This is a genomic window from Synechococcus sp. ATX 2A4 (assembly GCF_024346375.1).
GTDB lineage: Bacteria > Cyanobacteriota > Cyanobacteriia > PCC-6307 > Cyanobiaceae > MW101C3.
The window spans coordinates 1-56,288 of record NZ_JAGQCV010000011.1 but is presented as its reverse complement, the minus strand read 5'-3'; the positions used below and the strand labels follow the sequence as shown (position 1 = coordinate 56,288).

General features: G+C 67.9%; 54 protein-coding genes and 1 tRNA gene (1 of these 55 running past the window's edge). 32 read left to right on the top strand and 23 right to left on the bottom strand.

Annotated elements, in window-relative coordinates; all coding sequences use genetic code 11:
• From thiC to KBY97_RS11255, 7 genes are all read left to right on the top strand, one after another.
• Positions 1-630: the 3' end of a phosphomethylpyrimidine synthase ThiC gene (gene thiC, locus KBY97_RS11285; RefSeq protein WP_255147067.1), read on the top strand. The gene continues 756 nt to the left of window position 1, outside the view; only the last 630 of its 1,386 coding nucleotides appear in the window; its start codon lies off the left edge, out of view; it ends in the stop codon at positions 628-630.
• Positions 631-673: 43 nt separating this feature from the next.
• The gene (locus KBY97_RS11280; protein ID WP_255147066.1) at positions 674-1,198 is read left to right on the top strand and encodes a hypothetical protein; all 525 of its coding nucleotides are present in this window, start codon (positions 674-676) and stop codon (positions 1,196-1,198) included.
• Positions 1,199-1,345: 147 nt separating this feature from the next.
• Entirely contained in the window at positions 1,346-1,957 is a 612-nt protein-coding gene (locus KBY97_RS11275; protein ID WP_255147065.1) for a hypothetical protein, read from the top strand.
• 617 nt (positions 1,958-2,574) lie between these two features.
• A complete protein-coding gene (locus KBY97_RS11270) occupies positions 2,575-3,606 on the top strand; it encodes an ABC transporter ATP-binding protein (RefSeq protein ID WP_255147064.1) in 1,032 nt (343 codons plus the stop codon).
• Positions 3,607-3,620: 14 nt separating this feature from the next.
• Positions 3,621-4,829, top strand: coding sequence for a PotD/PotF family extracellular solute-binding protein (locus tag KBY97_RS11265; protein ID WP_255147062.1), 1,209 nt, complete (start codon positions 3,621-3,623; stop codon positions 4,827-4,829).
• Positions 4,807-5,703 carry an ABC transporter permease gene (locus KBY97_RS11260; RefSeq protein ID WP_255147061.1) on the top strand — a complete coding sequence of 299 codons (897 nt, stop codon included), beginning with the start codon at positions 4,807-4,809 and terminating at the stop codon, positions 5,701-5,703. Before KBY97_RS11265 ends, KBY97_RS11260 begins: the two co-directional genes overlap by 23 nt.
• Complete coding sequence (locus KBY97_RS11255) at positions 5,700-6,479, top strand: ABC transporter permease (RefSeq protein WP_255147060.1); 780 nt, start codon at positions 5,700-5,702, stop codon at positions 6,477-6,479. The genes KBY97_RS11260 and KBY97_RS11255 overlap by 4 nt, the downstream gene beginning before the upstream one ends.
• A gap of 75 nt (positions 6,480-6,554) precedes the next feature.
• On the opposite strand, the gene KBY97_RS11250 is transcribed toward KBY97_RS11255, so the two are convergent.
• The 4 genes from KBY97_RS11250 to acpP are packed head-to-tail and all read right to left on the bottom strand — an operon-like array spanning position 6,555 to position 10,903.
• Positions 6,555-7,316, bottom strand: a complete 762-nt coding sequence (locus KBY97_RS11250) for a putative 2OG-Fe(II) oxygenase (RefSeq protein WP_255147141.1) — start codon at positions 7,314-7,316, stop codon at positions 6,555-6,557.
• A 17-nt stretch (positions 7,317-7,333) separates the two neighbouring features.
• Positions 7,334-9,349, bottom strand: a complete 2,016-nt coding sequence (gene tkt / locus KBY97_RS11245; RefSeq protein WP_255147059.1) for a transketolase — start codon at positions 9,347-9,349, stop codon at positions 7,334-7,336.
• Positions 9,350-9,404: 55 nt separating this feature from the next.
• Positions 9,405-10,652 (bottom strand): beta-ketoacyl-ACP synthase II, encoded by a 1,248-nt coding sequence (gene fabF / locus KBY97_RS11240; protein ID WP_255147058.1) that lies wholly within the window; start codon positions 10,650-10,652, stop codon positions 9,405-9,407.
• A gap of 8 nt (positions 10,653-10,660) precedes the next feature.
• Positions 10,661-10,903, bottom strand: a complete 243-nt coding sequence (acpP, locus tag KBY97_RS11235; protein WP_255147057.1) for an acyl carrier protein — start codon at positions 10,901-10,903, stop codon at positions 10,661-10,663.
• A gap of 148 nt (positions 10,904-11,051) precedes the next feature.
• Between acpP and psaC the strand changes: the two genes are divergently transcribed.
• From psaC to KBY97_RS11215, 4 genes are all read left to right on the top strand, one after another.
• The gene (gene psaC / locus KBY97_RS11230; protein WP_094513650.1) at positions 11,052-11,297 is read left to right on the top strand and encodes a photosystem I iron-sulfur center protein PsaC; all 246 of its coding nucleotides are present in this window, start codon (positions 11,052-11,054) and stop codon (positions 11,295-11,297) included.
• A 196-nt stretch (positions 11,298-11,493) separates the two neighbouring features.
• Entirely contained in the window at positions 11,494-13,443 is a 1,950-nt protein-coding gene (gene glmS / locus KBY97_RS11225; protein ID WP_255147056.1) for a glutamine--fructose-6-phosphate transaminase (isomerizing), read from the top strand.
• 38 nt (positions 13,444-13,481) lie between these two features.
• Positions 13,482-14,774, top strand: coding sequence for a hemolysin family protein (locus KBY97_RS11220; RefSeq protein ID WP_255147140.1), 1,293 nt, complete (start codon positions 13,482-13,484; stop codon positions 14,772-14,774).
• A 54-nt stretch (positions 14,775-14,828) separates the two neighbouring features.
• Positions 14,829-15,836 carry a Gfo/Idh/MocA family protein gene (locus tag KBY97_RS11215; RefSeq protein WP_255147055.1) on the top strand — a complete coding sequence of 336 codons (1,008 nt, stop codon included), beginning with the start codon at positions 14,829-14,831 and terminating at the stop codon, positions 15,834-15,836.
• Here the strand turns inward: KBY97_RS11215 and KBY97_RS11210 are convergent.
• Positions 15,797-19,114 carry a glycoside hydrolase family 15 protein gene (locus KBY97_RS11210; protein WP_255147054.1) on the bottom strand — a complete coding sequence of 1,106 codons (3,318 nt, stop codon included), beginning with the start codon at positions 19,112-19,114 and terminating at the stop codon, positions 15,797-15,799. The genes KBY97_RS11215 and KBY97_RS11210 overlap by 40 nt on opposite strands.
• A gap of 95 nt (positions 19,115-19,209) precedes the next feature.
• Between KBY97_RS11210 and KBY97_RS11205 the strand changes: the two genes are divergently transcribed.
• Complete coding sequence (locus KBY97_RS11205; RefSeq protein WP_255147052.1) at positions 19,210-19,944, top strand: WecB/TagA/CpsF family glycosyltransferase; 735 nt, start codon at positions 19,210-19,212, stop codon at positions 19,942-19,944.
• A gap of 54 nt (positions 19,945-19,998) precedes the next feature.
• Here KBY97_RS11205 and KBY97_RS11200 read toward each other — a convergent pair whose 3' ends face one another.
• A complete protein-coding gene (locus tag KBY97_RS11200; protein ID WP_255147050.1) occupies positions 19,999-20,163 on the bottom strand; it encodes a photosystem II reaction center protein K in 165 nt (54 codons plus the stop codon).
• 44 nt (positions 20,164-20,207) lie between these two features.
• Positions 20,208-21,311, bottom strand: coding sequence for a tRNA guanosine(34) transglycosylase Tgt (gene tgt / locus KBY97_RS11195; protein ID WP_399217720.1), 1,104 nt, complete (start codon positions 21,309-21,311; stop codon positions 20,208-20,210).
• A gap of 117 nt (positions 21,312-21,428) precedes the next feature.
• Between tgt and KBY97_RS11190 the strand changes: the two genes are divergently transcribed.
• A complete protein-coding gene (locus KBY97_RS11190) occupies positions 21,429-22,220 on the top strand; it encodes an adenosylcobinamide-GDP ribazoletransferase (protein WP_255147049.1) in 792 nt (263 codons plus the stop codon).
• Here the strand turns inward: KBY97_RS11190 and KBY97_RS11185 are convergent.
• The gene (locus tag KBY97_RS11185; protein ID WP_255147048.1) at positions 22,192-23,358 is read right to left on the bottom strand and encodes a sensor histidine kinase KdpD; all 1,167 of its coding nucleotides are present in this window, start codon (positions 23,356-23,358) and stop codon (positions 22,192-22,194) included. The two genes, KBY97_RS11190 and KBY97_RS11185, sit on opposite strands and share 29 nt — an antisense overlap.
• Before the next feature lie 397 nt (positions 23,359-23,755).
• Between KBY97_RS11185 and KBY97_RS11180 the strand changes: the two genes are divergently transcribed.
• A complete protein-coding gene (locus KBY97_RS11180; RefSeq protein WP_255147047.1) occupies positions 23,756-24,127 on the top strand; it encodes a DUF3155 domain-containing protein in 372 nt (123 codons plus the stop codon).
• 120 nt (positions 24,128-24,247) lie between these two features.
• On the opposite strand, the gene KBY97_RS11175 is transcribed toward KBY97_RS11180, so the two are convergent.
• A complete protein-coding gene (locus KBY97_RS11175) occupies positions 24,248-24,856 on the bottom strand; it encodes an alpha/beta hydrolase (protein WP_255147046.1) in 609 nt (202 codons plus the stop codon).
• A 68-nt stretch (positions 24,857-24,924) separates the two neighbouring features.
• Between KBY97_RS11175 and purH the strand changes: the two genes are divergently transcribed.
• Both purH and KBY97_RS11165 read left to right on the top strand, forming a co-directional pair.
• Entirely contained in the window at positions 24,925-26,490 is a 1,566-nt protein-coding gene (gene purH, locus KBY97_RS11170) for a bifunctional phosphoribosylaminoimidazolecarboxamide formyltransferase/IMP cyclohydrolase (RefSeq protein ID WP_255147045.1), read from the top strand.
• Positions 26,491-26,545: 55 nt separating this feature from the next.
• A complete protein-coding gene (locus KBY97_RS11165) occupies positions 26,546-27,004 on the top strand; it encodes a DUF4079 domain-containing protein (RefSeq protein WP_255147044.1) in 459 nt (152 codons plus the stop codon).
• Between the two features lie 164 nt (positions 27,005-27,168).
• Here KBY97_RS11165 and KBY97_RS11160 read toward each other — a convergent pair whose 3' ends face one another.
• The 4 genes from KBY97_RS11160 to sfsA form a co-directional block, all read right to left on the bottom strand.
• Positions 27,169-27,810: a DUF1997 domain-containing protein gene (locus KBY97_RS11160; protein WP_255147043.1), complete on the bottom strand. Its 642-nt coding sequence runs from the start codon at positions 27,808-27,810 to the stop codon at positions 27,169-27,171.
• Positions 27,811-28,000: 190 nt separating this feature from the next.
• On the bottom strand, positions 28,001-29,197 hold the full coding sequence (locus tag KBY97_RS11155; RefSeq protein ID WP_255147041.1) for a 4-hydroxy-3-methylbut-2-enyl diphosphate reductase: 1,197 nt from the start codon (positions 29,195-29,197) through the stop codon (positions 28,001-28,003).
• A gap of 125 nt (positions 29,198-29,322) precedes the next feature.
• Positions 29,323-30,792, bottom strand: coding sequence for an ammonium transporter (locus tag KBY97_RS11150; protein ID WP_255147039.1), 1,470 nt, complete (start codon positions 30,790-30,792; stop codon positions 29,323-29,325).
• Positions 30,793-30,904: 112 nt separating this feature from the next.
• Positions 30,905-31,720: a DNA/RNA nuclease SfsA gene (gene sfsA, locus KBY97_RS11145; protein ID WP_255147038.1), complete on the bottom strand. Its 816-nt coding sequence runs from the start codon at positions 31,718-31,720 to the stop codon at positions 30,905-30,907.
• Between the two features lie 58 nt (positions 31,721-31,778).
• Here sfsA and murJ point away from each other — a divergent pair, with 58 nt between their 5' ends.
• A complete protein-coding gene (murJ, locus tag KBY97_RS11140; RefSeq protein ID WP_255147037.1) occupies positions 31,779-33,392 on the top strand; it encodes a murein biosynthesis integral membrane protein MurJ in 1,614 nt (537 codons plus the stop codon).
• Here the strand turns inward: murJ and KBY97_RS11135 are convergent.
• From KBY97_RS11135 to KBY97_RS11125, 3 genes are all read right to left on the bottom strand, one after another.
• Positions 33,376-33,642: a cytochrome-c oxidase gene (locus KBY97_RS11135; RefSeq protein ID WP_094513616.1), complete on the bottom strand. Its 267-nt coding sequence runs from the start codon at positions 33,640-33,642 to the stop codon at positions 33,376-33,378. The two genes, murJ and KBY97_RS11135, sit on opposite strands and share 17 nt — an antisense overlap.
• A gap of 78 nt (positions 33,643-33,720) precedes the next feature.
• Entirely contained in the window at positions 33,721-34,011 is a 291-nt protein-coding gene (locus tag KBY97_RS11130; RefSeq protein WP_255147035.1) for a DUF3181 family protein, read from the bottom strand.
• Between the two features lie 25 nt (positions 34,012-34,036).
• On the bottom strand, positions 34,037-34,288 hold the full coding sequence (locus KBY97_RS11125; RefSeq protein ID WP_255147033.1) for a hypothetical protein: 252 nt from the start codon (positions 34,286-34,288) through the stop codon (positions 34,037-34,039).
• A 104-nt stretch (positions 34,289-34,392) separates the two neighbouring features.
• On the opposite strand from KBY97_RS11125, the gene KBY97_RS11120 reads away from it, so the two are divergent.
• The 6 genes from KBY97_RS11120 to KBY97_RS11095 all read left to right on the top strand — a co-directional run bounded on the left by KBY97_RS11120 (position 34,393) and on the right by KBY97_RS11095 (position 40,948).
• Positions 34,393-34,466 (top strand) — tRNA-Arg (locus KBY97_RS11120).
• A 129-nt stretch (positions 34,467-34,595) separates the two neighbouring features.
• Complete coding sequence (gene glyA, locus KBY97_RS11115) at positions 34,596-35,885, top strand: serine hydroxymethyltransferase (RefSeq protein WP_255147031.1); 1,290 nt, start codon at positions 34,596-34,598, stop codon at positions 35,883-35,885.
• Positions 35,886-36,034: 149 nt separating this feature from the next.
• Entirely contained in the window at positions 36,035-37,156 is a 1,122-nt protein-coding gene (locus KBY97_RS11110; RefSeq protein ID WP_255147030.1) for a glycosyltransferase family 4 protein, read from the top strand.
• 68 nt (positions 37,157-37,224) lie between these two features.
• Positions 37,225-38,679, top strand: a complete 1,455-nt coding sequence (locus KBY97_RS11105; RefSeq protein ID WP_255147029.1) for a competence/damage-inducible protein A — start codon at positions 37,225-37,227, stop codon at positions 38,677-38,679.
• A gap of 112 nt (positions 38,680-38,791) precedes the next feature.
• Positions 38,792-40,249 carry a 3-isopropylmalate dehydratase large subunit gene (leuC, locus tag KBY97_RS11100; protein ID WP_255147137.1) on the top strand — a complete coding sequence of 486 codons (1,458 nt, stop codon included), beginning with the start codon at positions 38,792-38,794 and terminating at the stop codon, positions 40,247-40,249.
• Positions 40,250-40,336: 87 nt separating this feature from the next.
• Positions 40,337-40,948, top strand: coding sequence for a 3-isopropylmalate dehydratase small subunit 2 (locus tag KBY97_RS11095; protein WP_255147136.1), 612 nt, complete (start codon positions 40,337-40,339; stop codon positions 40,946-40,948).
• Positions 40,949-40,966: 18 nt separating this feature from the next.
• Here the strand turns inward: KBY97_RS11095 and KBY97_RS14760 are convergent, their stop codons facing one another.
• On the bottom strand, positions 40,967-44,179 hold the full coding sequence (locus KBY97_RS14760) for a DUF3769 domain-containing protein (RefSeq protein ID WP_255147027.1): 3,213 nt from the start codon (positions 44,177-44,179) through the stop codon (positions 40,967-40,969).
• A 173-nt stretch (positions 44,180-44,352) separates the two neighbouring features.
• The gene (locus KBY97_RS11085; RefSeq protein WP_006172424.1) at positions 44,353-44,472 is read right to left on the bottom strand and encodes a photosystem II reaction center protein I; all 120 of its coding nucleotides are present in this window, start codon (positions 44,470-44,472) and stop codon (positions 44,353-44,355) included.
• 101 nt (positions 44,473-44,573) lie between these two features.
• Between KBY97_RS11085 and KBY97_RS11080 the strand changes: the two genes are divergently transcribed.
• Positions 44,574-47,660 (top strand): alpha-mannosidase, encoded by a 3,087-nt coding sequence (locus tag KBY97_RS11080; protein WP_255147026.1) that lies wholly within the window; start codon positions 44,574-44,576, stop codon positions 47,658-47,660.
• Here KBY97_RS11080 and psbN read toward each other — a convergent pair.
• Positions 47,648-47,791, bottom strand: a complete 144-nt coding sequence (gene psbN, locus KBY97_RS11075) for a photosystem II reaction center protein PsbN (protein WP_255147025.1) — start codon at positions 47,789-47,791, stop codon at positions 47,648-47,650. The genes KBY97_RS11080 and psbN overlap by 13 nt on opposite strands.
• A gap of 123 nt (positions 47,792-47,914) precedes the next feature.
• Here psbN and psbH point away from each other — a divergent pair, with 123 nt between their 5' ends.
• The 4 genes from psbH to KBY97_RS11055 all read left to right on the top strand — a co-directional run bounded on the left by psbH (position 47,915) and on the right by KBY97_RS11055 (position 49,724).
• Positions 47,915-48,115 (top strand): photosystem II reaction center phosphoprotein PsbH, encoded by a 201-nt coding sequence (psbH, locus tag KBY97_RS11070; protein ID WP_071800830.1) that lies wholly within the window; start codon positions 47,915-47,917, stop codon positions 48,113-48,115.
• A 92-nt stretch (positions 48,116-48,207) separates the two neighbouring features.
• Positions 48,208-48,576, top strand: a complete 369-nt coding sequence (locus tag KBY97_RS11065; RefSeq protein ID WP_255147023.1) for a TatA/E family twin arginine-targeting protein translocase — start codon at positions 48,208-48,210, stop codon at positions 48,574-48,576.
• 40 nt (positions 48,577-48,616) lie between these two features.
• Positions 48,617-49,258, top strand: a complete 642-nt coding sequence (gene pth, locus KBY97_RS11060; RefSeq protein WP_255147021.1) for an aminoacyl-tRNA hydrolase — start codon at positions 48,617-48,619, stop codon at positions 49,256-49,258.
• A gap of 208 nt (positions 49,259-49,466) precedes the next feature.
• The gene (locus KBY97_RS11055; RefSeq protein ID WP_255147019.1) at positions 49,467-49,724 is read left to right on the top strand and encodes a DUF3146 family protein; all 258 of its coding nucleotides are present in this window, start codon (positions 49,467-49,469) and stop codon (positions 49,722-49,724) included.
• Here KBY97_RS11055 and KBY97_RS11050 read toward each other — a convergent pair.
• From KBY97_RS11050 to ntcA, 3 genes are read right to left on the bottom strand one after another with little or no spacing between them, the layout of a single operon-like run.
• On the bottom strand, positions 49,721-50,236 hold the full coding sequence (locus KBY97_RS11050) for a resolvase (protein WP_255147017.1): 516 nt from the start codon (positions 50,234-50,236) through the stop codon (positions 49,721-49,723). The two genes, KBY97_RS11055 and KBY97_RS11050, sit on opposite strands and share 4 nt — an antisense overlap.
• Entirely contained in the window at positions 50,233-51,468 is a 1,236-nt protein-coding gene (locus KBY97_RS11045; RefSeq protein WP_255147015.1) for a DUF3084 domain-containing protein, read from the bottom strand. Before KBY97_RS11045 ends, KBY97_RS11050 begins: the two co-directional genes overlap by 4 nt.
• A 38-nt stretch (positions 51,469-51,506) precedes the next feature.
• The gene (gene ntcA / locus KBY97_RS11040) at positions 51,507-52,235 is read right to left on the bottom strand and encodes a global nitrogen regulator NtcA (protein WP_255147013.1); all 729 of its coding nucleotides are present in this window, start codon (positions 52,233-52,235) and stop codon (positions 51,507-51,509) included.
• Between the two features lie 218 nt (positions 52,236-52,453).
• Between ntcA and KBY97_RS11035 the strand changes: the two genes are divergently transcribed.
• Entirely contained in the window at positions 52,454-53,086 is a 633-nt protein-coding gene (locus tag KBY97_RS11035; RefSeq protein WP_255147011.1) for a cob(I)yrinic acid a,c-diamide adenosyltransferase, read from the top strand.
• A gap of 4 nt (positions 53,087-53,090) precedes the next feature.
• A complete protein-coding gene (gene dcd, locus KBY97_RS11030; RefSeq protein WP_255147010.1) occupies positions 53,091-53,684 on the top strand; it encodes a dCTP deaminase in 594 nt (197 codons plus the stop codon).
• Between the two features lie 462 nt (positions 53,685-54,146).
• On the opposite strand, the gene KBY97_RS11025 is transcribed toward dcd, so the two are convergent.
• Complete coding sequence (locus KBY97_RS11025) at positions 54,147-55,256, bottom strand: hypothetical protein (RefSeq protein ID WP_255147008.1); 1,110 nt, start codon at positions 55,254-55,256, stop codon at positions 54,147-54,149.
• 130 nt (positions 55,257-55,386) lie between these two features.
• Between KBY97_RS11025 and KBY97_RS11020 the strand changes: the two genes are divergently transcribed.
• Positions 55,387-55,704: a hypothetical protein gene (locus tag KBY97_RS11020; protein WP_255147007.1), complete on the top strand. Its 318-nt coding sequence runs from the start codon at positions 55,387-55,389 to the stop codon at positions 55,702-55,704.
• A gap of 94 nt (positions 55,705-55,798) precedes the next feature.
• Positions 55,799-56,086: a transposase gene (locus tag KBY97_RS11015; RefSeq protein WP_255147005.1), complete on the top strand. Its 288-nt coding sequence runs from the start codon at positions 55,799-55,801 to the stop codon at positions 56,084-56,086.
• The last annotated feature ends 202 nt before the right edge of the window (positions 56,087-56,288 follow it).

Here is a 56,288-nt window from a genome sequence, read left to right as displayed (position 1 = left end):
GCTGAGCTGAAAACCCTGGGCCAGCTCACCCGCCGCGCCTGGGAGCACGACATCCAGGTGATGGTGGAGGGCCCCGGCCATGTGCCGATGGATCAGATCGAGTTCAACGTCAAGAAGCAGATGGAGGAGTGCAGCGAGGCGCCCTTCTATGTGCTCGGCCCGCTCGTTACCGACATCGCCCCCGGCTACGACCACATCACCAGCGCCATCGGTGCGGCCCTGGCCGGCTGGCACGGCACGGCGATGCTCTGCTATGTGACACCGAAGGAACACCTGGGCCTGCCCAACGCCGAAGACGTGCGTGAGGGCCTGATCGCCTACAAGATCGCCGCCCACGCCGCCGACCTCGCCCGTCATCGCCCCGGCGCCCGCGACCGAGACGACGAACTCAGCCGTGCCCGCTACGCCTTCGACTGGAACCGCCAGTTCGAGCTCAGCCTGGATCCAGAACGGGCCCGTGAGTATCACGACGAAACCCTGCCGGCCGACATCTACAAGCAGGCGGAGTTCTGCTCGATGTGCGGGCCCAAGCACTGCCCGATGCAGACCAAGATCACCGATGAGGATCTTGCCGGCCTCGAAGACGTGCTGAAGGCCCAGGCGGCCGCCGGCCAGCCGGTAGGAGTCTGAGTTGCGCGGCCTGCAGGGGGGCAGCCGCTCGGCGGTGGCTCCTTTGGCCAGGCGACTTCGGCCGATTGCTGCCCTCTGGACCCTGGCATTCGCCCTCTTCACGGTGCTCGGTGCCATTGCGTATGCACGGGTGTTAAGCCACGACGGGTCAAGTCATTGGCTGTTGCCAGTGCTCACGCCAGGCGCCGGCCTGTATGTGTTCCTGGTGGGCTCGCTTCTGTTCGGGCGTGGTTTTGGCCAGGCCGGAGATGCTGCTGTGTTCGTCGGCGGCTCTGCTGCCGCATGGGCAAGCCTGCTCGTGGCTGTGATCTTGGTGGTGCGCGTGGTCGCCTCAACCCTGCGCGCCCCCCGCCGGCCGCAAGGGTTGAGGGAAGGGCCCGTCATCCTGTCGGCGCAGCATCGCAGCATCGCAGCAGCGCATCGCAGCAACTTTGGCGCCCAACTGGCACCCCACTGGAATAACCCAGAACCAGCGATGGACGCCTGCCTAAGGAGGAGAGGGATCCAGCAGAGCCCTGCCCCCCGTTACACTCTCGCAGCTTCTCATGGTCTTCTCCCTTCCCTTTGATCTCCCGCTGGCAGTCACTGGGTCTTGGTATTTCCAGGTCTCACTGTCTTGACGGCTTCTCGCCGCACCTTCTGCTCTTGAAGGCCTCGTGCCCTAAAGTTTAACAATCCGTATTGGCGACTGCTTTCATCGGCACCTGTTCTTGAAATGACAGCGGAGGATCGCAACAAGCGCATGAAATGGGGAACCGACGTTCCTCGCTGGTGGATTCCTGACTTCAATCTGTCGCACCGGGATCAGGCCGGCCAACAGCCCAAGCCACGGCCTAAGTCACAACCCACTCCAGAAGGTTCTGCTGACTCCGACTCCACATCAATCGCTTCTGCATTCCCATCTCCTTCGCCCCCATCTCCTTCATCCCCATCTTCTGCGCCTCACGAGATCCCCGTCATCCGCAACGCACGTGGTGCACCAACCCCAACCGGCGAGCGACTTGCAGACAGTGCCAACGTTGAGGCCTATCGCCACCACCTTTTCACGCAGCAGGCACGTTGGTTGCAGGAGAGGAGACAGGCAGCTTCTTCCGGTTCCAGCGGGAATGAACCTTATCAACAGCGGGAGAGGAAACGTCTCAACCGGATGGCACGAAGGCGCCGGGTTGAGGATTCAACCAAGCAACTCAACCGTGATCTCCACGTGGTTCAAGTTGTGTTTGCGCTGCTGATTATTCTTGCCGGGCTGGTAGCTGGCGGCTTGCCTGGTCTGCTGGTGGGCGCGGCAGCTGCCCTTCTGCTGATGTCGCTTCGGCTGCAGTTCTAGTGCCCGCATGTTGAGGCCCCTCGATCGAGGTCACAGGCCAAGCCGGACTGCAGCTGTGTGATCTGGGTGATGCCTGTGCCGGGCCCGGCTTCACGTTGAAGCTGCAAACATTGGCCACCCGCTCCAGGCACGATCCTGCAGACCGACCCAGCCTTCTGGGCCTCAAAACCATTGCTGTGCGCCAGCGAATCCGGCGTGTTCAGTGCGTTGGCGCGCGGCCGCGAGCCTTTGGATGTCCTCAGTGGTCGCCTCGGTTTGCATCAGCGATCGCCCGTCAACACCCCAGGCAAGGCGCATGCATCGCCCTGCATGTGGGCATGGCGCAGGGTGATCGCGCTCCCCAGATCGCCCTCGCCAATCCGCGGTCCCGGCTGGATGCGAGAGGCGGGTTTCTCCGCCACCCGGTTGGAACCCCTCGTGGGGCCAGATTCGATGGTGGTAGCCATCCAGCAGGTCTTCGGTGCCCGCAGGCCCGCCGGGGACTGCCACGCCCTGCTCCCCCTGCCACACCCCTGCCACAGCGCCCTTCCCCATCTGTTCAAGTCCTCAAGCCATCTGCTGGTGGACATCACAGCGGGCCGGGCATTGCTAAAAGGTGGCCCATTCGCGCTTCCTCTGTGCTCACGCAGCCCGTCCTGGAGAGCGGCCGCCTCGCGGCCCTCCCCGCCGAGGCGATCTCGCTGCGCCATGTGAGCCATCGCTATGGCGATCAGGCCGCCCTTGACGACCTCAGCCTGTCGATCGCTGCCGGTGAGTTCTTTTCCTTGCTGGGCCCCTCCGGCTGCGGCAAAACCACCACCTTGCGCCTGATCGCCGGTTTCGAGCGCCCCCAGGCGGGCCGGATCCTGCTGCAGGGCCACGACCTCACCCAGGCGCCGCCCCACCGGCGGCCGGTGAATCTGGTGTTCCAGAACTACGCCCTGTTCCCGCACCTCAGCGTCTGGGACAACGTGGCCTTCGGGCCCCGCTCGCTGCGCCAGCCGGAGCCGGAGATCCGCCGGCGGGTGGGCGAGGCGCTTGAGGTGGTGCGGCTCTCGGAGCTGGCCCGCCGCCGGCCCCACCAGCTCTCCGGCGGCCAACAGCAGCGGGTGGCGCTGGCACGGGCGCTGGTGAACGCCCCAGCCGCCCTGCTGCTCGATGAGCCCCTGGCGGCCCTCGATCCCGATCTGCGCCGCACCATGCGCTCCGAGCTCAAGCGCATCCAGCGGGAGGTGGGCATCACCTTCCTGCTCGTCACCCACGACCGCGAAGAAGCCCTCAGCCTCAGCGACCGGCTGGCGGTGCTGCACCGCGGCCGGCTTGAGCAGGTGGGCACGCCGCGTGAACTCTATGAACGCCCCACCAGTGCCGTGGTGGCCACCTTCCTGGGCGCCGCCAACCTGTTGCCCACCGGTGTGGCGGATGGTGTGCGGCTGCTGCGGCCCGAACGCCTGCGGCTGAGCGCTTCCCCCCCGGGGGAAGGGGAGCGGGGGCTGCGGGCGCGGGTGCACGAACTCGCCTTTCAGGGGGTCACGGTGGAAGTGCGCCTGCGCTGTGCCGATGGCCTGCCGCTGATCGCGATCGATACCAGCGCCGGCCTGCCGGGCGATCTCTCCATCGGCGCCGAACTCTGGTGCCGGTGGAACCCCGCCGACTGCCACGCCCTCTAGCCACCGAGCCGCCCATGACCCGACCGTTTTCCCGTTCCGGCTCCACCCCGTCCGCCCGCAGCCGCCGGGTCTTTCTGCGCCAGCTGGGCCTGGCAGCGGCGGGCGTAGCGCTCACACCGCCGCTGCTGCAGGCCTGTGGTGGCGGGGGTGGCGGCGGCACCGGCGGCCAGAGCGATGGCGGCGGCGGCGAAGGCAGCAAGGACCGGGAGCTGGTGATCTCCAACTTCCCCCTCTACATCGATGTGGACGCCCCCGGCGCCCCTGGCAGCGTGGCGCGCTTCCAGAAGGACACCGGCATCCAGGTGCGCTACGTCGAAGACGTCAACGATGTGCGCCAGTTCTTCGCCCGCATCCAGCCCCAGCTGGCTGCCGGCCGGCCGCTCGCCCAGGACCTGATCGTGCTCACCGGCTGGATGGCCGAGCGGCTGATCCGGCTGGGCTGGATGGAGCCGCTGCCCCTGGCGGAGGTGCCCAACGCCCGCAACCTCGTTCCGTCCCTGCGCAAGCCCTCCTGGGATCCGGAGCAGCGCTTCAGCCTGCCCTGGCAGTCGGGCATCGCCGGCATCGCATACAACATCAAGGCCACCGGCCGCGAACTGCGCGGCATCGATGATCTGTTCGATCCGGCGCTCAAGGGCCGCGTGTCGGCGCTGCTGGAGATGCGCGACACCATGGGCCTGCTGATGCTGGCCGACGGCCAGGACATCACCCGCCCCACCTGGGCCGCGGCCCAGCCCTCCTTCGACCGCCTGGAGCAGGCGCGCAAGGACGGCCAGATCCGCCGCTTCACCGGCAACGACTACCAGACCGATTTGCTGGCGGGAAACTTGGCTGCCTGCATCGGCTGGTCGGGGGATGTGGCGCAGCTGGCCATGGAGCAACCGGATCTGCGCTTCCTGGTGCCCGACAGCGGCGGCGTGCTCTGGGCCGACGTGATGCTGATGCCCAAGGGCGCCCGCCACCCGCAGGAGGTGGCCCGCTGGCTCAACTGGGTGTACGAGCCGGTGGAAGCGGCACGCATCGCTGCTGCTGTGCAGTACATCTCCCCGGTGGAAGGGGTGCGCGAGGTGCTGGCGAAGGATCCCGCCACCGCCCCGTTGGCGAACAACCCGCTGATGTTCCCGGATGCGGCCATGCAGAAAAAGCTGCACGTCTTCGGGCCGCTCAGCGATCAGGAGGAAGCCCGCTGGGAGGAACGCTTTGCCCGTATCACCGAGGGCTGAGCTGCGGCGCCACTGGCCGTGGCTGCTGCTGACCCCGGGCCTGCTGTGGCTGCTGGCCCTGTACGTGCTGCCGCTGTTGGCTCTGGTGCCCCTGTCGTTGTCGGAGCCGCTCAGCCGCTTCGGCCTCGACACCGTGTTCACCGGCCGGGTGGCCAACTACCTGGAGGTGCTGCAGGCCTATGGGCCGATCCTGGTGCGTTCCTTCAGCTACGCCCTGGTGGCCACGGCCGTGGGCCTGGTGCTGGCCTATCCGCTGGCCTTCGCGATCCGTTTCCGCGGCGGCCGCTGGCAACCGCTGCTGATCGGTCTGGTGGTGCTGCCCTCGCTCACGTCCTATCTGGTGCGGGCGATTGCCTGGACCAGCCTGCTCGGCGACAACGGCCCGGTGCTGGGCCTGCTGGACACCCTCGGCCTCACCGAGCTGCTCAATGGGCTGGGGGTGCTGCGCGATGGACGGCTGTTGAACACGCCCACTTCGGTGATCCTGGGCCTCACCAATGGGGTGCTGCCGTTTCTGGTGCTGCCGCTGGTGGTGGCGATGGAGCGGATCGACCCCCGCCTGCTGGAGGCCGCTGCCGATCTGCATGCCGGCCCGCTGCGCTCCTTCGTCCGGGTGGTGTGGCCCCTGTCGCTGCCGGGGCTCGGAGCCGGCCTGCTGCTGAGCCTCATCCCGGCGGCCGGTGATGTGGTGAATCCACTGTTCCTGGGCGGCCCCAACGAGCGGATGATCGCCAACACGATCGACAACCTGCTGCTGGTGCAACTGCAGGCGCCCCGGGCGGCGGCCCTGACGCTCGTGCTGATGGCGTTGATCTCGGTGGCGGTGGTGCTGCAGCTGCGCGGCCGTGGCGTGGAGGATCTGCCGCTGCCATGAACAAGACCGGTGCGTTGCTGCTGGGGGTGTGGAGTGCGCTGGCCTATGGCCTGTTGTATGCGCCGGTGGTGGTCACGGTGCTGTTCAGCTTCAACGCCCCCCGCGGTCGCTTCAACCTGCTCTGGCAGGGCTTCACCCTGGAGAACTGGCGCCACCCACTGCGCAACGCCGCCCTCACCCAGGCCTTCCTCACCAGCCTCGGCCTGGCCCTGGCCGCAGCGTTGTTGGCGGTGCTTCTGGGCGGGCTGATGGCCCTGGCGCTCAGCCGCGCGCGTCTGCGGGCGGGGCGCTGGATCGAGCTGTTGCTGGCGCTGCCGCTCACCAACCCAGAGATCGTGCTGGCCACCGCCCTGTTCAGCCTGTTCGTGCGCGCCGATGTGCCCCGCGGGCCCCTCACCCTGGTGCTGTCCCACAGCCTGTTCTGCCTCAGCTATGCGGCACTCACGCTCAAGGCGCGGCTGGCGGGTTTCGACCCCACGCTTGAGCTGGCGGCGCAGGACCTCGGCGCTCCACCGCTGGCGGCTTTCCGCCGGGTCACCCTGCCGCTGCTGGCGCCGGGCTTGCTGGCGGCCACCCTGCTCTCCTTTTCCCTCTCCTTCGACGACTATGTGATCAGCAGCTTCACCGCTGGCGAAACCGTCACCCTGCCGCTCTATCTGGCTGGGGCTTTCCAGCGCGAGATCTCCCCCCAGATCCAGGTGCTCTCCAGCCTGGTGTTGCTGGTCAGCGCCGTGCTGCTGGTGCTCGCCTCACCGCCCCGCCAGCGCCGCCATTAGCTCGCCGGTGCGGCAGTTGGTTCGGCAGCGCCTCAATTCGATCGGTGGGAGGAGTGTCGCCTGCGCCGCTCAGGCTCAGGCAAAGCCACCAGGCCGCTTCCGGGTGGAGGACAGCGACACGTTGCTGCTGGCCGGGGCCGGCGGCGGCACGGCCGGCCCCACCTGCAGACGCCCCCGGGGCGCGGCAGCAGCGGCCTGCTGCCCCGGCGCGCCTGGCGGGGCGGGAACGGCCTGCACGTTGAAGGCCAGCGACCAGCGCTCGCCCTCACCACGGAATGGCGGCACCGAATGGGGCTGCCAGGCCGGGAACACATAGAAGGCGCCTGGCACGGGTTGCACGTAGTGCGCCATGCCGGTGCGGAAACTCTGGATGTGCCATTCCTCCGGCCCGTGGAAACAGAGCTGGCCGTCGAAGCTGCTGCCGTTGATCTGCGGCGGCACCTTCAGGAACAGCACGCCGGAGAACGAGCCGCCATGGGTGTGCACCGGGTTGTAATCCCCGCCCCGCTGGCTGTTGAGCCAGATGTCGATCATCTGCAGGCCGTAGCGGCCCGGGTGCCACGGCCCACGGCCCTGGGGTGGCTGCCGCTCCATCACATGGCGCAACCAGTGCTCGCAGGCCGGCAGCACCACCTCGCTGCACAGCGCCGTGATCTCCGGAAACTGCGGACCCAGTTCGCGCTGCTGCTGCAACTGTCCGGCGAGCTTGGGGGAAGCATCGCTGGTGAGGCCGGTATCGGCCAGCACCCGCTCCGCCAGGGAAAGGAGAGGCTCCAGCATGCCGCCGGGCAACGTGCCCGTGAGCACGTAGCGCGGAAACAGCTCGAGCATCTCCATCGGCATGGCGGGATGGCTCAGCCCAGGGCCTTCGCCTTTGCCACCACGTTGTCGACCGTGAAGCCGAACTTTTCGAGGCACACACCGCCAGGAGCGGAGGCACCGAAGCGATCGATCGACACGGTGTCACCGTCGAAGCCGCTGTACTTGTGCCAGCCGAACGAGCTGGAGGCCTCCACCACCACGCGCTTGCGCACGGCGGCGGGCAGCACCGCTTCGCGGTAGCTGGCGTCCTGCTCCTCGAACAGCTCCACACAGGGCATTGACACCACCCGCACCTGCTTGCCATCAGCGCTCAGTTGCTCGGCGGCCTTGACGCAGAGGTCGAGCTCGGTGCCGGAGCCGATCAGGATCAGATCGGGGGTGCCGTCGCAGTCGATCAGCACGTAGCCGCCCTTGGCCACCTGATCGATCGAGGAGTTGGCCTGGTTCACCATCGCCTGGCGGCTGAGGGCCAGCACGGTGGGGCGCTTGCGGTTGCTGATCGCCACTTTGTAGGCGCCGCTGGTTTCGTTGCCATCGCCGGGACGCATCACCAGCAGGTTGGGAATCGAACGCAGCGAGGCGAGCGTTTCCACCGGTTGGTGGGTGGGGCCGTCTTCGCCGAGGCCGATCGAATCGTGGGTGAGCACGTAGATCACGCCCAGCTCGCTGAGGGCCGACAGGCGCATGGCGCCCACCATGTAGCCCGCGAACACCAGGAAGGTGCCGCCGTAGGGCACCAGGCCGCTGCCGTGATACGCCAGGCCGTTGAGAATCGAGGCCATGGCGTGCTCCCGCACGCCGAAGTGCAGGTAGCGGTTCGCTTCTGCGCCTTTCTGGAAGCTGGCCTCGCCCTTGATGTCGGTGAGGTTGGAGTGGGTGAGATCGGCAGAGCCGCCGATCAGTTCGGGCAGGCTGGGCCCCACGGCGTTGAGCACGTTGTAGGAGTACTGGCGGGTGGCCAGGCCTTTGTCTGCAGGGGTGAAGGTGGGCAGCTTGGCTTCCCAGCCTTCGGGCAGCTCCCCACGCAGCTGGCGCTCAAATTCAGCCGCTTCGGCGGGGTACTGGGCGCGGTAGGCGTCCAGGTTGGCGTTCCACTGGGCCTCGGCGGCGGCACCGCGGCTGAGGGCCTGGCGCCAGTGGTCGTAGGCCTGCTGGGGCACTTCGAACGGGGCGTATGACCAGCCGAGGGCCTCGCGGGTGAGCTCGGCTTCCGCGGCACCGAGGGCGGCGCCGTGCACACCGGCGGTGTTGGCCTTGTTGGGGGAGCCGAAGCCGATGGTGGTGGTGACCTTGATCAAGGTGGGCTTGTCTGTGACCGCCTTTGCCGCTTCGATCGCGCGGGTGATCGCCGCCACATCGGTGTTGCCATCGGCCACATGCAGCACGTGCCAGCCATAGGCCTCATACCGCTTCATCACGTCTTCGGTGAACGACACCGCGGTGTTGCCGTCGATCGTGATGTGGTTGTCGTCGTAGAGGGCGATCAGCTTGCCCAGCCCCAGGTGGCCCGCCAGGGAGGCGGCTTCGCTGGCCACCCCTTCCTGATTGCAGCCGTCGCCCATGATCACGTAGGTGTAGTGATCAACAAGGTCGACACCGGGCTTGTTGAACCGCGCTGCCATGTGGGCTTCGGCGATCGCCAGGCCCACGGCGTTGGCGATGCCCTGGCCGAGGGGGCCGGTGGTGACTTCGACGCCGGCGGTTTCAAAGGTTTCCGGGTGACCGGGAGTTTTGGAGCCCCACTGACGGAACTGCTTGATGTCCTCCAGCCCCACGCTGTCGTAGCCGGTGAGGTGCAGCAGCGAATAGAGCAGCATGCAGCCGTGGCCGGCCGAGAGCACGAAGCGATCGCGGTTGTACCAGCCGGGGTTGCTGGGGTTGTGCTTCAGGACCCTGTCCCACAGCGCATAGGCCATCGGCGCCGCACCCATCGGCAGACCAGGGTGACCGGAATTCGCCTTGTTGACGGCATCGATCGCCAGGAAGCGGATGCTGTTGATGCAGAGGGTGTCGATGGACAGGGTGTCCACTGAAGGAGCAGCGACCATGGCGAAGAGGAGGGGGTGGTGTGAGGGCTTCCTGGAGGACGGCTGAACGGGAGGTTCAGGGCTTCCTGCGGAATGCGAGGCAGACGTTGTGACCACCAAACCCGAAGGAGTTCGAGAGCACGACGTTCAGTTTCTGTTCCCGCGCCTGGTTCGGCACGACATCCAGATCACAAGCTGGATCGGGATTTTGGAAGTTGATCGTAGGTGGTATGAGGCCGTGCTCCATGGCCTTGACAACGGCGACGGCTTCGATGCCGCCGCTGCCACCGAGCAGGTGGCCGGTCATGGATTTGGTGGAGCTGATCGGTGTGCGAAGTGCGTGCTGACCGAGAGTCGACTTGATGGCGGCCGTTTCGTTGCTGTCGTTGGCCTGGGTGCTGGTGCCGTGCGCATTCACGTAATCCACCGCTTCCGGCTCCAGCCGGGCATCGGCCAGGGCCAGCCGCATGGCCTCCGCTGCCCCCACACCGCCCGGGGAGGGAAGTGTGTAGTGGTAGGCGTCGCAGGTCATGCCGTAGCCGACGATCTCCGCCAGCACCTCGGCGCCGCGCCGGGTGGCGTGCTCAAGGCTTTCCAGTACCAGGATCCCCGCTCCCTCGCCGATCACGAAGCCGTTGCGCTCGGCATCGAAGGGGCGGCTGGCGGTGGCGGGGTCGTCGTTGCGGAACGACAGGGCCTTGGCGCTGGCAAAACCGGCCACCCCGAGCGGGGTGATCGCCGATTCTGCGCCGCCGCAGACCATGGCATCAGCCAGGCCCAGCTGGATCAGCCGGAAGGCGTCGCCGATGGCGTTGGAACCGGCGGCACAGGCGGTGGCCACGGCGCTGCTGGGGCCCCTGGCTCCCAGGGCGATGGCGGCCAGACCGGCGGCCATGTTGGGGATCATCATCGGCACGCAGAACGGGCTGACCCGATCCGGTCCGCGGTCGGCCAGCACATGGGCCTGGGTTTCCATCATCAGCAGCCCGCCCACACCGGAGCCGATCGCCACGCCCACCCGGTCGGCGTTGGTGTCGTCGATCGTGAGACCGGCGTGCAACACCGCCTGCTTGGCGGCCACCACCCCGAACTTGCAGAAGCGATCCCAGCGCTTGGCTTCCTTGCGGTCGATCATGCCGACGGGATCGAAATCCTTCACTTCCGCCGCAAAACGGCAGGCATGGCGCGAGGCGTCAAACAGGGTGATTGCGGCCACGCCATTGCGACCCGAGGCCAGGCCTTCCCAGTAATCGGAAACGGTGTTGCCGATTGGTGTGACCGCGCCCAGGCCTGTGACCACGACGCGGTGGAGTCCCTCCACCATCAACACCCTCAGGCCTGCTTGTCCAAGATGTAAGTCACGGCATCACCCACGGTGGTGATGCCTTCAGCGGACTCGTCGGGAATCTCGATATCGAAGGCTTCTTCCAGGGCCATCACCAGCTCCACCGTGTCGAGAGAGTCGGCGCCGAGGTCGTTCTGGAAGTTCGATTCGGGCTTGACCTCAGCGGCATCCACGCTGAGTTGCTCGGCAACGATCGAACGCACTTTCTCGAAGATCGCTTCCTGTGACATGGCCGCTTAGTGGGAGGCCGCATCCTACGGGTCCGCCCCGGACGGGACCCCGGGGCATATGAAAAAGAATGACGGCCTCGGCCCAGCCCAGCCTTGGCTTCGGTCGCCTTGGGTACCTTGGCCGCACGCCGTTCGCCTCCGGTCGGGCATGTCCCACTCCGTCAAGATCTACGACACCTGCATCGGTTGCACCCAGTGCGTCCGGGCCTGCCCCCTCGATGTGCTGGAGATGGTGCCCTGGGATGGCTGCAAGGCTGGCCAGATCGCTTCCTCCCCCCGCACCGAAGACTGCATCGGTTGCAAGCGTTGTGAAACCGCCTGCCCCACCGATTTCCTCAGCGTCCGCGTCTACCTGGGCGACGAAACCAGCCGCAGCATGGGTCTGGCCTACTGAGCCCGCCTTGGCCCTCTGCAAGCGCTTCCAGCCCGGCGCATGCCGGGCTTTTGCATGTTGGCCTTTGCGTGCTGTGCGTCCATGCCGCCTGGAGCTTCGGCCTGCGTGTCCGGCGGCCCAGCCGCTGAGTGTCACCTGGAGCCGTTGCCACCCAGCGGCGATCCTGTAGAACCAGCCCAATTCCGACCCATCGCCCATGTGCGGCATCGTTGCGGTGATCGGCTCCAGGGAGGCCGCCCCCCTGTTGATGGAAGGCCTCCGTCAGCTCGAATATCGCGGCTACGACTCTGCCGGTCTGGCCACGGTGTCCACGCCCGGCAGGGCCGGCGCCTCCGCGGCTGGCTCCTCAGCTGAGCCGGACGGCACGCCCCAGCTCATCTGTCTGCGGGCGGAGGGCAAGCTGGTGAACCTGGCCCAGCGGCTGGAGCGGCAGGGTGCCACCGGCAACTGCGGCATCGGTCACACCCGCTGGGCCACCCACGGCAAGCCCGAGGAGCGCAACGCCCACCCCCACCTCGATGGCAGCGGCCAGCTGGCGGTGGTGCAGAACGGCATCATCGAGAACCACCGGCAGCTGCGCGAAGAGCTGCAGGCCGAGGGCGTTCACTTCCGCTCCGACACCGACACAGAAGTGATCCCGCACCTGATTGCGCGGGAGCTGGCGGCCCGGCTGGCAGCGGGGGCGACCCCGAGTGGCGCCCTGCTGCTCGAAGCGGTGCAACAGTTGCTGCCGCTGTTGCATGGTGCCTATGCCCTGGCGGTGCTGTGGGCCCAGACCCCCGGCGCCCTGCTGGTGGCCCGCCGTCAGGCGCCGCTGCTGATCGGCCTTGGCGAAGGGGAGTTCCTCTGTGCCAGCGACACCCCCGCCCTGGCTGGCTTCACGCGCACGATCCTGCCGCTCGAAGACGGCGAACTGGCCCTGCTCACGCCCCTCGGCATCGAGCTCTATGACGCAACCGGTGCCCGGGTGCAGCGCCTGCCGCGCCTGCTCACTGGCACCGAGCACGTGGCGGACAAGCGAAGCTTCCGCCACTTCATGCTCAAGGAGATCCATGAGCAGCCGGAAACGGCGGCGTTGTGGGTGGCGCGCCACCTGCCGGAGCCCAGCGGCGGCCCGGCCGGCCCGTCCCTGGTGGCGCTACCGCTGGAAGACGGGGTGTTCGAGCAGGTGGAGCGGGTGCAGATCCTCGCCTGCGGCACCAGCCGCCACGCCTCCCTGGTGGGCGCCTACCTGCTGGAGCAGCTGGCCGGGTTGCCCACCTCGGTGTTCTACGCCAGTGAATTCCGCTACGCGCCGCCGCCGCTGGTGCCCCACACGCTCACGATCGGGGTCACCCAATCGGGCGAAACCGCCGACACCCTCGCGGCGCTGCTGATGGAGCGTGAACGGCGCGACCTGATCCCCGATCCCACCTACGCCCCACGGCTGCTCGGCATCACCAACCGGGCGGAGAGCTCGCTCGGGCGCCTGGTCCCCCACCTGCTCGACATCGGCGCCGGCATTGAGGTCGGTGTGGCTGCCACCAAGACCTTCATGGGCCAGCTGCTGGCCTTCTACGGCCTGGCGCTGTCGTTCGCTGAACGGCGCTCCAGCCGCAGCCCAGCCGACTTGCAGGCCCTGGTGAGCGGGCTGCGGGCCCTGCCGGCCCAGCTCCAGCAGCTGGTGGAAACGCACGACCGCCAGTGCGCCGAGCTTGCCCATCTTTTTGCTGACACCCAGGATGTGATCTTCCTGGGCCGGGGCATCAACTATCCGATCGCGCTGGAGGGGGCCCTCAAGCTCAAGGAGATCAGCTACATCCACGCCGAGGGTTATCCGGCCGGTGAGATGAAGCACGGGCCGATCGCCCTGCTCGATGCGCGCGTGCCGGTGGTGTCGATCGCGATGCCGGGCGTGGTGTTCGACAAGGTGCTCTCCAACGCCCAGGAGGCCAAGGCGCGCGATGCCCGTTTGATCGGGGTGGCACCGGAAGGCCCCGACACCGGCCTCTTCGATGTGCTGCTGCCGGTGCCGGCCGTGGACGAGCTGCTCTCGCCCCTGCTTACCGTGATTCCGATGCAGTTGCTGAGCTATCACATCGCGGCCCATCGCGGCCTCGACGTCGATCAGCCCCGCAACCTGGCCAAGAGCGTCACTGTGGAGTGAACCTTCCTTTCGCCGTTGACGCCCCGATCGTGCTGGTCCTGCGCCTGAGTCTCCTGCTGGTGGCCCTGGTGGCCCTGTTGGGCTTTTTCGCCGCGGCTGAATTCGCCCTGATCCGCCTGCGCTCCAGTCGGGTGCAGGTGCTGGCCAGCGACGGCACCCCTGGCGCCAAGGCGGTGGAGCGGCTGCAGAAGCGCCTGCGCCGCACGCTGCTGGCCACCCAGCTGGGCGCCACGCTGGCCGTGGTGGCGCTGGGGTGGTCGGGGCGCGGCCTGGCGGCGAGCCTCGATCCCACTGGCCAGCGCCCCTGGATCGACCTGCTGGTGTTCGCCGTGATCGTGAGCCTGGCCACCCTGCTGGGCGGCCTGATCCCGAAGGCCTGGGTGCTGCACCGCCCGGAGGCCTCCGCCCTGCGGCTGGCGCCGGTGCTCGAATCGGTGAACCGCACCCTGGCACCCCTGCTCACCCTGTTCGAGCGGGTCACCGTCACCTTGCTGCGCCTGCTGGGGCTGCCCCGCAACTGGGATGCGCTGGTGCCGGCGCTCTCGGCCGGGGAGCTGGAAACCCTGATCGAATCCAACAGCGTCACGGGGCTGATGCCGGATGAGCGCAACATCCTCGAAGGGGTGTTCTCGTTGCGCGACACCCAGGTGCGGGAGGTGATGGTGCCCCGATCCGGCATGGTCACCCTGCCGCTTGATGCCTGCTTTGCCGAAATGATGGATGCGGTCCATCAGACCCACCACGCGCGCTTTCCGGTGATTGGCCAGTCGCTGGATGACGTGCGCGGCATGCTCGACCTGCGTCGCCTCGCCGAACCGATCGCCCGCGGCCAGCTGCAGGGCGACACCCCCTTGGCCCCCTTCATCTCGCCAGTGGCCCGCGTGCAGGAAACCGCGTCGTTGGCGGAGCTGCTGCCGCTGATCCGCAGCGGCCAGCCGCTGCTGGTGGTGGTGGATGAGCACGGCGGCACCGAGGGGCTGGTCACGGTGGCCGATCTCACCGGCGAGATCGTCGGCGACGAGGACGACGATCTTGAGGGGGGCGACGATCTTCAGCAATTGCAGGACGACAGCTGGCTGGTGGCCGGCGAGCTGGAAATCTTCGAGTTGAACCGGCAGCTGGGTCTGCGCCTGCCCGAAGCCGATGGCCATCACACCCTGGCCGGCTTTCTGCTGGAGCGCCTCCAGCACATCCCGGCCCCCGGGGAAAGCCTGCGCTGGAAGGGCCATCACTTCGAGATCACCGCCATGGACGGCCCCCGCATCGAGCGGGTTCGCATCACCTGCCGGCCCGCCGATGAACGGAGCCCCGCCGCGCAGGGTGATCGTTGATAATGCCGTCTAAGGAACGAGGTCTGGGCCGTTGACGCGCGAGCATGTGACGCGATGACGACGGATCCCATCACGCCGGTGAAAGTCGGCGTCATTGGCATCGGCAACATGGGTTGGCACCACGCCCGGGTGCTGAGCCTCCTGCGCGATGCGGAGTTGGTCGGGGTGGCCGACCCCGACGCCCAGCGCGGCCGGCTGGCGGTCGAGCAGTTCGGCTGCCGCTGGTTTCCCGACTACGGCCCGCTGCTGAGCGAGGTGGAGGCGGTGTGCATCGCCGTGCCCACCCTGCTGCACCACCGGGTCGGCATGGCCTGCCTGCAGGCGGGCCTGCATGTGCTGATCGAGAAGCCGATCGCTGCCACCCAGGAGGAGGCCAGCGCCCTGATTCAGGCCGCCGAAGCCAGTGCCCGCCAGCTGCAGGTGGGCCACATCGAGCGCTTCAACCCCGCCTTCCGCGAACTGCGCAAGGTGGTGGCCAATGAGGAGGTGGTGGTGCTCGAAGCCCGCCGCCACAGCCCCCATGCCGATCGGGCCAACGACGTGTCGGTGGTGCTCGATCTGATGATTCACGACATCGATCTGGTGCTGGAACTCGCCCAGGCGCCGGTGGTGCGGCTGGCGGCGGCTGGCGGGCGCAGCGCCGAGGGGCCGATCGACTACGTCAATGCCACGCTCGGCTTCGAGAACGGCGTGGTGGCGAGCCTCACGGCCAGCAAGATGGCCCACCGCAAGATCCGCAGCCTCAGCGCCCACTGCCGCGCCAGCCTGGTGGAAACCGATTTCCTCAACCGCAGCTTGCACATCCACCGCCGCGCCCACGAGTGGGTGTCGGCGGATCACGGCGAATTGCTGTACCGCAACGACGGCTTCATCGAGGAGGTGAGCACCACCTCGATCGAACCGCTCTACGCCGAACTGGAGCACTTCCTGCAGTGCGTGCGCGGCCGGGAAACCCCAGCGGTGGATGGCCAGCAGGCCTCGCGTGCGCTGCTGCTGGCCAATCTGATTGAGCGGGCGGTGGATCAGCCGGCGCTCTGCATGGCACTTGACGTGCCCATCTGAGCCGGGGCTGGGGCCGGGCGGATCTCCGCCAGATCGCGCAGGGCCAGCATCTGCCAGCGGCGGCAGGTGGCGGGTGAGGAGCGGTAAAAGAGATCCCAGGCCGACGCCTTGTGCTGCGCGTAGGCCGCGATCGGCTGGTGGGGATGGGTCTGGGCCCAGCCGGCCCGCACCGCGTAGCCGATCACCACATCGAGTGCCAGGTAGTCGTCGAAGCGCACCTGGGGGTTGGCGCCCACGAAGGCCACCAGCGACAGCAGCGTTTCCGTGCAGAGCTGCCGGTATTCCGGTGCCTCGATCTTGATCAGCAGGTGCTCCACCAGCGACGCGAAGTTGCGTTCGCCCCGGGTCTTCTCCGACAGCAGCGGTTCGCTTTCCAGCCGGTTGCGGCGCTCCAGCTTGTCGCCGATCACCAGGCCGCGGCAATGGTGCAGCAGGTCCCAGATGCCGGCATAGAAATCGCGCGGGACCCGCTGCAGGGCCCCCAGCCGCTGGCGGTGCTGCAGCCAGCTGGTGCCGCCGGGGGGGAGATCCTCCATCGGATCGGGCACTTCCCACTGCACCCGGCCCAGCAGGTGGAGCTGCTCTTTGGCCAGCAACGCCTCGCGGGCGTGATCCACGTCGGCGAGCACGGCCCGCAGGCGGCGGCGGATGGCATGGGGGGGGAGGCTGCAGAGCGTTTCGAAGGCTTCGTCGGGGGTGAGATCCTGTTCAGCCGCCAGCTCTCCGGTGAGCAGCAGCAGCAGCTGGCCCAGCTGCAGGGTGAGGCTGCCGCGCAGCAGCTTCGGCTCCAGCCGCGCCAGGCCATCGAGGGCGAGCAGCAGCTCCTGCTGCAGCATCCATTCGCGGCCGTCTTCGCCGCTGAAGCGCTGGATCATCGCCGCGATCGCCACGCTGCCCTGCGGTTCGGTGATCAGCGAGTCGCGCGTGTAGTTGCGGCCCACCACCAGCTGCTTCTGGTGCACCAGCAGATCGGTGAGCGCATCCTCCAGCTGGGGGTGCACCAATTGCATCAGCCCGCCGCAACGGCGCACCACGTTCCAGTCGCCCTTCATCAGCCCACGGCGGTAGACCTCCTCCACCAGACCCCGCAGGGTCACCGGGCCGCTGCTGAGCGGGCCCTGCAGGATGGCGTTGGAGCCGAGCCGCCGCACCAGCTGTTCGAGCACCTCGGCCTGTTCGGGCAGGGAAGTGCTGCTCCAGAGGCGGTTGGCGAGGGCGGGCAAGGACGCGTCTTCAAGCTCCTGCTCCTGCTGGATCGTGAGCGGTTGCTGGCTGGTGCTCTGCAGCAGCAGCGGTGGGCGGCTGTGCGCCGTTGGCGCCGCGGCGGCCGGGAGTGGCGGCAGCGTTTCCCAGCCGGCCAGCTCGGTGAAGGCTTCGAGCCGGTCGAGCCGCACCGGCACCCCTTCCACCAGCCCTTCGCGCAGCCGTTCACCCAGCCGCAGCAGGGCGCCCGGATCCCTGCCGAAGGGCACCACAGCCAGGGGAATCACCAGCAGCGGCAGCCCTGGCCCGCGCCACTGGCGCATCAGCACCCGCAGCTCGCTCACCACGGTGTCGGCGAGCTGTTCGGGGTCGTCCGCCAGGTAGAAGGTGCCTTCCTCCAGCACGGCGGGCAGGAAGGCGATGGTGTCCTCACCGTCGGCGCCAGGGCAGCGGTAGAGACGCGCCGTGGCCATGGTTTCCATCCGCACGGGCGGATGGCCGCTGAGGCCGAGCCGGGCGTTGGCGCCCACCTGAGCCTTGCGCCGTGCCAGCTGCTGGGAGCTGGCGATGCGTACGGCGCCATCCGGCCGGCTCACCGGCAGACCTTTCTGCTCCAGGGCGGCGGCGATCTCGGCGGTGGCCGGCGCCAGGGCCACCAGCACCTGCTCCGCCCCCAGCGGCCGCGGCAGCCGCCGCCCACAGGGGTCGATGTCCTCGGGCTCGATCAGGCCGTGCAGCAGCAGATCCCCCAGCCAGGTGAGGCTCTGGGTCCACAGCAGCGGCACGTTGGCATTGGGCACCCGGGCCTGGCTGCCGGGCTGGCGCCGCTCTGCGGCAATCGCCTCCTCCGGCACCAGGTAGAGCTCGGGCAGCAGCGGCACGCCATCCACCAGCACGCTCACCGATTCGAGCCGCCGCCGCCAGCGCCAGGCCTCCTCCCAGCGCTGCTCGCAGCAGGCCGTGACCAGCTCGTAGCCCAGGAACAGGGGCCATTCGCATTCGATGCTCTCGAACTGCGCCAGCTCCTCCCGTTCGTAGTGGAGGCGGTTGTGGTCTTCGATCAGGGTCTGGTGGCCATCGCGGCGAAAGCGCTTGTAGCCGTAGGCGCCGCCGAGCTCGCGGCGGATCTTGGTGCGGGTGCGCTCCACCAGCTCCGGCGTGTCCACCGCCCAGGCCGGGTAGCCGATCACCGCCAGGCAGGCGCTGTCCACTTCCTTGCTGGCTGACTCCCGGGGCAGCAGGGCCTGCAGGGCCCGCCGCAACCGCACGATCGCGTCGTGGGGAATGTGCAGACGGCAGTGGCCGTTGCCATGGGGGCCATAGAGATCCAGCCCTTCGAGCGCCTCCAGCGCCGCCTTCACCAGACCGATCGAACTGGCATTGCGTTCCGGTTCGCCGTGGTTGCCCTTGTCGCCCCGCTCCCAGATGCCGTAGTCGGCCACGCGATAGGCGCGGGCCACGTAGTACACGAGGTTCTGCAGGAAATCCCGCTCGTGATGGCTGCGCACCACCACCAGCCCCGCCCGGGTGAGCTGTGCCAGCTGCAGCAGGTAGAGCGCCGTGGCATCAAGCTGGAGGTGGCCCCAGCCGTCATCGGGCACCACCGGATCGCCGCTGGAGGTCTCGAATTTGGCGTGGATGGCATCGAGGCGGTCGAGGCTGCGCTTGAAGCGCTCCACCTTGTGGGCCTGGCGCATCATCGCTGTGAGCAGGCCGCGCATCAGCTGCAGAACACGCTGCTCCAGCTCATACACCCGCGTGCCGGCCCCGTGCAGGCGCCGCTGGGCGATGGCCAGCCCCCAGACGCACTGGATCGAATACACCCCGTCCCGCACCCAGGCGTCGCCGTAGTTGCCATGCACGGTGTGGGCGGTGCTGGCGGGCAGCAGTCCGCTGATCGGGTGCTGGCGCACCAGCACCACCTGGTCGATCTGGGCAAACAGCCGCTCGAGCAACGCTTCTGCCTCGGTCCGCTCCAGCCGCAGCGGGCCCTGCCTCACGGGCGCTTCATGTGTGGGCAGGCCGTGGGCGGGATCGCCGCTGCCCCAGGTATCCGCCGCCCAGCTGTCTGTCATTCCTGCTTCGGCTCCGTGCGACGGGAATCACGGCGCCACCGGCACCGGTACTCTCCACTCATTCTCTCCCGCGGCCCCACGGCCCTCAGGCAGCGATGGCCACACAATCCACCCCGTTAGCGGCCCGGCGCTCCCGGGTGCTCGGCCTGCCGGTGGATGTCTGCCCGGATGTGTTTGCGGCAGCGCTCGATCTCCATGGCGCTGGCGGCGGCCAGATCGTCACCCTCAATGCCGAGATGACCATGGCCGCCCTGGAGCAGCCGGAGCTGGGCGCGGTGATCCATGCCGCCGAGCTGGTGATTCCCGATGGCGCCGGCGTGGTGTGGGCCCTGCGGCGGCAGGGGCATCGGGTGCGGCGCACGCCGGGCATCGAGCTGGCGGATCGCTTGCTGCAGCAGGCCGCCGAGGCCGGCTGGCGGGTGGCGCTGGTGGGGGCCAGCCCGGAGGTGATGGCGGCGCTGAGCGAGCACCTGCGCCGGCGCTTGCCGGCGCTCCAGCTGGTGTTGACGATCCACGGTTACCAGGCGCCGGAAGCCTGGCCGGGCCTGGAGCACGCCCTGCACAGCGCCCAGCTCGATCTGGTGCTGGTGGCGCTGGGGGTGCCCCGCCAGGAAACCTGGATTCAACGAGTCCACCACGGCCACTCCGGGCTGTGGATGGGGGTGGGCGGCAGCTTCGATGTCTGGGCCGGCGTCAAAAAAAGGGCGCCCCGTTGGATGGGCACCCTGCAATTGGAATGGCTGTTCCGCCTCATCCAGGAACCCGCTCGCTGGCGGCGGATGCTGGCCTTGCCGGCCTTCGCCTGGGCGGTGATCCAGGAGCGCCGCTGAAGCGAACGGGACCCGAGCTACCGCTAGCAGCGAAAGACAGTCAGCAGAAGCTGATCAGCGGAAGCCCACCGAGGCCTGCCAGACGAAGGCCAGCAGCAGGAAGAACAGGGGAATGATCGGCAGGATGTCCACCAAGGGACCGAAGGCCTGATAAGCCTCCGGAAGCTGGGCCAGGGTGGAGCCCGCCGCAGTGTTGGCAGTCGCGAAGGCGAAGAGCATGGAGAAAGGCATCTCGGGCCTTGGAAACCTGTGTGGATCGGACGCTACCACGTGTGCGCCGCCGGAGATCCCTGCTCCCACGGAGCGAAATCCTCTGAAAAACACCCCTCCCGGATCGCCGCCGCCATGGCCCCGGTGAAGCGCAGCAGCTGGGTGAGGTTGTGGAGGCTGAGCAGGATGCGCCCGAGCAGTTCGTCGCTGCGGATCAGGTGGTGGAGGTAGGCGCGGCTGTGGTGGGCGCAGGCCGGGCAGGGGCAGCTGGGATCAAGCGGGGTGTGGTCATGGCGGAAGCGGGCATTGCGAAGGTTCCAGCGCTCGCCTCCCACCAGGGCGGTGCCGTGCCGGCCCAGCCGGGTGGGCAGCACGCAGTCGAACAGATCAATTCCCTGTGCCACCGCGATCGACATCTCGCGGTAGCTGCCCACCCCCATCAGATAGCGCGGCCGGTCGTCCGGCAACAGCGGCGTCACCTGGCGCACGATGCGATGCATCGCCTCCACCGGTTCGCCCACGCTCACCCCCCCGATGGCGATGCCGGGCAGGCCCATTGCCGCCACCGCCCGCGCCGATTCTTCGCGCAGATGGGCATGGGTTCCCCCCTGCACGATGCCGAACAGGGCCTGATCGGGCCGGCTGTGGTGGGTGATGCAGCGTTCCAGCCAGCGATGCGTGCGCCGGTTGGCTTCCGCCACATCGGTTTCACTGGCCGGATAAGGGGGGCACTGGTCAAAGGCCATGGCCACATCCGCCCCCAGCGCCATCTGGATCTCCATCGACCGCTCCGGCGTGAGCGTGATGCGGGCGCCGTCGCGTGGGGAGCGGAACACCACGCCGTCGTCGTTGATCGTGTTGATCGCCCCCAGGCTGAACACCTGGAAGCCGCCTGAATCGGTGAGCAAAGGTCGGCTCCAGCCCATGAAGCGATGCAGGCCGCCCGCTTCCGCCACCACCTGCTCACCCGGTTGCAGATGCAGGTGATAGGTGTTGGCCAGCACCATCTGGGCGTTGGTGGCGCGCAGCTGCTCGGGGGTGACCCCCTTCACCGTGGCCAGGGTGCCCACCGGCATGAAGCGCGGCGTGTCCACCACCCCGTGGGGGGTGTGGAAGCTGCCGCAGCGGGCGTGGCTGTGGCTGCAGCGGTGGGACACCTCAAAGCGGAACGGCGCCTCGGCCTCAGGCCCGGCAGCCTCGGGGGCGGAGCGGTTCACGGCGTCAGCGCGCACGGGGGACGAACCTAGGTGCTCCCTTCCGTCGCGTTGCGGCCCGTGCCCTCCCGTTCGCCATCTCCATCCGCCGCGCCGGCCTGGTGGCAGGAGCTCGCCGGCGCCTGGATCTTCTACAGCGTGCTGCCGGCCTGGCCGGGGGTGCAGCCCAGCTTCGAGCGCATCGCCCGCTTCGGGCCCTGGATCGGCGCCGTGCTCGGTGGTCTGCAGGCATTGCTCTGGGCCCTCACCGATGGCTGGCTGCCCCCGGCGGCCCAGGTGGCCCTGGTGCTGGTCTGCGGCATCAGCGTCAGCGGCGGGATTCACATCGATGGGGTGATGGACACCGCCGACGGCCTGGCGGCAGGGGAGCGGGCACTGGAGGCGATGGACGACAGCCGGGTGGGCGCCAGCGGCGTGGCCGCCTTCGCGCAATGGCTGCTGGTGCGTGCTGCCGGCCTGCTCACCCTCGCCGAGGTGGCCCCGGCGCCGCTGGTGGCCCTGGCGCTGATCTGGGCGGCGGTGTGGGGCCGTCTCGCCCCGCTGGTTGCCATTCAATGCTTTCCCTATCTGCGGCAGGCCAGCGGCGGCACGGCTGGCTTTCATCGCCAGCATTGGCGCGGCCTGGGCCGCGAACTGCTGCCCTCCCTGCCGCTGCTGCTGCTGCTGGCCCTGGCCTCCGGGCCGGTGGGTCTGGGCGGCCTCGGCGGCCTGGGCCTGGCGCCTGCGCTGGCGATTCCCTGGCTGCTGGGGCGGCGCCTGGGTGGCCACAGCGGCGACACCTACGGCGCCTGCGTGGAGTGGTGCGAAGCCGTGGCGCTTGGAGTTATGGCAGTGGCGTTGGCGCTGGCCTGAGCCGCCCCACGGCGGGCGCGGTGCTGGCGGGCAGCTGCAGGCAGAAGGCATTGCCCGCGGCAGGCAGGGCGGCATCCAGCGCCTGCGGCGGGATGTGCAGGGTGAGATCGCCACCCAGGCTGCGGGCCAGTGCCCGCGCCAGGGTGAGCCCGAGGCCCGTCCCGGCCATACCGGCCGCCTGTGCCCCCCGTCTGCCGCGCTCGAAGACCGCTTCCCGTTCGGCCGCGGCGATCGGCGCCCCACCGTCCCAGATGATCAGCCGGGGCCGCTCGCCGTCGCCGGGGGCATGGCCCACCGCCAGGCCGATCGGTGCGCCGGGTGGGCAGTAGCGAAAGGCGTTCTCCAGCAGGTTGGCCACGATCTCGGCCACGGCGCCGCTATCGCCGAACCACTGGGGCAGCGCCTCGCAGCCCAGCCAGCGGCGGCCCTGAAGCGAGGCCGTGGCGGCGGCGCGTTTCAGCAGGGGATCGAGGCGCTCCGCCAGCGCCTGGGGCTGGCCCGAACTCAGGGAGGGCGGCAGCAGCAGGGGCTGGGGATCCAGGCTGCCGGGGCCGATCAGGGGCCGCTCGATCAGGCCGTCGATCGCCTCCACGTAGCGGTTGAGCTGCTGCTCTTCCGCCAGCAGGTTTTCCACCAGGGAGCGGTTGTCGGGGTCGCCCTCCAGGCGACGGAGCAGCAGCTTGCCGAAGGTGCGCAAGGCGGCGAGCGGGTTGCGCAGCTGGTGCACCAGCAGCCGCAGATCCTCCTGGTTCCGCTTCAGCTGGCGGGTGAGCCGTTGCTCCTCCAGATCGAGGCAGAGCACTTCGGTGACCGCCTGGGCTGTGGCCTGCAGCCGTGGCGTGAGTGTGGGTGACCAGGGCAGGGAGGCCGTTTCCACCCGGATGGCACCGAGCAGGAGCTGCTCGCGGCGCAACGGCAGCCAGCGGCGCTCCGGGCAAGGCAGCTGCAGGCTGCGGTCTTCATCGACGGGGGGGAGCGCGGTGGCACTGGGTGGCCAATGGCCCACCGGCACCAGGCCCGGCTTGCCGCCTTGGCGCGTCATGGCGAGGTAAACGACCAGGGAATGGAGGTCAGAGCGATCGGAGAACTGATCCAGCTGATGGGTCAGGAAGGCCGTGAAGCGCGCAGAAACCTCCATCAGCACTGGAACGGACGGGTTGCCGAAAGAAATTGCGATCCGATGATGCGGATTTCGGAAAAAGGCTTAAGATTTACGTATCGACCAATACTTCGCTGTCCGGGAGCGGATGGCACTGCGGAGGTATCGGCGGCACCGGTTGCATTTCCCTTGCAATCGAGGCTACAGCAGAGGCTGAATCGTCCCTCTGCTGTTCGGCGCCCCGCTCGGGTGCGCCGCGTCGTTATCCGCGTTGTGTTCGGGCGCGGCCTGGCAGCAGGCCGCACTGCACACCCCTGCTCCCGGACGGCCTTGTTTTGGTCGTTCCCCGCACCCGCTACGGGTGCGCACTCAACGTGGCTCGCCTTGGCAAGCCACAAAACCCATCCTCACTTTCCTCCCCCTCGGGAGTCGTTCCATGTCGAAGAAGCGCAAGCGGATCAGCCGCCGTCGTCTTGCCGGTCAGCGTGTGTTGGCCCATGTGCCCACCCACAACCTCGAAACCGGTGAACACAAACCGGTCACGGCCGCCCGGCGCTTCATTGCCGAATCCGCGCTGGTGCCGCCGGCTCTGCTCAACGTGCGCCGCAACGAGCACACCACCGATCGCTTCTTCTGGGGCGAAAAGGGCCTGTTCAGCGCCCAGTACGCCGAAGAGAACCACTTCCTGTTCCCCTCCCTGCGTCTGATCGTCGATGAGATCGGCGAAGAAAACCTGTTCGCCGGCATCGAATCCGGCGCCGCCGACGACTGGGAAGAAATGGAAGAGTACGAATACGCCTTCGTCTGATTTCCTCTGCGGGAAGGCCGCCCCCAAGGGCTGGCCTCCCCGTGATGGCCCTAGCGAACCCTTGCAGCCACGGCCTCAACTCCAGAACTCTGGCCGCAAGGCCCCAACCCCAGGACCTGCTCAGGCCGGTGCACCGCCGAGCTGGTCCTTCAGGAACGCCCGCAGCTGCGGAAACAGTGCCGGATCGATGCTGTGCCCGCCGCTGAAGCCCAGCAGTTCGGCCTCCCCGCCGGCGCCCTGCAGCAACTGCACCAGCCGCTCGCTGGCGGCGTAGGGCACCACCGGGTCCTCGCGGCCGTGCGTGAGCAGCACCCGAGGCAGGCGGCCTGAGGGTTGCCAGTCTGGATGGGGATAGCCGCTGCAGCTAATCACGCCCGCAAGTGGCAGGCTGCTCGCCACATCCACCGCCATTGCGGCGCCCTGGGAGAAGCCCAGCACCACTGTGTGCTCCAGCGGCACCTGTTCGCCCAACTCCAGCAGGCGAAGCCGCAGCGATCGCCTGGCCGCAGCCACCAGCTCAGGCCAGAGCGGATTCTGCAGGTCGTACCACTGGCGACCCATGCCCTGTGGATGGGGTTCGGGGGCCCGCAGCCCCACCAGGCCAATGGCGGGACCAGCCAGCTCCTGGCCGAGATCGATCAGATCATCCGCATCGGCGCCCCAGCCGTGCAGCAGCACCAGCCGTTGCTTCGCCTCGGCAGGTCCGTGGGCACGCTGATCGGTAGGCATTGGAGGGGTGGGGGCGGAAAAAAACGGGGGGTTGCTGCGTAGGTTGTGGCAATCGCGTCTCGATCGACATGGCACCCACGGCGCTTCTGAGTGTGTCGGACAAACAGGGCGTGGTGGCGCTGGCCCACACCCTCCACCACAGCCATGGCTTCTCTCTGCTTTCCAGCGGCGGCACTGCCGCGGTGCTGGCGGCGGCGGGCCTGCCGGTCACGCGGGTGGCGGAGCACACCGGCTCCCCGGAAATCCTTGGTGGCCGGGTCAAGACCCTGCACCCCCGCATCCACGGCGGCATCCTGGCCCGCCGCGATGATGCCGCCCACCAGGCCGACCTCGAAGCCCAGGGCATCCCCCCGATCGATGTGGTGGTGGTGAACCTCTATCCGTTCCGTGAAACGGTGGCCGATCCGGCCGTGAGCTGGGAAACCGCGGTGGAAACGATCGACATCGGCGGCCCGGCGATGGTGCGCGCCGCCGCCAAGAACCATGCCGCCGTGGCCGTGCTCACCAGCCCGGCCCAGTACGAGCCGTTCCTGGCCGCCCTTGCGGCCGGCGCGCTCGACGTCGCGCTGCGCCGGCGCCTGGCCCTGGAGGCCTTCCGCCACACCGCCGCCTATGACGCGGCCATCAGCGCCTGGCTGGAACGCCGCCTGGAGGCCGCCGCGCCGGCCCAACCGCTGGCCATCGAGCTGCCGCTTCAGCAGACCCTGCGTTACGGAGAAAATCCCCATCAGCAGGCGTCCTGGTTTTCCGCTCCCGCCGCCGGCTGGGGCGCGGCGCGCCAGCTGCAGGGCAAGGAGCTGAGCATGAACAACCTGCTGGATCTCGAAGCCGCCCTCGCCACCGTGCGGGAGTTCGGCTACGCCGACCTGGCGCAGGGCACCGCCGCTGACGCGCCGGCCGCCGTGGTGGTGAAGCACACCAATCCCTGCGGCGTGGCGGTCGCCGCCGATGGGGCGATGGCCCTGCGGCGGGCCCTCGATGCCGATCGCACCTCGGCCTTCGGCGGCATCGTGGCGCTCAACACGCCGGTGGATCAGGCGGCTGCCGAGCTGCTCACCGGCCTGTTCCTGGAGTGCGTGGTGGCACCGGGTTACAGCCCCGAGGCCCGCGAGCAGCTGGGCGCCAAGGCCAACCTGCGCCTGCTGGAGCTCGATGCGGCAGCGATCACCCGGGCCCCCCGCCACCAGTGGCGCAGCGTGCTCGGCGGGCTGCTCCAGCAGGACCTCGACGATCAGCCGGTGGACGAAGCCGGGTGGCAGGTGGTGACGGGCCGGGCGCCGACGGCGAGCGAGTTGGAGGATCTGCGCTTTGCCTGGCGGCTGGTGCGCCATGTGCGCTCCAACGCGATTGTGGTGGCGCGCGATGGGACCAGCCTCGGCATCGGTGCGGGTCAGATGAACCGGGTGGGATCGGCGCGGCTCGCGCTTGAGGCCTCTGCAGAGGCGGCCCGGGGGGCGGTGCTGGCCAGCGATGGCTTCTTCCCCTTCGACGACACCGTGCGCCTGGCTGCCCGCCAGGGCATCACGGCGGTGATCCAGCCGGGCGGCAGCCTCCGGGATGGCGATTCGATCCGGGCCTGCGATGAGCTCGGCCTGGCGATGGTCACCACCGGACGTCGTCACTTTCTCCACTGAACGGACGGGACGTCACCGTGAGTTGTAGCTTCGCAGCGTCACCGTTCTCACTTCGATGCCGGACGCCCTGGCCTTCAATCTCAACTTCCTGCATCCCCTGCTGATGTGGGCGCTGCTGGCGCTCTTCGGCTACGCCCTCTATCTGGGGGTGAAGGCGAAGAAGACCCGCACCGCTGAACCCGAACAGCGCAAGGAGTTGATCAAGGGCAAGTTCGCCCAGCGCCACTTTCAGATCGGCAGCCTGGTGCTGGCGCTGATGGTGCTCGGCAGCTTCGGCGGCATGGCCGTCACCTACATCAACAACGGCAAGCTGTTCGTGGGGCCGCACCTGCTGGCGGGCATCGCCATGGTGAGCCTCATCGCCGTGGCTGCCGCCTTCGCTCCGGCCATGCAGAAGGGAAACATGCTCGCCCGCAAGGCGCATGTGGGCCTCAACATGACCGTCATGTCGCTGTTTCTGTGGCAGGCGGTCAGCGGCATGCAGATCGTCAACAAGATCTGGACGAGCCGCTGAGGCCCGCACAAAGCCCGCGTCGCTAAGCCTGCACAGAGCCCCAGCCGCTAAGCCTGCACAGAGGCCGATCAGGCGAATCGGCCCCCTCGTTCTGATGGACTCGTCCAGCCATCAGGGTTGGGCGAGCAGGTGCGGGCAGAAGGACTGGGCCGTGAGCCTGGTGCTCAGAAGCGTGCCTTGCGCCGGGGCGGGCAGGTGAGCTGGTGGGTGGCGTGGAAATCTTCCTGCACCTTCCAGGTGAGCTTGCGGGAGATCTGCCGCACGATCTGGCGCAGCAGGTGATCGCCGCTCGATTGCACCAGTCCTTCGGGCAGCAGCCCGATCACCGCGGGCAGCCGGATCCACACGCTCAGATCGAGCGTCCAACGCACCATGGTGGAGAGGGCCTGATCGCCTTCGCCGCGCTCAAGCTGCAGCGAGGCGTTGAAGGCGACGTCGTAGATCTGCTGCAGGGCGGGGTCGCCTTCCGGCAGGGGGATCGTCACGATCCGGTAGACCCCTTCACTCTGGGGCAGCAGCTCCAGCCCGATCGTGGGCTCCACCTCGAAGCCGAAGTTGCCGAAGCGTCCGAGGGTGAGGGCGTAGCCGTTATGCCCGAGCGGCAGCACCTGCATGGGCGCCGCACAGCGGCGAAACCAGCCGTCGTGGTGGTCGAGGTAGGTGGCAACGGTGCGTGGCTCCGCACGCATTTCCATCAGATCGGCGAAGACGCTCGTGTAGCACCGGATGCGCGCATCCTCCCCATTGCGTAACTGGGAAGTGGGCACAACAGCGGCGGAGAGGTGGCGGGGCTGGGTGAAGGTCAAAGGTTTGGACCTACCGGAGGCCGGAGTGGATGAACTGTTTCTGGTTGTCACAGGCAACCGTAAATCGCGGCGTCCGGCTGGTAGGCAGCCGATGTGACAGCAAGCTGAGATGCCCCTGTGGCAGGCCAAGCAACTGGTTGCTGCCCCTGCGCGCTGCCGTTCCCGGCGCTGACGCCGCTGGCACCGCTGCTCAGGGCTCGCACAGCTCCATCAGGTGACGAATCACATCCTCCACCACCCGGTCGGGGGTGGAGGCACCGGAGGTGATCCCCACTTTCAGCGGCCCCTCCGGCAGGAAGGGGGCCACGCTCTCCAGTTCGCCGCCCAGGGGCTTGTGCTCAATGCGGTTGCCGGGGCCGATCCGTTCGGGCGTGTCGATGTGGAAGGAACGGATGCCGCGGCTGATGGCGATTTCCTGCAGGTGCGTGGTGTTCGAGGAGTTGTACCCGCCGATCACCACCAGCAGATCCAGCGGTTCGTCCACGAGCGAGAACATGGCGTCCTGCCGCTCCTGGGTGGCATCACAGATCGTGTTGAAGGCCAGGAAGTGGTCGTTGAGAGCGGTGGGCCCGTAGCGGGCCAGCATCGTGCGCTCGAACATGCGCCCGATGTCCTCGGTTTCGCTCTTGAGCATGGTGGTCTGGTTGGCCACCCCCACCCGGTCGAGGTCGCGCTCGGGGTCGAAGCCCGGCGAGCAGGCCTTGGCGAAGCGTTCCATGAAGGCCGTGCGATCGCCCCGCCCGAGGATGTAATCGCAGACCATCTGGGCTTCAGCGGTGTCGAGCACCACCAGGTAGGTGCCGGCGAAGGAGCTGGTGGCGAGCGTTTCCTCGTGCTTCACCTTGCCGTGAATGATTGAGGTGAAGGCCTGCTTCTTGTGCTTCTCCACCGTGTTCCATACCTTCGACACCCACGGGCAGGTGGTGTCGACGATGTGGCAGCCCAGCTCATTGAGCAGCTGCATTTCCTGCACCGTGGCGCCGAAGGCCGGCAGGATCACCACATCCCCGGTGCCCACCTCGGAAAAATCCTTGACCCCTTCCTCCACCTGAATGAACTGCACGTTCATCTGGCGGAGATGGTCGTTCACCGAGGGGTTGTGGATGATCTCGTTGGTGATCCAGATCCGCTCGCTCGGATAGTGCCGGCGCGTTTCGTAGGCCATTGCCACCGCCCGCTCCACGCCCCAGCAGAAGCCGAAGGCCTCGGCCAGCTTGATCGTGAGGCGCCCGTGGCGCAGCTCGTAGCCCTGCTCACGGATCGTGGCGATCAACGCGCTCTGGTAGGCCTGCTCAAGGCTGCCTGCCACCTCTTCAGCCCGCCCGAAGCCGCGGCGGTTGTAGCGCTCTGAATGGTGCAGCGAGCGCTTGAAGGCACGGGTGTCCACGGCATCGCCCCACATCAATGACGACTCTATGGGCGGGCCCGGGCCATTGACGAAAAAAAACCCACGGCGTGAGCCGTGGGCGGAGGGCGCGGGCTCAGGCCGGGGCGCCTCAGTGGAAACGAAGATCAGCTGGAGGTGGAGGCGAAATCGGGATAGGCCTCCATGCCGTGCTCGCTGATGTCGAGACCCTCGACTTCTTCGGCTTCCGTGACCCGGATGCCGCCGCTGAGGGCGCCGAGCACGGACCAGACGATCCAGGAGCTCACAATGGCGAACAGACCGATGGCCACAACGCCCAGGATCTGGATACCGAGCTGGCCGAAGCCATTGCCGGTGAGCAGACCCTTGTCGGTGTTGAACAGACCAACAGCCAGGGTGGCCCAGATGCCGCAGGTGCCGTGCACGGAGAAGGCACCGACGGGATCGTCGATCTTGAGGCTGTCGATGAAGGACACCGAGAAGACCACGATGACGCCGGCAATGAAGCCAACCACCCAGGAGGCAGGCATGGAGAAGCCATCACAACCGGCGGTCACACCCACCAGACCGGCAAGAATGCCGTTGATGGTCATGGTGAGGTCGGGCTTACCGGAGGTGAACTGGCTGACGATGGTGGAGGCGATACCACCGCCGGCTGCACCGAGCGTGGTGGTGACGGCGATGTAGGGAACTTCCGGAGCCATGGACAGCCAGGAGCCGGGGTTGAAGCCGTACCAGCCGATCCAGAGAATCAGGCAGCCCAGGGTTGCAATCGAGAGGTTGTGACCCGGAATGGCCTGGGTCTTGTCACCAGCGAATTTACCGATCCGGGGGCCAAGCAGCACGGCACCCACCACTCCAGCCCAGGCGCCGAAGCTGTGGACAACAGTGGAGCCAGCGAAGTCAATGAAGCCGAGCGAGTTCAGCCAGCCGCCACCCGCACCGGCATCGTCGGGGAAATTCCACTGCCAGGAGCCGGAGATGGGGTAGAGGATGCCAACAAGCACCAGTGAAAAGATCACGAACTCGACGAACTTGATGCGCTCTGCAACCAGCCCCGACACGATCGTGGCGGCGGTGCCTGCGAAGGCTGCCTGGAAGAGGAAGTCGATGCTGGGAACGAGCGCGCCATCGGTCACCATCTCAGGGGTGACTGTGGGATCAAAGAAAACTCCACCGAACTTGAGCACTCCGGGGATGACCCAGTCGGCGTTGTACATGATCTTGTAGCCGATGAACCAGTAGGCCGTCACCGCCAGGGCGAAAACGATCAGGTTCTTTGCCAGGATGTTGACGGCATTCTTCTGGCGACACATTCCGGCTTCCACCATGGCGAAACCGGCGTTCATGAAGATCACCAGAACGGCGCACACGAACAGGAACATGTTGTTGGCCAGGAAGGCCGGGGTGAGCTCAGGCAGGTCGGCGGCATGGGCCGAAAGGTTGAACACACCAAGACCGAAGAGAGCCAGCGGAACGCAGGCCATCCAGGTGAGGGTGCGGGAATTGCTCATCCCCCTGATGCGATGAAGCAGCAGTGGGGGAGCTTCGAGCAGGCTCGCCTCTGACAGCCGCTTGGGGCGCCGTTGTCGAGGGGCTTGGGTTGCAATGGTCATGTAGGAAAAGACCAGGAGGGTGTCGGAAGTGGATGACGCTCGGAAGCGCGTCCCTGGCCGCCAAACTTCCTTTCTGACGCGTGTTCTTGTGGTGTCGACGGCTACAGATCGCTCAAAGACAAGAGGATGTGTCGCCTGAATCCTCGTGCGTCAGCACCGGTGTAGTGCCCAGCCATGTGACCCCGTCTTCCCGGAAGTCGTACCGGCAGGGCAGCACCTCAACCCCGGCCGCCAGGGCCGTGCGGAAGAGCTCTCCGTAGCGGGGATCGGCAGAGTCGCCTGGTGCGAAGCGATTCACATCGCTGCGGCTGAGGCAAGGGATGAGCAAGGCGCGGGCCTCCGGCACCAGGTCGGTCAGCTCTTCGAGGTGCTTCTGGCCCCGCTCTGTAACCGTGTCCGGAAAGAGGGCCAGGGAACCGCGGCTCCAGGTGGTGTTCTTGATTTCCACATAAATCATGCGGGAATCAGCGGCCCCCTCGGCGGGCGTGAGCAGCAGATCGATGCGGCTGCGGCGCCCGCGCCCGTAGGGAACCTCCGCGCGGATCGCCCCGATTGGCCCCAGCCAGGGCTCCAGCAGGCCGGCGTCAATCGTGGCGCGCACCAGCCGGTTCGGCAAGGCGGTGTTGACGCCCACCCAGCAGGGAGAGCCGTCGGCGCTGGGCACTTCCGCCTGCTCCCACGTCCAGGCCAGCTTGCGCTCAGGCCGGGGATCGTGGCGCAGCCGCACCCGGCCGCCGGGGATCAGCACCCCGTTCATCGGGCCGGTGTTGGCGCAGTGGGTCGTTACCACTGCGCCATCGGCGAGCTCCACATCGGCCATGAAGCGCTTGTAGCGCCGCAGCAGGATTCCCTCCACGAACGGTTCGAAGCGCAGCACGGTGGCGGCTGCCTCCGGGGTGGATGCGGCGGCTGCAGGAGCTGTTGGCATGGGGTGGGGGGACGCGGTGGAGAATCAGCCGAACGAATGGGCCTGCGGTCGATACCGGATGGTGAAATCCCTGCGCCGCATCGCCCTGGTGGTGGCGGTGGCCACGGCGCTGAGCAAGGTGGCTGGTCTGGTGCGGCAGCAGGTGATCGCCGCCGCCTTTGGGGTGGGCGCCGCCTATGACGCCTACAACTACGCCTACGTATTGCCAGGGTTCATGCTGATCCTGCTGGGCGGGATCAACGGGCCGTTTCACAGTGCCATGGTGAGCGTGCTGGCCCGCCGGCCGCGTGATCAGGGCGCCCATGTGCTCGCGGCGATCAACACATTGGTGGCGCTGGCACTGATCGTGGTGACGCTGATCCTGCTGGTGGCCGCCAATCCCCTGATCACCCTGCTGGGCCCGGCGCTGCCGCCGGACATCCATGCCAATGCTGTGCAGCAGCTGCGCTGGATGGCGCCGATGGCGCTCTTCGCCGGGCTGATCGGCCTCGGCTTCGGTGCCCTCAACGCGGCCGATGAGTTCTGGCTGCCATCGGTGAGCCCGCTGCTCTCCAGCGTGGCGGTGATCGGTGGTCTGGGTCTGCTGTGGTGGCATCTGGGCCCCGCCATCGGATTGCCGCAGCACGCCCTGATCGGCGGGGCGGTGCTGGCCGGCTCCACCCTGCTGGGCGCTGTTCTGCAGTGGCTGATTCAGCTGCCCACCCTGGCCAGGCAGGGCCTGGGCCAGCTGCGGCTGGTCTGGGACTGGCGCGACAGCGGCGTGCAGGAGGTGCTCAAGGTGATGGCGCCGGCCACCCTCTCCTCCGGGATGTTGCAGATCAACGTGTTCACCGATCTGTTCTTCGCCTCCGGCATCCTGGGCGCCGCTGCCGGCCTGGGCTACGCCAACCTGCTGGTGCAGACGCCGCTGGGCCTGCTCTCCAATGCGCTGCTGGTGCCGCTGCTGCCGGTGTTCGCGCGGCTCACCGCGCCGGAAGATCGCCCGGCCCTCACCGCCCGCATCCGCCAGGGGTTGATGCTCTCCACCGCCAGCATGCTGCCGCTCGGTGCCCTGTTCGTGGCGCTGGCCGGCCCGATTGTGGTGCTCGTGTACCAGCGCGGCGCCTTCGATTCGGGCGCCGCCGCCATGGTGACCGGCCTGCTGATGGCCTACGGGCTGGGCATGCCCGCTTACCTGGGCCGTGATGTGCTGGTGCGGGTGTTCTATGCGCTGGGCGACGGCAACACCCCGTTCCGCTTCTCGGTGCTGGGCATCGGGCTGAATGTGGTGTTCGACTGGACCCTGGTGGGTGGCCCCACCCCCTGGGGCCTGCAGTTGCCGGCGCTCAACTTCGGGGCTCCCGGGCTGGTGCTGGCCACCGTGGCGGTGAACCTGGTCACCTGCCTGGGCCTGCTGCTGGCCCTTCAGCGCAGCCTGGGCGCCCTGCCATTGCGCCGCTGGGGCCTCGACAGCCTGCTGTTGCTGGGGGCCGCTGCGGTGGCGGGCCTGGCGGCCTGGTGGCTCTCCTGGGCGGTGAACTGGCCGGTGGGGCTGCTGGGCGGGCTGCTGCAGTGCGGCTTCAGCACGGCGGTGGCGCTTTCCCTGTACGGAGCGCTGGCCACATCCGCCGGAGTGCCGGAAGCCCGCCAGCTCAGCCAGCAGGTGCTGCAGCGGCTCAGGCGCCGCTCTTGAGCCGCACCTGCCGTTCCTCTCGCACCTGAACGGGCACCTCGATGTGGCTGCGGCCCACCATCGTGGGCCCGTCAATCGAGAAGATGCGGGCTTCGATGCCGAACTCGCGGAAAGCGGTTTCCAGTTCCTGGATCAACGCCTTTTCCACCTGGGCTTCGGCATCGACCACCTTGCCGATCAACCGCCCGCCCAGACGGCCGATGCGCTGGCGGACCACCTCGCGGGCGTTGGTGACCTCGATGACCAGCATCCAGCGCCTGCGGTGGCTGCAACCCTATTCGCAGCCTTGCCTTTGCGCCCGGCTTGTCGCCGAACTTCAGTGGCTGAATCAGTGGCTGAAGCCTTCGAGCACATCCTCGAGATCGCGCAGTTGCCCCGGCGGGATCAGCCGCGCCAACGGCAGGCGGCTGGAGCCTCCGCCGATCGGCACCTGCACCGCCTCAAGCGCCTGGCGGGCGCACACTTCGGTCCCCTGGTCGAGCCGGGCGGCGCACTCGATCGCCAGGGGGCCGTCGAGGCCCGCATCGCCCAGATACAGGTGCCAGCCGGCGATCTGCAGATAAAGCCGCTCGGCGAGAGCCTGGCGGAGGTCTTCGATCTCGGTGGCCGGGAGCGTCATGGCCACAGGGGGCGAGGGGTGCTGTTCATGGTGTAGCGCCATCGGTGGCGGCTGGCCGCTGGCTCAGCACCACCAGCAGGTGCACCAGCCAAAGGCTTCCCCAGCCCACGCTCAGCCAACCCAGATGGTTCCAGGGGTGACGCAGACCCTGCACCACCCACAGACCGCTGTTGATGGCCGCGAACGCCATGCCGTGCAGGGTGAGGTTCACGATCCGCTCGAAGTGGCGGTAGGTGGGGTCGGCGGGGTCGGCGGGGCCGTACCAGCGGATCGGCATGGGGTTTGAGCGGAGAGCCGCCGCAGGAAGCTGCATCGATTGTGGCCCCCGGCCCCGGGCCTGTTGACGGAAGGGCCCTCCGTGCGGTGAGAATGTGGGGGTAAGCGCTTGTAGCTCAGCGGATTAGAGCATCTGACTACGGATCAGAGGGTCGGGAGTTCGAATCTCTCCAGGCGCGCTTTCAACGGTTCACAGTGTTGATTCCTTCCACCGCCCTTCCGGGCGGTTTTTTTTGCGCTTCCGCGCCAGCAGCCCTGTGGGCGGGTCGATTTCCTACGATCAGTTCCATCAGGCGGCGCACCGATCAATGACGGACTCCAGCGGCGAGGCCCTCAACCATTCCCTGGCGAGCGGCGATCCCGCCATCGCCGCCTTGATCGGCAAGGAGCAGGAGCGGCAGCAGAACCATCTTGAGCTGATCGCCAGCGAGAACTTCACCTCCCGGGCCGTGATGGAAGCCCAGGGGTCGGTGCTCACCAACAAGTACGCGGAAGGCCTGCCGCACAAGCGCTATTACGGCGGCTGCGAGCACGTCGACGCGATCGAGGAACTGGCCATCGCCCGCGCCCGCCAGCTGTTCGGCGCCGACTGGGCGAACGTGCAGCCCCACAGCGGCGCCCAGGCCAACTTCGCCGTGTTCCTGGCCCTGCTGCAGCCGGGCGACACGATCCTGGGCATGGATCTCTCCCACGGCGGCCACCTCACCCACGGCTCTCCCGTGAACGTGTCGGGCAAGTGGTTCAAGGCTGTGCACTACGGCGTGTCCCCCGACACCGAGCAGCTTGATTTCGCCAGCATCCGCGAGCTGGCGCTTGAACACCGCCCCAAGCTGATCATCTGCGGCTATTCCGCCTACCCCCGCACGATCGATTTCGCCGCCTTCCGCGCCATCGCCGATGAGGTGGGCGCCTACCTGCTGGCCGACATGGCCCACATCGCCGGTCTGGTGGCGGCAGGTGTGCACCCCAGCCCGATCCCCCACTGCCATGTGGTCACCACCACCACCCACAAGACCCTGCGCGGCCCCCGCGGTGGCCTGATCCTCACCGGTGATGCCGCCTTCGGTCGCCAGTTCGACAAGGCCGTTTTTCCCGGCAGCCAGGGCGGCCCCTTGGAGCACGTGGTGGCCGCCAAGGCGGTGGCCTTCGGTGAAGCCCTCCAGCCGGCCTTCCGCGCCTACAGCCAGCAGGTGGTCGTCAACGCCAAGGCAATGGCGGCCCGGCTGATGGAGCGGGGTGTCCGGGTGGTGTCGGGAGGCACCGACAACCACCTGGTGCTGCTCGATCTGCGCTCAGTCGGGCTCACCGGCAAGGTGGCTGATCTGCTGGTGAGCGATGTGAACATCACCGCCAACAAGAACACGGTGCCGTTCGACCCCGAATCGCCCTTCGTCACCAGTGGCCTGCGGGTCGGCAGCGCCGCGCTCACCACCCGCGGCTTCGATGCCGAAGCGTTCGTGGAAGTGGCCGATGTGATCGCCGATCGCCTGCTCCATCCCGACGACGCCGTGGTGGAACTGCGCTGTCGCGAGCGGGTCCGGGCGCTGTGCTCGCGCTTCCCTCTCTATGGCCCGGTGCGCGTGGCCCAGCCTGTCTGAGGCGGAAGCCCCGTCCCTAAGCTGCTCGCCAGGACAACCAGGCCCATGGCTCACCCTGTGCTGAACCATCCCGTGTTGGCCAGAGCGGCGCAGCCGTCCCCTCTTCCCAGCCACGCCCCGAGCCTTCAGCCGAGAAGCCTTTCTCTGTCGTGAGTCTTCTCCGCAACCCGGTCATCACGGCCTTCCTCACCTTCGGTGTCGCGGCCCTGCTCACGGCGCTGGTGGTGCCGCTTGTGCGGCGGCTTGGCCTGCGGTGGGGCCTGTTCGACCCCCCCGATGAGCGCAAGCAGCACAGCATCCCGATGGTGCGGCTGGGCGGGGTGGGCATGGTGCTGGGCTTCTCGCTGGCGCTCACCTGCATCTGGGCGCTGGGGGGGTTTGGCACCCTCTCACCCGCCAAAGACCAGCTGATCTGGACGACGCTGGCGGGCGCGCTCTGTTTCTTCGTGATCGGTCTGGCGGACGACCTGTTTGCCCTGCCGCCCCTGCCACGGCTTGCCGGTCAGGTGGCCGTGGCGATGGTGGTCTGGAGCCAGGGGGTGCGCATCGGCGCCATCGATCTGCCGTTTGGCCTGCTGGGTCAACGCCCTGATGGCCTTGTGCTTCCTGATGCCCTGAGCCTGCTGGCCACGCTGATCTGGCTGGTGGGCATCACCAATGCGATCAACTGGATCGACGGCCTCGACGGGCTGGCGGCGGGCGTGGGCGGCATCGCCGCGATCGGCCTGCTGTCGGTGAGTTTCAGCCTGCAGCAGAGCGCCGCCGGGCTGCTGGCCGCAGCGCTGGCGGGGGCCTGCTTCGGTTTTCTGCGCCACAACTTCAATCCCGCCCGCATCTTCATGGGCGATGGCGGCTCCTACTTCCTCGGCTTCGCCCTGGCGGCGATCAGCATCGTGGGGCCGGCCAAGGGGCTCACCACCGTGAGCCTGCTGTTTCCGCTGCTGATCCTGTCGTTGCCGCTGGCAGACATGTCGGCGGTGATCATGGGCCGGCTCAGCGAGGGCCATTCTCCCTTTTATCCTGACCGCCGCCACCTGCACCACCGGTTGCTGCGGGCCGGCTTCAGCCATCGCCGCACGGTGCTGCTGATCTACGCCTTCACCCAGTGGCTGGCCACCCTGGCGCTGGTGGCCGCGAATGTGGAAATGCGCTTCCTCTGGCTGGCGATCGCCACTGCGATTTTGATCGGTGCTGTGATGGGGTCGCGCAGCCACCTTGAGGCCCAGCTGCCGGAGTCGCCCCCCTGTGACGGCAGCAACCGGCCCGGCTGAGCGCCGGTAGTGCCCCTGGGGCCTGCCGGGGTGATGTTGAAGCGATGCGCTCACCGAGGAGATCACCCATGCGTTCTCAGCCAATGCGCGGTGCCGACAGGGACGAACCCGAAGGCAGGCAACAGGAAGAAGCGTTCGCTGCAGCCGGGGTTGATGGAATAGCCGGCGGCGGCCCGAACCTGGCGTCAGCGGACAGCCGTGGGCGGGAGTCCTCAGAAGCTTCGGGGCCGGTGCGGGACATTGCCACCGCAGAAGTGCTCTGCATCGGCACCGAGCTGCTGCTCGGCAACATCCTCAACGGCAACGCCCGCTGGCTGGCCGAAGAGCTGGCGGCCCTCGGCATTCCCCATTTCCGCCAGACCGTGGTGGTGGACAACCGCGAGCGGCTGATCCAGGTGGTGCGGGAGGCCGCGGCCCGCAGCCGTCTGCTGATCTGCACCGGTGGCCTGGGCCCCACCCCCGACGACCTCACCACCGAGGCGATCGCCGCGGCATTCGGCACGCCGCTGGTGGAGGTGCCGCAGGTGTGGGAAGACATCCAGGCCAAGCTGGCCGGCCGGGGACGGCCGCTGGCCGCCAGCAACCGCCGCCAGGCGCTGCTGCCCGAGGGCGCCCGCGTGGTGCCGAACCCCACCGGCACTGCACCGGGGATGCTCTGGAGCCCGCCGCCCGCCTCCCTGCCAGCAGGCCGGATCCAGCCCGGCTTCACCGTGCTCACTTTCCCGGGGGTACCGAGCGAGCTGAGGCCGATGTGGCAGCAGAGCGCCGTGCCCTGGTTGCAGGAACAGGGCCTGGCGGGGGCCTGCTTCCAGAGCCGGCTGCTGCGGTTCTGGGGAATCGGCGAATCCACCCTGGCCGAGCAGGTGGCTGATCTGCTGGCCCTCGAGAACCCCACCGTGGCCCCCTATGCCGGCACCGGTGATGTGAAACTGCGGCTCACGGCACGGGCGGCCAGCCCTGCGGAGGCTGCGGCGCTGCTGGCGCCCCTGGAGGCGGAGCTGCGCGCCCGCACCGGCCGACTCTGCTTCGGCGCCGATGAGGAGTGCCTGGCCTCGGTGGTGCTGGCGCTGCTGCGGGCCCGGGGGGAAACCCTGGCGGTGGCGGAGAGCTGCACCGGCGGTGGCATCGGCGCGGCCCTGGCGGCGGTGCCCGGTGCCTCCGATGTGTTCCTCGGCGGGGTGATTGCTTACGCCAACACGATCAAGCAACAGCTGCTGGGGGTCACGGCCGCTGCGCTCGACCGCCACGGTGCGGTGAGCGATTCGGTGGCGATGGCCATGGCCGAAGGGGTGCGCCGCAGCACCGGCGCCAGCTGGGCGGTGTCGGTGACCGGCATCGCCGGCCCGGGCGGTGGCAGCGCCGAGAAGCCGGTGGGCCTGGTGCACATTGGCCTGGCGGGCCCCCAGGGCAGCTGCAGCGAGGCGGTGCGCTTCGGCAGCTCGAGGGGCCGCGCCTGGATCCAGGCCGTCACCGCCGGGGAGGCGCTCAACCGCCTGCGGCTGCAACTCAGCGCGCCCGCCTGATTCCGGCGAGCCGTTGCCGGCACCCCTGTGCGCGTTTCCTGCCGCAGATCGGCGCTGCCGACCGCCCGCTCCCCTCGGTTTTAGGGTGTCTTCTGACACATGGGGACGAACGGTGAGCGCCGGCACCCTCTACGACAAAGTGTGGGATCTCCACCGCGTGGCGGAACTGCCGGGTGGTTCCACCCAGTTGTTCATCGGCCTTCACCTGATCCACGAGGTCACCAGCCCGCAGGCGTTTGCCGCGCTGAGGGATCTCGGGCTTGGCGTGCGCCACCCGGAGCGCACCGTCGCCACGGTGGACCACATTGTGCCCACCACCTCCCAGGCCCGGCCCTTCGCCGATCCCCTGGCCGAGGAGATGCTGGTGAATCTGGAGCGCAACTGCGCCGCCCACGCCATTCCCCTGCACGGTCTGGGCAGCGGCCGGCAGGGCATCGTGCATGTGATCGCCCCTGAGCTGGGCCTCACCCAGCCCGGCATGACCGTGGCCTGCGGCGATTCCCACACCTCCACCCACGGCGCCTTCGGGGCGATCGCCTTCGGCATCGGCACCAGCCAGGTGCGCGACGTGCTCGCCACCCAGAGCCTGGCGTTGAACAAGCTGCGCGTGCGCCGCATCTGGGTGGATGGCGCCCTGCCCCCTGGCGTGTACGCCAAGGATCTGATCCTGCACGTGATCCGGGTGCTGGGGGTCAAGGGCGGCGTCGGCCATGCCTATGAATTCGCCGGCCCCGCCGTGGCGGCCCTGTCGATGGAGGAGCGCATGACCCTCTGCAACATGGCGATCGAGGGCGGCGCCCGCTGCGGCTACGTGAACCCCGATGCCACCACCTTCGCCTACCTGGAGGGGCGGCCGATGGCCCCCTCCGGCACTGCCTGGGAGCGGGCGGTGGCCTGGTGGTCGAGCCTGGCCAGCGATGCCGACGCCAGCTACGACGACGAGGTGCGTTTCGATGCCTCCTTGCTGTCGCCCACGGTCACCTGGGGCATCACGCCGGCCCAGGGCATCGGCGTGGATGAAGCGGTGCCCACCCCCGAGCAGCTCGATCCCCAGGAGCGGCCGATCGCTGAGGAGGCCTACCGCTACATGAACCTCAGCCCCGGCGCCGCGATCGCCGGCCTGCCGGTGGATGTCTGCTTCATCGGCAGCTGCACCAACGGCCGGCTCAGCGACCTGCGCGCCGCCGCCCTGGTGGCCCGTGGCCGCCACGTGGCGGCGGGCATCCGGGCGTTCGTGGTGCCGGGATCCGAGCAGGTGGCCCGCGCCGCTGAAGCCGAAGGCCTCGACCGGCTGTTCCGCGAGGCCGGTTTTGAGTGGCGTGAACCCGGCTGCTCGATGTGCCTGGCGATGAACCCCGACCGGCTGGAGGGGCGCCAGATCAGTGCCAGCTCCAGCAACCGCAACTTCAAGGGCCGTCAGGGTTCCGCCAGTGGCCGCACCCTGCTGATGAGCCCGGCGATGGTGGCCGCCGCCGCCGTCCGCGGCCACGTCACCGACGTGCGTGAACTGCTCGCCGAAACCGGCCGCAGTGCCAGCGCCGCCTCCCGCCAGCCTTCCCTCACTGCCTGAGCACCTGACCCAGCTGACCCAGCTGACCCACCATGACCACCTGACGCCGTGATCGCTTCCCCTTCCCTGCCCCCCCTCACCGACGCGGTGACCTCCAGCGGCTTCCCGATCGGACCGATCCCCAGCGTCGAAGGGCGCGCGGTGGTGCTCGCCGGCGACGACATCGACACCGACCGGATCATCCCGGCCCGCTTCCTCAAGTGCGTCACCTTCGAAGGCCTGGGGGAACAGGTGTTCGCCGACGACCGCAGCGAGCTGGGCGGCAGCCATCCGTTCGACCGCCCCGAGCACAGCGGTGCCCGGTTGCTGCTGGTGAACCGCAACTTCGGCTGCGGGTCGAGCCGCGAACATGCGCCGCAGGCGCTGATGCGCTGGGGCCTGCGGGCGGTGATCGGCGAGAGCTTCGCCGAAATCTTCCACGGCAACGGCCTGGCCCTTGGCCTGCCTTGCCTCACCAGCGGCCATGAGCAGATGCTGGCCATCCAGGCCCATGCCAGCTCCCATCCCACCGCCTCCTTTGTGCTGGATGTGCAGGCCGCCGAGCTGCGCTGCGGCGATCAGGTGTGGGCGCTGGAGCTGGCGCCCGGGCCGCGGCAGATGCTCACCACCGGCCAGTGGGATGCCACCGGCCAGCTGCTCGCCAACGACGACGCCCTGGTGGCCACCGTCGCCCGCCTGCCCTACCTGAACGGGTTCTGAGCGGGCGGGACCGCTCGCTCAGAACAGGCCGTCGCCGGTGTGGCCGCGCATCCGCTGCTGGTAGGGCACGAAGGGCACGCCGGTGCCTCTGAAGCCGAAATCGTTCAGGCGGATGCGCACGCCGCCGATCCCTTCAAAGGGGCTGTAGTAGACGCTGAAGGCATAGGAGCGACGCTGCCAACGCAGTTCAACGAACGAGCCGGTGAGCTCGCCGTAGTTGGGTGAGCTGGCATCCACGTTCACGCCGATGCCGCCATCGAGCACCAGCGGGCCCACCAGTTGCTGGGTGAGGCCAATGCCCACCGTGCCCAGATCCACGGCGGCATCGAAGGCGAACGGGCTGAGGCCATCGCGCACACTGATGCCACCGGTGACGGTGAGCTGGGTGTAATCGAGGAAGGGCCGGCTGAAGTGGCCCAGGGTGAGCGTGGGCCCGCCGGAGAGCGAGAACACGTTCTGACGGGTGCCATCGCCGAAGTAGGCGAGGCTCGCTGAGATGTTGGTGTTGAAGGTGAGGCCCGGCACGATTGGCACCGGTGAATAGCGCAGCGCCCCTTCTGGGGTGGAGGGCAGCGGCTGGCCGCGCCAGAGGGTGATGGAACTGTTGATGGCGCCGAAGGCGTTGCCGCGCCACAGCTGGGCGAAGTTCTGGGATTCGCCGCCGTTCTCGAAGAACTCGTTGCTTTGGTAGTTGCCCACGCCCAGCCGCCAGAAATAGCTGTTGCTGAAGTTGCCCACCGGCGGCAGCACGCCGCGCTGTTCGATTGAGGTGCCGTAGGCGGAGTACACGTCCTGCTCGCCCAGGGTTCCGTTCCAGATGCGGAAGCGGTAGGCGCCGAAGATGCGTGACTTCACATCACCCAGCAGCGGCAGCTTGAGCGGGCGCACCAGTTCGCCCCAACTGCGGGTGCCGTTGGAGAAATTGCTGGGATCAAAGGTGGAGATGTCGAGGTTGAGGTCGGCCTCGAAGCCGAACACCGGCGCCTGCAGGCGCGCTTCAAGGCCGAACAGATCGCCCAGGGTGCTGGGTTGCGACTGGGCATCCGCCCCGGCGGGCTGGCCGGGCAGGGGGTAGCTGTTGGTGGTGCCTTCGTAGGCGCGTTGCAGCAGGAACTGGGGCTCCAACTCCAGGATGCCGCGCTGGCCGATGCCGATCGGCTTGAGGCGGCGGCCCACGAAGAAGCCGTCGCGGTCTTCGTTGTCGACGCCGAACACCCAGCGGTTCTCCACCTCCTGCTCCTTGCGGATGCGGGTGCTGCTCGTGACGTTGATCGGCAGGCGATCTTCCAGGATCAGCCGGTTGCGGCGGGAGGTGATCACCGTGTCGCCGTTCTCGTCCTGCACGGCCAGCACGTCGTCGGCATCCATCCACGACTGGGCGGGTGTGAAGGGGTCGTTGGTGAAGCTGGCCCGATCGGCCCGCCAGCCTTCGGCGGTGAGCACGGCGCGGGCGGCCTGGAAGCGCAGCCGGGTGAGGGTGCCGTCCACCAGGTTCGGGCGGCGGTTGCTCTCCAGCCGCCGCACCTGGGGCGGCCTGGCGGGCCCGAAGTCGTTGTTGTTGTTGTCGTCGCTGGTGTTGCCGCCCCCGGGAACGCCGAAGCGGCGCTCGGAGGCCAGGCCTTCACGCGCCTGCACATCACTGATGCGTTGATCGGTGAGGGCGGCGATCGCCTTGCGGCGTTCCTCTTCCTGGGCGCGCATGGTGCGGAAACTGGGCCGCTGTGGCGCCTGGCCAGCAGTGGTGGTTGCCGTGCCGGTGCCGTTCGCAGCAGTGGCACCTGTTCCGGCAGCCGGCTCGGTGGGGCCTTGGGGCTTGGCGGGGGCCTGGGGTTCGGCGGGGGCGGTGCCGCCCATCGCGACCTGCTCCAGCGCCTCGGCCAGCGAGCGGGGCCGCTCGGGCGGCTCGGCGCCACGGTTGGGGCAGCCCTTGGGGGGCAGCAGCTCGGCCTGAGGGCCGGCACCACGGGCGGGTTGGCTGCCGAAGCGATGGCGCAGGCCGATCAGGTAAGCGTTGCTGCCTTCCCGCACCCCGCTGTAAAGGCCGAAGGCACCGGAGCGGTGGTGAATCCGGCCCACCACCGACCACTGCGGCGAGAACGCCCCTTCCACCTCGAAGGCGAGGTAGTTGAGCAGCTGGGCGCAGTTCTCGCGGGTGGCGCACTCGAAGTTGCTCAAGCTGGTGTTGAAGCTCACCCCCTGCACAAAGCCCAGGCTGAGCCAGGGCTGCAGCCAGGCCCGCAGACCGATGCCTGCGGTGATTTCCCCGAAGCTCTGGGCGGCGATGCCGGCGCTGTTTTCGGCGGCTGCCTTGTGCCCCAGCAGGTTGAGATCGAGTTCGAGGGCGAAGGGCCCGGCCTGGAGCAGGCGTCGCTGCAGTCCTGCGCCCAGCAGGTAGTCCTGGCGCAGGGCCCCCTGGAAGACGAAGGTTTCGCCGAAGCCGGCGTTGGTGGTCTGGCCGGCCCAGGCCGTGGCTGCCCAGGGGTAGGGGTGCCAGTTCGGGATCGGCGGCAGCTCGGTGGGGCAGGCCAGTGGCGGCGGCGCCCCCAGGGGCTCGGCCGGGGGCACCTCGGGATTGAGGTCCACAACAGAGGTGGTGAGGTCGAGCACGCCATAGACGTCCTCCATCTCACCGCGGCCTTCGATCAGGTTGAACCGCAGCTTGCTGGCCTGCAGGAACTGGTTGCCGCGCTGAAACCGCACGCTGCCGGTGGCGTACACGGTGCGGTTCACAGTGTCGTATTCGATCCGCTCGGCCATCAGGCGGCCGCCGGACAGCAGGGCCGAGGCATTGCCGGTGGCCACGTAGCGGTTGATCACCAGATCGAAGCCCTGCTGATCGGCGGTGATGTCGAGCAGCAGGGGAGGAGATGCGGCAGCTGCCGCCGGCGCGGGCGTCAGATCTGCTGGGGGGCCACCGCCAGGCAGCGGCACCGGGCTGGGATCCTGGCCCTGGCTGGGAATCGAATCCTGGCGGCCGCTGGCTTCGTTGGCGCCGGTAGCGACGGGAAGGAAGCCGGGATCTCCGGGACCACTCGCCGGCGTGGCCGTCAGACCGGAATCCTCTGGCATCGCCGCCAGGCTGGACGCCGGCAGCGCCGCGGGCCCCGTGTCTGGTGGCGGTTGCGCGGCTCGATCAGCTGCGCTGGCGTCGCCGCCACCTGCCGGTGGCTGGGGGGAAGGCGGGTGGTTGCGGGCCTCCACGCTGGGAACCCCGGAACAGGCCGCGAGCACGCCTGCAACCCCAATGGCCCAGCGAAGTGGCTTGGCTGAGGGCACGCGATTTCCCAATCAGCGGCTGATCCTGCCACGACAGGCGTGGGCAGAGGCCGCTGCCGGGCAGGGCGAGCACTGGCCCAGCGCCGGCCCGTAGGGGGACGCGGTGCGCTGGGTCAGGAGCTCAGGCTTCAGTCTTCGAGATCTTTGCGGCTGGGGGTGCGGCTGGGATCGCTGGCCAGGAAGCCGAAGACGAAGATGCCGATGAAGAAGAAAACGACCGAGTAAACCGAGATCTTGAGAGCGAGCATGGTCCGGTCCGGCGGGTGACAGGGAGTGACAGGCGCCAGGTGGGCCCTGAACGACCCTTCGGCAGCGGCATCATCCTATGGGTCACACCCGACCCGAAACGATGACGCAGGGCCTCGATCCCGAGCTTCGCCCCTGGATTGAAACGTTTCGATCACGTTCCTGCCTCGACCTGCAGCCCCGCTGGTGCCGCCGCTTCCCTGATGGGGAGTGGCGCGTGGCCCTCGGCGAGGCCTGGGGACGGCGCTACCGCCCCGATTGGCACGCCCGTGGCCTGATCCTCTGGCCCCGCGGCGGCCAACCGTTGCAATTGACGACGACGCTGGTGTGCCCGGAGCCGTGGCGCGATCCGCCGCCGGCCGTGGCGCGGCTGGTGCTGAGCTGGTGGGCTGCCGAGGCCGAGCTGCGCGTCGATGGGCAGCCGGTGCACCGCGGCGATCTGTTCGATGCGGCCTGCCGCTGGCGGCTGCCGCAGCGCTGGTGGAGCGGGGAGCCGCTGCATCTGGAGCTGGAGCTGCGCAGCCCCCTGCACGACGACGGCGCCCTGATCCACAGCCGGATCGAGGCCGAACCCCTTGACCAGCGCGACCCCGGCGGCCTGCTGCTGGCCACCGCCCTGGAGCTGGCGGCCCTGCGCCAGACGGCCGACAGCCCGGGTCCCGACAGCTTCGCTCCAGGCGATGACGCTCCGGCAGTGGGCCTGGAGGCGGCGGCGGCGCGGGCCCGGGCCGTGCTGGCGCCGCCGGGTGGGTTTCAGGTGGCGGGCCATGCCCACCTGGATCTGGCCTGGTTGTGGCCGGTGGCTGATACCTGGCAGGCGGCCGAGCGCACCTTCCGCTCGACGCTGGCGTTGATGGAGCGCGACCCGACGCTGCACTTCGGCCATTCCACCCCGGCGCTCTACGCCTGGCTGGAGCAGCACCGCCCCGCTTTGTTCGCCGCGATCCGGGCGCGGATGCGGGAAGGGCGCTGGGAGCCGCTCAATGGTCCGTGGGTGGAAACCGATGCGGTGCTGATCGGCACCGCATCGCTGCTGCGCCAGTTCGAGGACGGCCAGGCCTACAGCCGCGCCACCTTTCCGGAGTGGGAGCACCCGCTCGCCTGGCTGCCCGACAGCTTCGGCTTCGGCGCCGGGCTGCCGGTGGTGGCGGCGGCCACCGGGGTGCGCTGGTTCTGCACCCACAAGCTGGCCTGGAATGCCACGAATCCGTTCCCGCACCGGCTGTTCCGCTGGCGGGGGCGCTGCGGCGCCGAAGTGCTGGCGCTGATGACCGCCCCGATCGGCACCGGTGGCGACCCGCTGGCGATGGAGCGCTACCGGCTGGAGTGGCAGCGGGCCACCGGCGACGCGGACGCCCTTTGGCTGCCGGGCGTGGGCGACCACGGCGGCGGCCCCACGGCAGAGATGTATGAGCAGCTGGCGCTGTGGCAGCAGCAGCCCGCCGCCGCCCCCCAGGCCCACGGCGGCGTGCGCCCCTACCTGGCCCGGCTGGAGCTCTACCGCGCCCAGCTGCCGGTGTGGCGCGACGAGCTCTACCTGGAGCTGCACCGGGCCTGCCCCACCAGCCGGCCCGACCAGAAACGCCACAACCGCACCCTGGAAAGGCTGCTGCGCGAAGCCGACCTGGCGGCGGCGCTGCTGTGGGCTGGTGCGGCGGACATCACGGCGCCGGAGGACGACACGCAGGCAGCTGGTTCCGCCGGCGCCGGATGGCGCACGCTGCTGTTTCAGCAGTTCCACGACATCCTGCCGGGCACGTCGGTGGCGGAGGTGTTCGAGCAGGCGGAGCCCCAGTGGCGCCGGGCCCGCCGCGGGGCGCGGGAACGCCGCGACCGCCTGCTGCTGGCCTGGTTGGAGGGAGGGGCGGCGGCGGCTGAGGCCCAGCCGGCCGGCCAGCCCTGGTGGGTGATGCGGCTGCAGCCCCTGCCGGCGGCAGCGCTCACCCTGCGGTTGCCGGCGGGCCGCTGGACGCTCGCGCAGCGGCCGCTGCCGCAGCAGGTGGCACCGGGCGGGGGCTGCTGGGTGCAGCTGCCGCCTGCAGCTGGGCTGACGCCCCTGGCCCTGGAGCGCCGATCACGGCCGGCAGCGGCTCCAGCGGCAGCGCCGCTGGAGGTGGAGGTGCAGGCGCCGGTGTGGAGCGAGCCGCTGGGCGAGGGGCGCTGGCGGATCGGCAATGGTCTGCTGGCAGCCGAGCTGGGAGCTGGCGGGCTGGAGCAGCTCTGGGGCGCTGACGGGCCGCCCCGGCTGGCGGCACCGCTGCAGTGGCGCCGCTGGCGCGACAGCGGCGAGTTCTGGGATGCCTGGGATCTGGCGGCGGATCACCGCGAGCACCCGCTGCCGCTGGAATGGCAGCCGGTGCTGGAGCTGGTGGAGCAGGGCCCCCTCTGCATGCGCCTGGTGGCGCGGGGCCGTTGCGGAGCCAGCCCGTTGCGGCTGGATCTGCGCCTGCTGGCGGGCAGCCCCTGGCTGGAGCTGGTGCTGCGGGTGGACTGGCGCCAGCGCCATGAGCTGCTGCAGCTGGAGGTGCCGCTGCAGCAGCGGGCCTGCCGCTGGGCGGCCGATACCCCGGCGGGCGTGCTGGAGCGCCCTGCGGTGCCCTGCACCGCCCGCGAGAAGGCCCGCTGGGAGGTGCCGGCGATCGCCTGGACCTGCAGCCAGGCGGAGCGCGGCGGCCTGGCGGTGCTGCTGGATGGGCCGCAGGGCGTGTCGGGAACGGCGGAGCGCCTTGGGGTATCCCTGCTGCGCGGGCCCACCTGGCCCGACCCTGGCGCCGACAACGGCCTGCAGCGCCTGCGGCTCGCGCTGATGCCCTGCGCCGACGGGTGGCGTCAGGCGGCAGTGCCGGCGGCGGCCCGCGCGTTTCGCGCGCCGAGCTGGTGCCGTCCGGCCACGCCGCCCGCGGCTCTGGATCCAGGGGCCATGCCACCAGCGGTCACAGCACTGGTGCCCACGCCACCACCACCAGCGCTCGCCCTGGGTTCGGCCCAGCTCGACCCGGTGGCGATCGCGCCGGATGCGGAGCCGGGGGTGGTGCGGATCACGGTGCAGAACCTCTCGCCCTGCCGGCAGCCGCTGGGGCTCTCAGCGGGCTGGCAGGTGATCGGGCCGGCTGAACCGCTGCTGCCTCCCTGGGCGCTGCGGCACCTGCGGGTGCGGCGGGTGACGCCCGCTCAGGCTCAGTCGTCGTGATCGTCGAAGGGATCGGTGAGGCCCTTGGACGGGGGGCCGAAGGCGAGGTAGACCCCGAAGCCGGTGAGGGCGAGCAGCGCCACCAGCACGGTGAGCGCGATCGAAAGGGCGGGGGAGGAGGTTTCGGTCAAGGAAGGGGGCAGCTGCTGGGGATGGCGGAGGTGGATCACAACTCTCGACAGTGACCGCGCCGGTCTCCGCCTCGACCCTTACAGTAACGATCCCCATACATGTGTCCGAGAGGCTCACCCGCCATGGCGCAACGCACCCCGCTGGGAAACCTGCTCCGCCCGCTCAACTCCGAGTACGGCAAGGTGGTGCCCGGCTGGGGCACCACGCCGGTGATGGGCATCTTCATGGTGCTGTTCCTGGTGTTCCTGCTCGTGATCCTGCAGCTGTACAACAAGTCGCTGCTGCTCGACGGCATCACCGTGAACTGGAACGGCCTCGGCTGATCGTCCGGCCGTTGGTGGGCCTGGCGGCGCTGGCTGCCGGGCTCTCTGGATTTCACGTTTGTTCCCGCTTCAGTGTCTGACCCAGGCTTTCCATGAACATCTTTGGGATTGGGCTGCCGGAAATGGCGGTCATCGCGGCCATCGGCCTGCTGGTGTTCGGCCCGAAGCGATTGCCGGAGCTGGGTCGCACCCTGGGTCGCACGCTCAAGGGGTTCCAATCGGCCTCCACCAACTTCGAGCAGGAGTTCCGCAAGGCGATCGACTCCGAAGCCGACACCGTGGTGACCACCAACAGCGTGGCGATCACCGAGGCCCAGGCTCCTGCTGCTGAGGTTCCGGTTGCCGCGCAGCCTCAGGCGTCTGCCGCTGAGGCTGCTGCGCCTGCGCCGGCCGCTGCCGTTGCTTCCCCCGCTCCGGTGGCAGAGCCTGCTGTCAGCGAGCCGCCTGCGGCGGCCGCCTGAGTTCAACGCTTCGCTTCCCCCGCTCCGTTCCGCCACGGCCATGACCGCCTCTTCCACGCCGGGCGGTGAGGCCCGCACGGGCGACCTCCAGTTGGTGGTGGGCCTGGGCAATCCCGGCGACAAGTACGCCCGCACCCGCCACAACGTGGGCTTCATGGCCCTGGAGCGGCTGGCGGCGCGCGAGCGGGTGAGCTTCCGCGCCAACACGCGGATGCAGGGGCTGCTGGCGGATGTGGGCCAGGGGGCCCAGCGCCTGCGGCTGCTGATGCCCACCACCTACATGAATGAGAGCGGCCGGTCGATCCGTGCCACGCTCGACTGGTTCGGCCTGCGTCCTGACCAGATGCTTGTGCTCGTCGATGACATGGACCTGCCGTTGGGCCGCCTGCGGCTGCGCCTGGCCGGCAGTGCCGGTGGCCATAACGGCCTGCGCAGCACCATCAGCCAGCTCGGCAGCCAGGAGTTTCCCCGGCTGCGCATCGGCATCAGCGCCCCTGCTGATGATCCGATCACGCGCAAGGCCCGCACGATTTCCCACGTGCTGGGCCGCTTCGAGCCCAGTGAGCAGGCCTGCGTGGAGGCGGTGCTCGATGAGGTGCTGGCGGGGCTGGGGGTGATCCAGCGGCTGGGGTATGAACGGGCCGGCAATCGTCTGAACAGTTTTCAGCCCGCAGCGGCTTGAGGCTGGGCCGGGCGACTCCGCCCGGTTGCTGTTGATGGTTTCGCTTCCGCCTCCATCTGTCTGGCTCCTCCCGCCACCGCCTGCACCCGTCTCCTGTCGCTCCCTGCCTCCTTCAGTCGCCTCCTGCCTCTTCCTGACTCCCTCCATCTGCCTGCCTCTGCTCCGCCTCCTTTCTGCTCCTGTCTGCCTCCGCGCGTTTCCTGCCTCCGTGAGCCGTCTTCCTGCCACCACCGCCCAGCTGCGGGTGCTGCGCCAGAGCTTCACCCAGAAGCTGCTGGAGGGCGAGGTGGTGGCCGGCGGCTTCGCCTGGACCTTCCGCTGGGCGTTCGATCGCGGTGAGCTGACCGTGGAGCCGTCGCTGGGCCGCGCCCTGATCCAGGACGCGCTGCTGCGCTTCCTGCTCAAGGCTGATTACCAGCTGGAGCCCGGTGGCGACTATGCCTTCACGGTGCGGGCGCGCTTCTAGAAGGCGGCGGGCGGCAAGGAAGGGGCCCGCGTGAGCGGCTGGCCGAGGTGGCGTTCGAGCAGCAGCTGGGCGACGACATCGTCCCAGGGGCGGGGCGGCTGGCGCAGGCCTTCGGGCAGCAGGCGCCGCCAGCCGCGTGGCGGGAACAGCTGCCAGAAGCGATGCCGTGCCTCCAGGGTGGTGCGGCGTTCATCCACCAGCTGCACCGGCAGCAGCGGCGCCAGGCGCTGGCGCCAGTGGCGGCTGCCGGTGCCATCGCCGAGCACCACGCCGGCCACGGCCCCTTCGGCCTGCCAGGCAAGCAGCTGGGCGAAGGCCTGCTCCGGCTCCAGGATCAGGGCGGCCAGCACCTGCTGCCGCGCCGGGTCACAGCGCACCAGGCCGCACTTGCAGCGGCCTGGATCGAGCGCAGCAAGCGGGCCAGCGGCAGGCAACGGCAGGAGCTGCGGCAGCGGCTGCGGCTCTGGCTGCGGAGGCGGCGGTGGCGCACCGGCCGCCGGCGTGGGGCTCATGAGGGGCGCTTGGGCAGAGAGGGGGCGGTGGGGCCGCCATCGAGGCGGCGCAGCTCCAGCACCACCGGATCGGGTGTTTCGGCTTCGCGCACGGCCACGGCTTCAAGGCTGACGGCCTGGCCGGCTGGCCGCTCACTCAGCTCCCGCCCCAGCTGGTTGAAGCTGGCCACATCGAACTGCACCCCATCCACCAGGGACCCCTGCCGCTGCGCCTTGGCGAAGGAGGAGGCCAGCAGCAGGTTGAGCCGGTTGCGCACCTGTTCGGGGGAGATCTCGTTGCCTTCCAGGCGGGTGGTGGCCATCACCTCGCCTTGGCGGATCACCTGCTTGTTGGGGCGCAGATCGGGGAAGCCGAGCACCTGCTGCTCACCGCGCAGCACGTTGGCGGCCGAGAGGATGCTCACCACCCAGCTGCCGCCTTTCTGGATCAGGGCTTCCAGCTTGGCGATGTCTTCGCGGGGCACCAGCAGGATCGGCCGATCGACCGGCTCGCCCGGCAGCACCCGCTGAAAGGCCAGCTGGTTGGCCTGGCGCAGCAGGGCATCGATGGCGGCGCGGGCCTGGCCTGGCTGCTGCACGCTCACCTTGGCGGTGGCCAACGGCTGGCCGCTGCTGATCACCACATCCCCGCGGCGCAGGGCGATCAGCTTGGTTTCGAGGTCTTTGAGCTCGGCCTGGCCGGAGGCGATCTGCCCCTTCACGCGCGCCAGTTCCGCTTCGGTGCGGCGGATGTCCTGGTCGCGGGCGCGGATGTCGCTGTTGAGTTGATCGCGTTGGCGCAGCAGCAACTGCTGCTGGTTCTGCAGGGGCTGCAGCTCCCGCCGCAGGCGGCCCGCCTGTTCCTCCACCGCCACCAGCTGGCGGCGCGCCTGCTGGCGGCCCCGTTCGGCGCGGCCCACGGCCAACTGGGCGTCGCGCTGGGCCGAGAGGCTGCGTTTCAGGGCGGCATCACTGCGCTCGACCGCGTCGCGGCTGTCCTGCAGCTTCTGCTCGAGGCTGTCGAGCTCGAACAGGCCGGTGCGCAGGCGCTGGCTCACGGCCAGCATCAGGCCGAGCGAGACGGCACTGATCAGGCTGCCGGTGAGCACCGTGATCAGCACCGCGGTGTTGCGCGGGCGGAGGTTGAAGAGGCTGAGCCGGGCCTTGCCGACACGGCTGCCGAGGCGATCGCCGAGGGTGGCAAGCACCCCGCCGAGGGTCAGCAGGGCCAGGATCAGCAGCCAGGCGGACACGATTCAGGGCGGGGGGGTCCAGTATCGGCCGCCGGCCTTCAGCTGAAGCGTTTGGCCAGGGCCACCGGATCGAACACGGTGATCTTCTTGCGATCCACCTGCACGAGGCCGGCCTGACGCAGATCGCCGAGCAGGCGGGTGATGGTGACGCGGGTGGAGCCGATCGCTTCGGCGATCGCCTGGTGCGACAGGCGCAGATCGATGGTGATGCCCTCGGCGCCGGGGACACCGAAATCGCGGCAGAGCACCAGCAAAAAGCTCACCAGCCGCGAGGACATGTCGCGGTGGGTGAGGGTTTCGATCATGGTCTCCGTCTGCAGGATGCGGGAGGAGAGGCCCTGGAGCAGCAGCAGGCCCACGCTGGCGTCCTGCTCGATGGCGCGCCGCACGGAGCTGGCCGGAGCCGCCACCAGCTCGACGCGGGTGAAGGCGACCGCGTGATAGAAGCGATCCGAGCGCTGGCCGGTGAGCAGGGAAAGCACGCCGAAGAGGCTGTTCTCGCGCAGCAAGGCCACGGTGATCTCCTCGCCGCTCTCATAGACGCGGGAGAGGCGCACGGCGCCACGGCGCAGCAGGTAGACGCGTTCGGCCGGGTCGCCGGGGAAAAAGATCGTTTTGCCGCGCTCCACGGTCTCACTCGTGCAGCCGCTCAGCCCGCGCATCACCTCCAGCAGGGTGCTGGAGCCGCCCGCGGAGGAGGTGAGACCGCTGTTGACAGGCGCGGGGGTGGTGCTGGTGCGGCTGAATCCGCGCATCGCGCCGACCATGACGGTTGGACAAGTGGTTGGAAGCTACGGATCGGCTTCCGTGCTCCATGTAGCCGATCACACTAACTGGACGGTTCCCTATGGACATCCGCCTGCAAAATCCCAGTGCCGACGGGATTTTTGCAAAGTAGTACAAACGTACGCGCTAGGGGTGGTGTCTGATCCTTGATTCCGGGCCTGGCGCCGCTACATTCGGCATCGCGAACCAACGGGTGTGGATGACGGCCAGCCTGCTCAACCCCGCCATGCCCACCGGTGGCTCCCGTTCCCATGGCCCGGGGCGCTCCCATGGCACGGCGCCCGTGGCACCGCTGGCGGCTGTGGCGTCACGCCCGCTGACGCTGGTGCCCCCGGCCCAGACCGAAGGCCTGCTGCAGGTGCACACGGCGCCGTTTCGCGGCAGTTTCTCCGGCGTGTTCAGCCAGGCGCTGCGCAGCGCGGGGCTGGGCAGCCGGGTGCTGATCAGCCAGTTCCTCAAGGGCGGCGTGGACCAGGGGCTGGAGCGCAGCCTGTGGCTGTGCGGCCGGCTGCAGTGGCTGCGGCCCGCCTTCCCCGCCTGCCTGAGTGAACCGGCCGCCGCGGAGCCCGAGGGGCCCGGAGCGGAGGAGCAAGAGGCGGTGCTGGAGGTGTGGGGCTACACGCGGCGCCAGCTGCTGGACGGGGCGGTGGATCTGATGGTGCTCGACGAGCTGGGGCTGGCGATCGCGCTGGGCTACCTGCCGGCGGCGGAGGTGGAGGCCACGTTGGAGCAACGGCCCGCCCATCTCGATGTGATCCTCACGGGGCCAGCGATGCCGGCTTCCCTGCTGGCGATGGCCGACCAGGTGACCCAGCTCCGCCGCAACTGCTGACCCCATGCTCAAGTGCGACCGCTGGATCAACGAACAGGCTGCGGCGGGCATGCTCGAACCGTTCCAGGGCAAGTTGGTGCGCCACCTCGATGCCGAGAACCGCACAGCGCCGGTGCTCAGCTACGGCTGCTCCTCCTACGGCTACGACCTGCGGCTCTCCCCCAAGGAGTTCCTGATCTTCCGGCATGTGCCGGGCACGGTGATGAACCCGAAGCGGTTCAACCCGGCCAACCTGGAGCCGGCGCCGCTCCATCACGACGACGACGGCGACTACTTCATCCTGCCCGCCCATTCCTACGGGCTGGGGGTGGCGCTGGAGCTGCTGCGGGTGCCGGCCAACATCACCGTGATCTGCCTGGGCAAGAGCACCTATGCCCGCCTCGGCATCATCGTGAACACCACCCCCGCTGAAGCCAGCTGGGAAGGCCATCTCACCCTGGAGTTCAGCAACTCCTCCGGCGCCGATTGCCGCATCTACGCCAGCGAAGGCATCTGCCAGCTGCTGTTCTTCGAAGGCGAACCCTGCCAGACCACCTACAGCGACCGCGCCGGGAAGTACCAACACCAACCGGAGCGGGTGACGTTGGCGAAGGTTTGATGGGGGATGGAGGGAGTGGCTGGGAGCTGTTTTTTTGTTATGGGGTTAGAGGCTGAAAGAGATGGTGCGAGTTCTTGGCTTGGCAAGGGTGTGGTTCAAGAAGCCGGCGCCTTCGGAAGAAGCCAGCACGCTCTGTATCATTTTGAACAGCGGATATCTGACCCGCGAACCACGCTTTCTCATCTCAGCAGACTGTTCAAAACCTATGCGGGATCAGGCTTGTCGGATGCCCTTGGAGGCCTCCTTTCGGTGGTTTGCAGAAGGGGAACGGCAATGCGGCGTGGTTTGCGGAACCGTCCAAGAACCAGTTAGCAGCATTTAAATTATGCGGTGAGCAAACTGGAAAAGCATCAAGCATCTCGAAGTCAACAATTCTGAGAAGCGCCCTATTCCGTGCGAGCTTTGGCTGAATGAACATTAGCCCGAATTCATGATTTAAATGATGACAGGAATCGATGCCCATTAGCCAATGCCTGCACGCCGCTTCACCTCAGCCCAAAGTTCTGGACGCATACGAATTCTCTGATTCAATACAAACTCCCAGAGGCCCTGAGAACGAAACTCGAGATGAAGTGATTCAGCATACATCACAAGATCGCGCGGCTGGATATTCCGAATCTCACTATATCCACCCCATTGAGCGAGATCAAGCGGGCAAGATTTATATTCTCGCGTGTGGTAGGAAACGGCTCGTTCAAAAAAGAATGCTTCCACACGATTGGAAAACTCAATCAAAAGTTGCTGGGATCCATACTCATTGTCAATTCGCTTAGCCATGTCAAACGTGATGCCAAGCTTTGACAGATTAGGATAACGAGCAAGCCCATAGATATAGAAGAAGCATGGACGTATATCCTTGAAACGACCAGCCCCAGCGAGGGCCCTGGCAATACTGTCTGCATCACTTCCATCATTTTCCTCGTGTAATACACGAGAAGCAGCAGCGCGGTTGCGATCACGGATATCAAGTGAGTGTCGCTCGAGAATTCGCCTAATTGTTGCACGGTTAAGTGAGAAAGTCTTGGCTAAATATCGCTGGCTGCGCTCCTCTTCTTCATATGCCTGTATCACCTGTTGTTCGATATCAACATAGCGATGTGAAAGAATAGCACTCTTCAGGGCACTAGTTAAATCCAACTGTTTGGCGATCTTCCAAAGGTGCGCGGTACTGATGTTACCCTTCTCTGAAATTTCTTCAATGCTAAGCCCTTCATCAATGAAACGAAGAATCAAGTCTTTGGTAAGATTGTTTTTCTTTAGCCAATTAATCGGTTTAATGCCGTGGCGTTTGAATCTTGCCGCAATAGCAGCCTGGGAGACGCCATATCTCTTTGCGATATCTTGACCAGTTAGACCACTTTCGTTCAGTCGCTTGAGTTCTTCAATTGGAACGTGAATTGTAGTATTATGAGGTTTATAAACATATTCCCGAATACCGCCATCCCTCAATACCTTTGCAATATATTCACGTCCCGGGCCTAGCTGTCGAGAAATGCTATGAATACTATCGCCAGCAAGGAACATCTCAATAATCTTGCTTTGCAAATGAGCATATTTTGATGACTTGTTCATATCCTATTCAGCTACCCGGAAAAGAATGGATACAGGGGTGAAAGAGCGTCCTATCTTGATGCCTGCCTGCCCACATTGCTGCAATACATTATTGTGATGCCGATACATCGTCGATATCTTCAAAACCGCAATGGCGAACGATATTGACTCAGGTGTTGTTGGCTTTGCTAACGCTATAATAGTGGCCACCAATGCATCCATGGAAGGTTTTGCCGAAATGCCCTTCATGCCATGGCGCTCCGCACTCACCTTATTGCATCCGTCAATACAATGCTTTACTTTGTGGTTGCATGCACAAACCTCGATTGAGGCAGCTTTTATGGATTGCTGCCCATATTTGAAGATATTATTACTCTTGTCAACTTGGCCATGCATGCTGAAGAGCGGATTAAAAGGTAAACGACGTGCGATTGCGCAAGGACTTTACTTGCGGGCAGTTGATATGTGAATGTAGCTGAGTTTGAGGTGGTCTGGTTTTTCTGGACAGGGTCCATCGTTAACCTGTGAGGCGGGGCACCGCCCCTGAAAGGGGGCTCCCACCCATGAGCAAACGCCGCACCCATAGCCCCGAGTTCAAGGCCAAGGTCGCCATGGAGGCGATCAGTGGCCGCAAGACGCTCCAGGAGATCGCCGCTGATCATGCGGTGCATCCGATCCAGGTGAGCCAGTGGAAGAAGCAACTCCTTGAGGGTGCCAGCGACCTGTTCACCCGGGGCAATAAGACGCAGCCTAAGGACGAGAGCCAGGCCAAGGAGGCTGAGCTGTTCCAGCAGATCGGCAAGCTTCAGATGGAGCTGGAGTGGCTGAAAAAAAAGTCTCAGCTGCTCTGATGCCCGTGAACGTCGCCAACTGGTCGATCATGCCCACCCTGATCTCACGGTCAGCCGTCAATGTGAGCTGCTTGGCCTGCCTCGATCCACGCTGTATTACCGGCCGGTGCCGGTGCGTGACTCCACGCTACGGATCATGGCCAGGATCGATGCCTTCTACCTGGAGGATCCCACCGCGGGCAGTCGGCGGATGGTGCAGTAT

Coding starts and splice junctions, on each gene's coding strand:
- KBY97_RS11275 (WP_255147065.1), top strand. CDS start 1,346: ATGACAGCGGAGGATCGCAACAAGCGCATGAAATGGGGAACCGACGTT.
- KBY97_RS11265 (WP_255147062.1), top strand. CDS start 3,621: ATGACCCGACCGTTTTCCCGTTCCGGCTCCACCCCGTCCGCCCGCAGC.
- KBY97_RS11255 (WP_255147060.1), top strand. CDS start 5,700: ATGAACAAGACCGGTGCGTTGCTGCTGGGGGTGTGGAGTGCGCTGGCC.
- KBY97_RS11250 (WP_255147141.1), bottom strand. CDS start 7,316: ATGGAGATGCTCGAGCTGTTTCCGCGCTACGTGCTCACGGGCACGTTG.
- tkt (WP_255147059.1), bottom strand. CDS start 9,349: ATGGTCGCTGCTCCTTCAGTGGACACCCTGTCCATCGACACCCTCTGC.
- fabF (WP_255147058.1), bottom strand. CDS start 10,652: ATGGTGGAGGGACTCCACCGCGTCGTGGTCACAGGCCTGGGCGCGGTC.
- acpP (WP_255147057.1), bottom strand. CDS start 10,903: ATGTCACAGGAAGCGATCTTCGAGAAAGTGCGTTCGATCGTTGCCGAG.
- psaC (WP_094513650.1), top strand. CDS start 11,052: ATGTCCCACTCCGTCAAGATCTACGACACCTGCATCGGTTGCACCCAG.
- glmS (WP_255147056.1), top strand. CDS start 11,494: ATGTGCGGCATCGTTGCGGTGATCGGCTCCAGGGAGGCCGCCCCCCTG.
- KBY97_RS11215 (WP_255147055.1), top strand. CDS start 14,829: ATGACGACGGATCCCATCACGCCGGTGAAAGTCGGCGTCATTGGCATC.
- KBY97_RS11210 (WP_255147054.1), bottom strand. CDS start 19,114: ATGACAGACAGCTGGGCGGCGGATACCTGGGGCAGCGGCGATCCCGCC.
- KBY97_RS11205 (WP_255147052.1), top strand. CDS start 19,210: ATGGCCACACAATCCACCCCGTTAGCGGCCCGGCGCTCCCGGGTGCTC.
- KBY97_RS11200 (WP_255147050.1), bottom strand. CDS start 20,163: ATGCTCTTCGCCTTCGCGACTGCCAACACTGCGGCGGGCTCCACCCTG.
- KBY97_RS11185 (WP_255147048.1), bottom strand. CDS start 23,358: ATGGAGGTTTCTGCGCGCTTCACGGCCTTCCTGACCCATCAGCTGGAT.
- KBY97_RS11180 (WP_255147047.1), top strand. CDS start 23,756: ATGTCGAAGAAGCGCAAGCGGATCAGCCGCCGTCGTCTTGCCGGTCAG.
- KBY97_RS11175 (WP_255147046.1), bottom strand. CDS start 24,856: ATGCCTACCGATCAGCGTGCCCACGGACCTGCCGAGGCGAAGCAACGG.
- purH (WP_255147045.1), top strand. CDS start 24,925: ATGGCACCCACGGCGCTTCTGAGTGTGTCGGACAAACAGGGCGTGGTG.
- KBY97_RS11165 (WP_255147044.1), top strand. CDS start 26,546: ATGCCGGACGCCCTGGCCTTCAATCTCAACTTCCTGCATCCCCTGCTG.
- KBY97_RS11150 (WP_255147039.1), bottom strand. CDS start 30,792: ATGACCATTGCAACCCAAGCCCCTCGACAACGGCGCCCCAAGCGGCTG.
- sfsA (WP_255147038.1), bottom strand. CDS start 31,720: ATGCCAACAGCTCCTGCAGCCGCCGCATCCACCCCGGAGGCAGCCGCC.
- murJ (WP_255147037.1), top strand. CDS start 31,779: ATGGTGAAATCCCTGCGCCGCATCGCCCTGGTGGTGGCGGTGGCCACG.
- KBY97_RS11135 (WP_094513616.1), bottom strand. CDS start 33,642: ATGCTGGTCATCGAGGTCACCAACGCCCGCGAGGTGGTCCGCCAGCGC.
- KBY97_RS11130 (WP_255147035.1), bottom strand. CDS start 34,011: ATGACGCTCCCGGCCACCGAGATCGAAGACCTCCGCCAGGCTCTCGCC.
- KBY97_RS11125 (WP_255147033.1), bottom strand. CDS start 34,288: ATGCCGATCCGCTGGTACGGCCCCGCCGACCCCGCCGACCCCACCTAC.
- glyA (WP_255147031.1), top strand. CDS start 34,596: ATGACGGACTCCAGCGGCGAGGCCCTCAACCATTCCCTGGCGAGCGGC.
- KBY97_RS11105 (WP_255147029.1), top strand. CDS start 37,225: ATGCGTTCTCAGCCAATGCGCGGTGCCGACAGGGACGAACCCGAAGGC.
- KBY97_RS11085 (WP_006172424.1), bottom strand. CDS start 44,472: ATGCTCGCTCTCAAGATCTCGGTTTACTCGGTCGTTTTCTTCTTCATC.
- KBY97_RS11080 (WP_255147026.1), top strand. CDS start 44,574: ATGACGCAGGGCCTCGATCCCGAGCTTCGCCCCTGGATTGAAACGTTT.
- psbH (WP_071800830.1), top strand. CDS start 47,915: ATGGCGCAACGCACCCCGCTGGGAAACCTGCTCCGCCCGCTCAACTCC.
- KBY97_RS11065 (WP_255147023.1), top strand. CDS start 48,208: ATGAACATCTTTGGGATTGGGCTGCCGGAAATGGCGGTCATCGCGGCC.
- pth (WP_255147021.1), top strand. CDS start 48,617: ATGACCGCCTCTTCCACGCCGGGCGGTGAGGCCCGCACGGGCGACCTC.
- KBY97_RS11050 (WP_255147017.1), bottom strand. CDS start 50,236: ATGAGCCCCACGCCGGCGGCCGGTGCGCCACCGCCGCCTCCGCAGCCA.
- ntcA (WP_255147013.1), bottom strand. CDS start 52,235: ATGGTCGGCGCGATGCGCGGATTCAGCCGCACCAGCACCACCCCCGCG.
- KBY97_RS11035 (WP_255147011.1), top strand. CDS start 52,454: ATGACGGCCAGCCTGCTCAACCCCGCCATGCCCACCGGTGGCTCCCGT.
- dcd (WP_255147010.1), top strand. CDS start 53,091: ATGCTCAAGTGCGACCGCTGGATCAACGAACAGGCTGCGGCGGGCATG.
- KBY97_RS11025 (WP_255147008.1), bottom strand. CDS start 55,256: ATGAACAAGTCATCAAAATATGCTCATTTGCAAAGCAAGATTATTGAG.
- KBY97_RS11020 (WP_255147007.1), top strand. CDS start 55,387: ATGGCGAACGATATTGACTCAGGTGTTGTTGGCTTTGCTAACGCTATA.
- KBY97_RS11015 (WP_255147005.1), top strand. CDS start 55,799: ATGAGCAAACGCCGCACCCATAGCCCCGAGTTCAAGGCCAAGGTCGCC.